The sequence below is a fragment of the Paenibacillus sp. B-A-8 genome, from assembly GCF_048572915.1.
In the GTDB taxonomy this organism is placed as follows: domain Bacteria; phylum Bacillota; class Bacilli; order Paenibacillales; family Paenibacillaceae; genus Paenibacillus_AQ.
Genome location: NZ_CP183882.1, coordinates 5,534,899 through 5,592,569, shown reverse-complemented (window position 1 = coordinate 5,592,569; position 57,671 = coordinate 5,534,899). Strand labels below are relative to the sequence as shown.

Below are 57,671 nucleotides of genomic sequence, written 5' to 3'. Positions count from 1 at the left end.
AAGGAAATGAGTGATAAGGCACTGTGTACCCTGTTTGAACAGCGTATCCGTAAGGAAATGGATGAAAAGCACGTATCTTCTGCTATTGCTATAGTTCATGAGATGTTTGCCACGATCAAGGAGAAGAGATCTTTAAGCAGGCATGCCACCTTGGAAATATGCGTGAATCTCCACTGCCAGATTCAGTCCCATATGAAGGAGGACAGCGGGGAGGAAGACTATACAGGAATGCAGGAAATCATGTCAGCCGAGCGTTTGGAGCATCTTCATCTGCTGCTAATCCAGGAGTTGGAGAGTCTACAGGAGAGTTATACGGATGCGGCGACATCTACGAACTACAAGATCAAAAGGGTCATTGATTATATTCACCACAATTACAATCAAGATTTGACACTGAATGAGCTAGCCGATTACGTTGGTCTGAACAACAGCTATCTGAGCCGTATTTTTAAGGAACAAACGGGTTCCATGCTGATTCCATATATCAACGGCTATCGTGTGAAAAAGTCTCTAGAGCTACTTAAAGAAGGAAAGCTGAAAACGTATGAGATCGCGGAGAGAGTAGGGTTTAACAGTATTGACAACTACTATATCAGCTTTAAGAAGATTTATGGGCTCCCACCGAACGAATACCGAAAGACTAACATGGTAAAGTAAAAAATCACAAAGATATGTAAAGATCCTCTGTTTGCTCTCGATTGCTGTGTAGCTAAGATGAAGATAACACCACTTACGGTGAATCTTCTTAAATAAAAGGGGTAGTGACAAATGAGAAAGAAGTCAGTCCTGTTATTGTGCTCGCTGATGTTGATGCTGTCTACGGCAGCGTGTGGCAACAAATCCAATACCGGTAACTCTGGTAATGGAGCTTCAGACAACGCCGGAGCGGCAAAGCCGGAGAAGCAAGAAACCGTCGAAGTCACGATGGCATACTGGGCTAATGCGTCCGAGCAAAAGAACTTCGAATTTATGGTAGACGGTATTGATAAGGAATATCCGAACATTAAAGTTAAGATGCAAATGTACCCAACCAGTGATGAATTTTGGAAAGCGGTTCCAACGGCGATTGCTGCCGGGGTAGGACCTGATATCATAGCTATGTCGGATGAAGGAAACTATGAGTATATCAAGAAAGGCGTACTCGCTCCACTCGATGATATGATCGATAAAGTGGGGTTTGATAAAGAACGTATTACTGGATCGCTGTACAAAGGCTGGACAGATGATAATAAACTTTACGGAATTCCTTATGATTCTTCTACTTCTATGCTGGCGATCAACAAAGAGATGTTTGAAAAATCAGGAATCACTAAATATCCAGAAACAATGGATGAGGTTGTTGAGTTGGCAAAAGCCATGACTAAAGATGGTATGAAAGGTATTATCGGCAGTATCGATCCATTCCACATCACTCAATATGTTCACGCTTTCGGTGGAGACTGGGGCTTCGGAAAAACGATCGATTCCAAAGAAAACGTAGCTGGTGTGCAGTTCTTCGTGGACCTTTTCCTCAAAAATAAAGTTGCTATTGCTCCAATTGAAGTAGGGGCTCCATGGGACGGCGAAGTATTCAGTCAAGAAAAAGGGGCTATGTCCACGGCTGGTCCATGGTATGTAGGTCATTTGAAAGAAGCTAACCCAGATATGGGATTGATTGCTCTGCCGATGCCAAAAGGTACGGTAGAAGCACAAAGCGCGTACTCTCACGGCTTGTCGATACTGGACGGCAGCAAGCATAAGGAAGAAGCTATGCAAGTGATCAAGTATGCGCTACGTGATGAAGCACAATTGAATGCAATTGAGGCAGTTGGATATTCACCGGCAGTATCTTCTCTGCTTCCTAAATATTTGGAGAAAAATCCTGAATTGAAAGCGGTATTCGACAATATGGAAAAAGTCGGCATGCCCTTTGCTTACCCTGAACAAACCAAAGCGTTTCATGCCGATCTGCTTAAAGGCGTAGAGGAAATCATCTTTAAGCAAGACGGCTTGACGGTTGAAAAGCTGCTGAATGATCTTCAAAGTAAATACGGTGAAAACTAGTTATCAAGCGGTTGGACTTTGCCATAACCAAAGTCCAACCATTTTTTTCACAATCATTTAAGGAGGTCTAAGGGGAAAATGAAAAAGTCGTTTAACAGTGTCATTTCAAAGTTTGTACTCATGTGCTTGTTCATCACATCTATCGGTCCTGTGTACTCTATGCAGGCCGCACCCGCAGCACCTGCTCCTAAGATTAATGAAGGCGTGGTCAATGGCGAGTTTCCACTGAATTTAACACATACGGGAGATATCGACTGGCTACATTTTAAAGCGGATAATTTGAATCAGCTTCAACGAATTCAGAAGGCAGGCCCCAATTCAGTTACCTTCAGTGTATATGGAGATACAGCAACTGAGGGTAAGTTGAACAGAGGCACCGATGCCGATTACATGTCCTATACCTGGAGTAATGGTATGCCAGGATTTGAATATGGATTAAATGACACTGGGACGGGTTTATTTTATCCAAAATCCAGTCGAGACAAAGGAAGCTATAACAATGTTGGCTGGGACATTGAAGTAGCAGCGCAGCCACAGGATTCCACCCTAGTATTTAGTCTTGGGTTGTGGCAAGCGGATGTAGATCTCAATATCTATACTGACGATGTACTCTCGGTAACCCGAAGCGTATACGGCGATTCTGTTTCCAAGAACTATAAATATCAAGTTAACGTGCCTGCGAATGTGAAGCTGAAAATTGAAGGGCGTTTGACAAAGGTTGTCGCGAAGAACGGAAATATATCATTCTCTGGACTCGCTTTAAGCAGTATGGCACTTGCGGATAAATTGGCGCTGCAAAATGAATACAACCGAGTTAGCAATATGACACAAGGTCTTTATACAAATGAGACGTGGCAAGTTCTGGTGAATACGCTGGTAGCTGCCAAGCTTATCCTTGATCGAACAGAGGCAACGCAGACGGAAGTTGACAGCGCTATCAATGCTTTGGTAGCAGCGCAGCTTGGTCTGGTGAAGAGAGAATCGAACATTGTAATTGATTTTACGGATAAAGCGTTCAAGGAGTATACTTTCGGTGCTAAAACCGATCAACAGGATAGATATCAAACCTTCATAGTGAAGGAAGCTGTTGATATGAAGTATGTTCAGGTGAATGTCAAAAGATATAAAGAGCCTGTGAGCGACTTGATCATCAAACTACATGCAGTAAACAGTGAAGGGCTGCCGACTGGAGAACCGCTGGTCCAAACGACAGTGGACAAAAACAGGATTGTGGACGGAGGTCTCACTACTGCGGAGTTGAGCTACAGTCTCCTTCAGGATACGCGGTATGCGCTCGTTCTGACTCAGCAAGATCGGGGTTCCGGAGAATACCGCTGGGTCATTATGTCTAAGAACTTTGAATCTCAAAAGGAGTACTTTGGCAAATCGACATCAGGTGTCTTTAAATCTGAAGCGAGTCTGGGCACGGGCATCATGAGAATTGTGAAAGAAGGTAACGTGGATCGAGCCCCACTGCAGGGCTTGATTGAAGAGCTTAAGCAATATAACAGACAACTTTACACGCTCCAAAGCTGGTCTTCCTTGGAGATAGCATTGAGCAGCGCTCATGAGCGCTTGAACGATGTAGATGTTAAACAGGCAGAGCTTGATACGGCATTAAATCAGCTGCAAACAGCCTTTAATAACCTAGCGCTAAGTACGAACCTGGATGTAATGGCTAAACAGATGAAGACGATCAGCCAAGCGGCCCTAATTGGCTACACCAGCCAGTCGGCAGATGCTTTGCATCAAGCAATCCAGGAAGCACAAGCTTTGAATATCGGTGCATCCGAGCAAGAACGGATCAAGGTGTATTCAAAAGTACTGAATGCAATGGATGGATTGCAACTGGAAATGAAATATCAGTACGAATTGAACCCTAAAATGACCGCTGGTTTTGGTTTTGAAGGTGACAAGAACGCCACGCTGGCTTTCCTTGACGGATCCTATCAGATCGGCGGAACCCGCCCTATGCAAAATGGGTTTGTGGCAACGAAACAAATCGTTACGTTCGGTGCGACAAATACATCAGGCATCAAATGGTATAATGCCGAAGGCTATCTGCCAGTCTTTATAAATGAGTTTGCTAAAGACAATATGGACTATAAAATTGAATCGTTTGGTAACAAACATACGGTAGAGAGCAAAGACTACGTGATTAACTATTCCAGAATGACGGTTACCAATCATTCGGATGAGACGCGCCTGCTGCCGGTTGTATCTGCCAATCTGGTTCCGATGAATCAGGCTGCAAACGAAGTTTATACGATCAAACCTGGTGAGACTGTTGTCAGAGAGTTTGCTATTGAAGGGGATAAGTATGAATATTTCGATGCGGGGAAAACGAGCTTTACATCCTTAACGAGAGAGCAAGTGTCGAAACTAGGTACGTTTGACAGCAACTACAGTGAGATGAAATCCTACTGGAATAACAGACTGTCCACAATAGTTGATATCGATCTGCCGAATAAAGAGCTGGTTAATGCTTTTAAAGCAGGCTACATTTACAATATGATTATTAAAGACGGCAATTATCTGCATGTGGGTGAGAATGGTTATGCCAGACTTTACTCTCACGATACCATCGGGATTGTTGTTCAATTGATCCAGAGCGGTGACTTTGCACACGCAAGAGAGTATCTGGAAAGCATACCTCTTACCGGCGGAATTAACATCGAGACCGGTCAAGTGGACCCAAACCTGTTCTGGGATGCCAACTGGAAGCTTCCGTGGACGTATGCTGTATATTTGAGCAAAACCGGCGATACATCCTTATTTGATGAAAAGATGAAAGCCGATGACGGATCAGAGGGTACCGTTTTCGATAAGCGGGTAAAATTCGGAGCAAGAAGCATTGAAAGCGACCGCGCTGGAGATGGTCGAATTATGAAAGAAACGAAAGCCATAGATTCATTGGGGTATTGGACGATTGACAATTACTCCGCTCTGACAGGATTGGCATCTTATGAATACATCGCGCGTGAGCTGTATAAGGTGAAAGGTCAAGCAAGTTATCTGGCAGAGGCAGAGTGGGCTAACGCTCAATACGAGGATCTGCTCGCGGCTTTCACAGCCAAATTGCAAAAAACAATTACCGACAAAGCACTAAACTATATTCCTGCATCTGTTGTGCAAAGTAATGACGAGAACCGGATGAAAGACTCCCGTGATGCCAACTGGGCTTCCATGTTCCTGTTCGGAAGATGGCTGTGGGATGGATATTTGTATGGTGCGAACCAGCCAGAGGACAATATCAACCTGACGATGCTAGATGATACTTATACCTATGGTATGGAGCGACGCGTCAAGGAAGGGACAACCGATTCTATTTATAACTTTGGCGGTTATCCGCATGGCTTCTACTCCAGTGCGTATAACGCCGGTTACGGCAGCGCCGCGCTTCGCGGTGAGAAATACAGAGACATGGGGATTAAAGCTTACGAGTTTATGATTGAAAACTCCATGAGTGGACCGTTTAGTTGGTGGGAAGGCGTAGCTTACCCTACCGCAGAATCTAGCCCTTGGACGGCAACCAATGATGAACTTGGTGTGCGTAGTACGCCTGGCGGTGGCGGATCGGCCCAGCATATGTGGGGGCAGGCCGTCAATTCAAAGGTATTGGTGGACTCGCTGATCACTGAGCGTATCTACGATCAGAACACAAAATACGAAATTATTGTGGGACGTGGTATTCCTAAAGATTGGGTTATGGATGCCGATAAGAACAACAATGTGGTAGCGGATGTTCAGAACTATCCTGCTTTCCAAGGTGGAAGAGTAGGATACAATGTGGTTAGAAAAGCAAACCAGCTTGTGGTTACATTTACGACCAGTCTGGAGCAAGCCAAGGCTGATACGAGCAATGCACAAATCAGCATTCAATTGCCTAGTATGGTTAACAACATTCTGGAGTCTTCTGAGGGTGTTGTTGATAACGCCAAAGGTATCGTGACCGTTCCGCTCAGTACAAAAAGATTAGCAATCACTTTGAGTGATCTACCTAAGCCTACCGATGTAGAGCTTGATAGAGAGGAGCTTACCATTGGATTTGCTACCGGCGACTCCAGTGACTCGGTAACCCAAAACGTGGTGTTGAGAGCGGAAGGAAAGCGCGGTAGCTCAATCACTTGGTCTTCAAGCGAGCCGAATATAATTTCGAATACGGGTAAGGTTAAGCGCCCGACTGTTTCTACTCCAGTGACGTTGAAAGCAATTTTGGAAAAAGACGGCGTTCAGGTTGAGAAGACGTTTGTCTTAACGGTTATCAAGGCAAATGAAGATTCGGGCAATAACGGAAACAATAGCAACAACGGTAACAATAGTAATAATAGCAACATCGGAAACACCAGCAATAATGGTAATAACGGAAACAACGGAAACAACGGAGGTTCGGTTAATCTACCGAAATTTCCGGACATTTCGAATCACTGGGCATTCGATTCTATTGTTACCGCAATAGAACGTGGAATTATCAATGGTTATGAAGACGGAACATTCCGTCCGAATGCTGTGGTGAAACGCAGTGAGCTGATGGTTATGCTTGGCCGTGCGTTGAAACTCTCGGATACGGACACTACAACTCTTCCGTTTGAAGATGCAACTAGCATTCCGTCATGGGCGAAACCTTACATCTCTAGTGCAGTCAAATCTGGAATTATTAAGGGATACGAGGATAATTCTTTCCGTCCTGATGGTAAGGTGACCAGGATCGAATTTGTAGCGATGGTTGCACGTGCACTCGATTTGAAGAGTGGTACGAAGACTAGCTTGCCTTTTGCTGATGCTGATCAAATTCCTGCCTGGGGAAAAGATTATGCAGCAGCGGCATATGAGGCAGGTCTGATCCAAGGTAAAGGAAATGACCGATTTGCTCCAAATGAACCGGTGACGAGAGCGGAAGTGGTGACCCTGCTTTTGAGAATGTCTAAATAAGATAGAATAATTTAGTTGAATAAAAAAGTTAGAGGCTTGCGGATAAGATGCAAGCCTCTTTTGATTTTACACAGCAACTGTTTTTTATGAGGATTTTGGGAATGATGAAGCAGTCTGCTATACTCTTGTGGTAGCGCTTGCTTCTGAAGTTTAAAATTAGGTTAAGTAAGATTAACGAAATAATAATATACTTGGAGGGCTAAACGATGAGTGAATTGAACGCACCGTTCTCGGGTGGACCCACTTTAAATGATGGAGTGACCATGCCGTGGTTGGGTCTTGGCGTGTATAAGACTAAGGATGGCGAAGAGGTTATTCATGCGGTCAAAACCGCAATAGAATTAGGATATCGCAGTATTGATACGGCTGCTGGTTATAATAACGAAGATGGCGTTGGACAAGCTATTCGTGAATGTGGAGTGGCCCGTGATGAACTGTTTATTACGACGAAAGTACGCAACCCTGATCAAGGCTATGAATCAACACTGAAAGCATTCGAGGTTAGCCGGCGTAAGCTGGGGCTGGACTATATAGATTTGTATCTTATACACTGGCCGGTGGCAGGGAAGTATCGGGAGACATGGAAAGCTCTGATTCATTTGCAAAAAGAGGGCCTCATCAAGTCCATCGGTGTGAGCAATTTTCAGATTCATCATCTGAAGGATATCATCGAGGATACGGGAATAGTGCCAGTGGTGAATCAGGTGGAATTCCATCCGCTGTTAACTCAGCGCGAGCTGCTGAAGTATGCCAATGAGCAAGGCATTCAGCTTGAAGCTTGGAGTCCGCTAATGCAAGGGAATCTGGATCTCCCCCTCCTCAACGAGCTGGCTGAAAAGTATGGTAAAACCCCCGCACAAATTGTGCTTCGTTGGGATTTACAGCAAGGCGTCATTACGATTCCAAAATCGGTGAATGCCGATCGAATCAAGGAGAATGCAGGATTCTTTGACTTCACGCTAAGCGATGAGGACGTCAAGGCCATCGAAGATCTGAACCAAGATCACCGGTTTGGTCCGGATCCTGATAATTTTAATTTTTAATAAATGCGAAAATAAACCAAACAGCAAGTCACCGGATAAGGAGACTTGCTGTTTGGTTTGTCGTTTACCTCTTATTTTTCTAAGTGCCTATTGGATGGAGACGTTATATTTTCGCAGCCAGAGATCTACTTGCGCCAGATACGCAAACAGCTGAGGACCGGACATGAGCTGACCGAACCAAGGGAGATTGGTAGAGGATTCTGGGGAAGCGGCGATCTCACGGATTTTGGCAGCATCAATTAAAGGGAGTATTGGCGAAGTAGAATCATCTAGAATGTTCAATACTTGTGTTCGTACTGCATTTAAATAGGCTGGATTGTGGGTTTTTGGGTATGGACTTTTTTTACGATATAGCACATCATCTGGAAGAATTCCCTCAAGCGCTTTACGTAAAATCCCTTTTTCACGACCGTTCAGGTTCTTGATTTCCCAAGGAATATTAAAGACATATTGAACGAGGCGATGATCACAATAAGGAACACGTACCTCTAGTCCGGCGCCCATACTCATTCGGTCCTTACGGTCGAGCAAAGTAGGCATGAATCGGGTGATGTTTAGATAGGACATTACGCGCATTTGTGCTTGTTTACCTGTCTCCCCATCCAATTTTGGGACTTCTGCCACTGCATCACTGTATCTGTCACCCAAATATTCCAGCGGTCGAATCCATTCATTAACTTCAGGGGATAATAGACTTGCGCGCATTTTAGGGGCAACTGACCAAGGGAAAGTACCTGAGGAGAGCATCTCCTCCCGATGGAACCAAGGATATCCGCCAAAAATCTCATCAGCGGCTTCACCGGAAATGGCTACAGTAGCATTCTTTTTAATCTCGCGGCAAAATAAATATAAAGAAGAGTCCACATCGGTCATCCCCGGTAAATCGCGTGTGTACAGGGCATTATCAAGTGCTTCTACAAGCTCCGGCGTATCAAATGAGATATAGTGATGGTTTGTATTTAATTCATCGACCATTCGCTTAATCCACGGTCCATCTGCTCCGGGCTGAAAAGTATGACTCTTAAAGTGCTTGTCGTTATCGACATAATCGACGGAATACGTATCCACTCGTCCCTGACCGTTTCGGTTGTAGTAATCGACTGCAAGTGCTGTTAGCGCACTGGAATCCAGCCCTCCCGACAAGAGGGAGCAAACAGGAACATCTGAAACCAGCTGACGTTCGAGCGTATCCTGCAGCAGTTCACGCACCTTAGCGGCTGTCTCTGTTTCATTGTCAGTGTGTTTTGCGCTTTCCAGCTTCCAATAAGCATAACTGCGCAGACCTTCGCGACTATAGATCATGGCATGCCCCGGACGAAGTTCCTGCATATCCTTATATACACCGTGTCCGGGAGTACGGGCTGGGCCGACAATAAAGATTTCTGCTAGTCCTTCGGGACCTACGACAGGCTGTACCTTGGGGTGCTGCAGGAGCGCCTTAGGCTCTGAGCCAAAAACTAAGACATCATCCACCTTACTATAGAACAGGGGCTTCACACCTAAGCGGTCACGTGCAAAAAAGACCTGATCTCGAAGACCGTCCCACACCGCAAAGGCAAAGATTCCATTGAGCTTCTCTGCACAATCCGGCCCCCATTCGATATAGGCATGCAGCAGAACCTCGGTGTCACATTGGGTACGGAATTGATGCCCACGCTGCTTAAGCTCTTGTTTGAGCTCGGGTGCGTTATATAATTCGCCGTTGTACACAATCGCATATACCTGTTCCTCATGGCGGGTGATCATAGGCTGCGCGCCGTTCTCTGGATCGATAACGCTAAGTCTGCGGTGACCGAATGCGCAGGGGCCTGAAATCCAAGTTCCAGCTGCATCGGGTCCGCGGTTTGCTAAAGTTTCAGTCATTTTGACCAGCAACTGCGAGTGCTGCGTGAGATCTCCGCGCCACTGGATAAATCCGGTTATTCCGCACATGATGGTTCATCCTCTCTTATTGTGCGATTGTTGTCCTTACTTTTTTGCCAAGTAATACAGATATATGCCGAAGGAAGGCATAAAATGTATGTCCTTATCCGAACACTAGGGGAGAGAGGAATTTGCCAGGAGGGAAGGATGACAGGTGTATTATATTAAAGATGCCAAGATTCGCAGAATGATGGAGTATGACGGTGCACCTTGTGCAGAAGTAGGGGTGCTGCCAGGTGCTGTTAGTGATCCTGCGCTTTTGGTGTATATCGTAGAAGATCAGCGCGAGGAAGGATACGAGATTGTCCGTATTCTCACTAATGATGCGGATACTTCTACCGATTGGTTTGATAACAATATGCATGACGCTTTTAAAGATGTGACTTCGAGCGCGTTTACAGGCAGTATGATTATGTCGCCAGAAGATGAACGTTCCAAATTTCAGAGAGAATTAATGACATACGGTGATTTAAAAAAGCAGCTGGAGCAGCATTTTCGGAATTTGGAGTAGAGTAGAAACGAGGGTATCCTTGAGCTATGAAAATAGCTTGGTACCCTCGTAATTATTAAAACAGGATGAAGATGACTTATTTTCCAAAATGTTTGATCTTGAAAAATCTGCTGAATACGGTATAATAAATATCGTTGCGTCAATACATATCATTATTTCTTATATGTCCCGGTAGCTCAGCTGGATAGAGCATGCGCCTTCTAAGCGCACGGTCAGGGGTTCGAATCCCTTCCGGGACGTCAAGTAACAGCCTTCCATCGGGAAGGCTGTTTTTGCGTGCAGGGAAAGAGAAGCCCGGGTGGTTCGTCGGAGCATAAGCATCGATAGAAATAGCTTCGCAGTCAGCCCGAAAGGGCTGCATCCCGCTCGGGGCAAGTAACAGCCTTCCATCGGGAAGGCTGTTTTTGCGTGCAGGGAAAGAGAAGCCCGGGTGGTTCGTCGGAGCATAAGCATCGATAGGATCAGCTTCGCAGTCAGCCCGAAAGGGCTGCATCCTGCTCGGGGCGAGTAACAGCCTTCCTTCGGGGAGGCTGTTTTTGCGTACGTGGGAAGAGAAGCCCGGGTGGTTCGTCGGAGCATAAGCATCGATAGGATCAGCTTCGCAGTCAGCCCGAAAGGGCTGCATCCCGCTCGGGGCAAGTAACAGCCTTTCTTCGGGAGGGCTGTTTTTGCGTGCAGAGCACCCTGCATCAAAGAAAAGGAAGCTCTAATAGATAATTAGGGAATATCTCCCTATAATCCAGAGATTTCTGCTCAATAAACTAACAATTAGGGAAATTCTCCCTGTAATTTAGCTAATTCGTTGGCGAATATAGAAATTCTCTCGATTATTAGGGAGGATTTCCTTCATTTTATTCATTTTTAGAAATTATCGGCTAAATACAGGGAGTTTTTCCCTAATTCCTCTCAAAAAGGCCAACCCAATAATCCTGGTTGGCCTAAATATACGAAAAAAAAATCTGCGTGAAGCCTATCTTACATATACCCACCTAAAGAAGCGGCCAGATTTCCTCCCAGACAGTGTCTAGTATAGCTTGCAAATTATCTTCCATACTGTTAATAGCGATTACTACTTGAGCATCCGGTGCAACAATACAGAATTGTCCGTAAGCGCCATCAGCACGATAAGCATCGTGTGTGCACAGCCAGAATTGACAGCCGTACCCTTGGCCCCAATCACCGTCGCCATTATTCTCGATCTGCTTTTGCGTGACAAAATCGATCCAAGCTGCAGGAATAAGCTGTTGCCCTTGCCATACTCCTTTTTGCAAAAGAAGCTGTCCAAATCGGCTTAATTCTTCCGTGTTAATCTGAAGACCGGCACAACCTAGGGTGATCCCTTGAGGGGTCATTTCCCAATCGACATTTTCAATGCCTAGTGGGGCAAAGAGACGGGGAACGAGGTAATCTTTTACGGTTTGTCCGACACTGGCCTGTACCATTGCAGAGATCATAATGGTATCCCCACTGCTGTAGGTAAACTGTTCCCCGGGACTTCTGTCCAATGGCAGAGATAGATAATGTTGTATCCAGTTTACGTCCTTCAATGCTAATCTCTCTTCAACCCAAAATGGAGGGGAATCATGACCTGTGCTCATTCGCAGTAAATCGAACAAGGTCAATTCACCAGGCTGCATTGAGGGAAGGGCTTGCTTATGAGTGAATGCGTAATCCGGAAACACATCTTTTAATGTTGTATCTAGTGTTAGCTTCCCTTCTTCGATGGCCAGTCCCACCGCCATGCATGTAAAAGATTTGCTGACCGAATGCTGCAAGCGCCGAATATCCTCCGCGAGATCCAGTTTGCCCACTAGAGTTCCATTTTGAAGCACGCGAACATTGAACACATTCAATCCACGTTCACGGATCTGAGCTTCGAAGCGAGTCATGTTTAACATAAAATGTAGCCCTCTCTCTCTAAGATTCCAAGCTGAGATTAGATAATTTAGTAGTCGATATGATTGAAAACAATGTGGAAACGTTTCCTCTATACAGATATTAAATAGCTAAATCGATGGTATTCCATTCTTATTTTAAAGTCAATTAAAGCGGGGAAACTAGTAATTAACACCAAATCCCTTGAAAAATTAAAATAAATTCGAAACGCGAGTTGGTTTTTGTCAAAAAAACATAGGTTGACTTCTAAAAAATATCTGTCCATAATGAACGTATTAAGCGATTTGAATACGAAAACAGTCAAAATGATGTCATGGGAAACGTTTCCCATCATTTCAGGGGTTTCCACTAAGCTGATTTTATCAGATGAAGGGGGAGCTCATTATAGGGGTGAAACAGGAGAAATTATGAATATCAAGGATATTGCAAGGCTATCAGGAGTTGGTATCGCCACCGTTTCCAGGGTAATTAATAACTCCGGTGTCGTAAGTGATGCAACCAGAGCTAAAGTAATGGCTGTTGTAAGAGAACATAATTATATTCCAAATGGAAATGCGAGCAATCTGAAAAAAACGCGTTCTAATACGATAGCGCTTATGGTTAAGGGAATTGCAAACCCGTTTTTTGCAGACATGATCAAAGAAGTAGAGCGTCAAGTGAATCTGCGCGGCTGCCCGCTTCTGATCCAGCATGTTGAAGATGGTGTGGATGAGATCAATGCTGCTCTTCAGCTCGTAAAGGAAAAGAATTTGTACGGGGTAATCTTTATGGGTGGTACATATGACCATTCTGAAGAAAAATTCAAACAATTGCCGATCCCATTTGTTTTGACTACCATCACGACTACGAAGGATGTTGATCCTGCCGTATTCTCCAGTGTGATCATTGATGATATGCAAGAGTCTTATAAAGCTGTGAGCTATCTGATCTCACTTGGACACCGGAACATTTGCTTTTTGGCCAGATTTCCTTTGGTTCAGCATACTACCGGTAACCGTCGTCTTATGGGTTATATCAAGGCGCTTGAGGATCATGGGATTGAGTATGATGCTTCCTTGGTAGAGGATTGTGAATACAGTCCAAGTTCTGGCTTTACGGCTACGAAAAGACTGCTCAATAAGAAAAAAGACATCACCGCTGTGTTTGCCGCATCAGATACTATTGCTATCGGAGCTGCCAAAGCTTTATTGTCTTTGGGTCTATCGATTCCAAATGATATTTCGATCATCGGATTTGACGGTATAGAGATGGCAGAATACTATCACCCATCGCTGGATACGATCAGCCAACCTGGGGTGGATATGGCGAAAGCCAGTGTTGAAATTCTGTTTGATCTGATCTCGGGACAATCGGAGAACAAACATGTGGTATTCGAGTCTGTTTTGGTTAAGCGAGGATCTTGTAAGAAGATTAATAAATAAGCATAAACGCCTTTGGCGTCCTTATAAGGACGGTAATCGTTTGAGCTAGAAATAGAAGGATAATTTATAGCGTAAGCATACACTTATTTATTTTTTTAAAAAAGGTTCCGTAAGGAGATGACATATGGCACTTCTAACCGTTGAGACCGGTTCTCCTACCTTAAGAATGACAACGTCCATCAGTATAATCTCCCCTGTCGATTCGGGCAACACCACCGGAGGAACGCTCTATCTGTTGCATGGTGCTGGTGATAATGCTAGCACTTGGTACCGGCTGACTACCATTGAGCAGTATGCTAACAAGTATGGCTGCACAGTCATAATGCCTCAGGTAGGCAGAAGTTATTATACAGATATGGAGTACGGACTAGATTACTTCCACTATGTTACGCATGAGCTTCCTGAGCTTTGTGGCCGAATGATGAGACTGGATGATGATCCGCAAAAGACATACGTTGCCGGTCTGTCGATGGGCGGATATGGGGCCCTAAAATGTGCGCTTACCTATCCCGAAAGATACAGCAAAGTAGTTTCTTTATCGGGTGTTACAGATATTCAGAAAAGATTGAAAGACCCGCAGATGTCTCCGGATATGGCGAGGGAGATGGCAGGCACTTTCGGAAAACGCTTACAAGTTAAGCCGGATCAAGACCTATATGCTTTAGCGGCTAAATTGGTCAACGATAACCGTAAGTTGCCTTCGATTCTGACTTGCTGTGGTTCGGAAGATCCATTTGTGGAGATGAACCGGGAATTTGCTTCTTATATGCAAGCGAGTCCGTATACCTTTCAATATGTTGAGACCCCGGGAACGCATGAATGGGGATTCTGGGAGGAACATCTGAAGACAACTTTTGATTTCTTGTACAACAAAGAATAATGAGCAATTACAGAAAGAGATATTATGGAGGATTTGAGATGAAAGACCAGCAACTGACGTCGCTGCTAAACCAGATGACGCTTGAGGAGAAAATAGCACAATTGCAGCAGCTTGCGGCAAATTTTTATGAAGGAGCGGAAGAAGGAGGCCAAATTACTGGTCCTATGGCATCCATGGGGATTACAGATCACATGATTGAGAACAGTGGTTCAGTACTTGGTCTTTCGGGCGCAGAGCAAGTCATAGCCGTCCAAGAAGCTCATTTACGTAAAAATAGATTGGGTATTCCATTGTTGATGATGGCGGATATCGTGCACGGCTTTAAGACGATTTTTCCGGTGCCCTTGGCGATTGGCTGCTCTTGGGATATGGAGCGAGCAGAGCTAAGCGCCGAGATTGCGGCTAAAGAAGCGGCAGTCTCCGGTGTACACGTCACTTTTGCACCTATGGCGGACCTTGTTCGAGACCCGCGCTGGGGACGAGTGATGGAGTCTACTGGTGAAGATCCTTATTTGAATGGTAGGTTTGCCTGTGCATTTGTACGCGGATTTCAGGGGAATGACTTGACGGATGATGTAAATCGTCTGGCGGCTTGCGTTAAGCACTTTGCGGCCTATGGTCTATCCGAAGGCGGACGGGATTATAATACGGTTGATTTATCAGAACGTCAGCTACGGGAATATTATCTGCCAGCTTATCGTGCAGCACTAGATGAGGGCGCAGAAATGGTTATGACTTCGTTCAACACAATTGACGGTATTCCAATAAGTGGGAATGTTAAGTTACTTCGTCAACTGCTGCGTGAGGAATGGGGCTTTGACGGTGTGTTGATCTCGGATTGGGGCGCGGTGAAGGAACTGATCCCGCATGGTGTCGCCGAGGACGAGGCTGAAGCAGCGCTTAAAGCTATCAAGGCTAGCGTGGATATCGAGATGATGACAGAGTGTTATGTTCACCAATTGCCATCTCTTGTAGCTGATGGGCAAGTGGATGAAAGTATCATTGATGAAGCCGTACTTCGTATTTTGAAATTGAAGCAAAGACTGGGCTTGTTTGAGAATCCGTTACGTGGGGCAGATATAGAGAAAGAGCGCGAGGTAATTTTCTGTGAGGCTCACCGGACAGCAGCGAGGGAATTAGCGGTTAAATCCTGCGTTCTACTAAAGAATGATCAGGTTCTGCCGCTTGCGACAGAGCAGCGGATTGCGCTAATCGGACCGTTTGCTAATAACGGAGATATTCTTGGACCATGGTCCTGGTTGGGTTCAACAGAAGAAGCTAGCCGTCTTGCTCCAGCTCTTGAAGCTCGTGCAGCTGCAGGTAAGGTTACCGTTGCAGAAGGCTCCGGGATTGAGAGCTTTACAGAAGAGCAATGGCTGGAGGCGAAAGCGGCAGCGCTGGAAGCCGATGTGATTGTGCTGGCACTTGGAGAACATTCAGATATGAGCGGAGAAGCTGGAAGTCGTTCAGATATCCGCTTGCCGGAAGCGCAGCGTGAGCTTTTGCAACGTATGAAGACGCTGGGTAAGCCTGTTGTGGTGGTGTTGTTTAACGGACGCCCACTAGATCTTAGCGGTGTGATCGAGAACGCGGATGCTATTCTGGAAGCCTGGTTCCCAGGAAGCGAGGGCGGCGCGGCGATTACCAGTCTACTGTATGGTGACGAGAATCCGTCAGGAAGATTAACGATGTCTTTCCCTGTATCTGTTGGGCAAATTCCGGTCTATTACAATCATTTCAACACTGGACGTCCTCTACATGTACCGGGTGCGGACAAACGTTATGTCTCACAATATCTGGACATTCCTAATGAGCCGTTCCTGCCATTTGGCTTTGGTCTTAGTTATACGACATTTAGCTACAGTGAACCGATCCTTTCTGGAGTAATAATGACGAAGGATCAGCCTATTAAGGTAACTGTTACGGTGACAAATACGGGCAATGTGCATGGAGAAGAGGTAGTGCAACTCTACATTCGAGACATTTCAGGAGAAGTCGTAAGACCGATGAAGGAACTGAAAGACTTCGTCAAGATCAGTCTCTCCCCGGGAGAAAGCAAGGAAGTGAGCTTTACGCTTACGGAAGAACAGCTTCGTTACTATCATAGCGATTTAAGCTTTAGCAGTGATCCTGGACAATTCAAATTGTTTGTGGGTCCAAATAGCCAAGAGGTTAAAGAACGAGATTTTCGCTTAGCATTAGATTATGTAGAATATAAACGGCACTAGCTGTCGAAATGGAGGAAATACAAGAATATGACTACTACTATGAATTCTAACATCCATTTAAACGCCGGGGACTTATCATTCATTTTTACAAACAGCGGGGACCTGTTCCAAGTTCTTCATGAACGGACAATGATCAATCAATTGCTGCCTAATATTGTGGATGGCTCCTTATCCAATCTATATTTACGCATTCATAGTAATGGAAGCATTCAAGCTGTTCCTTTGCTTGGCATTCATTCTTCAAGTACTGTACGTAAGGCTGGGAACCGCTTGGTTTGGGAAGGTACTGCGGAAAAAATTGAGTATCAGGTTATTTTTACTCCGACGGCTCAAGGCGCTTGGTTCTGGGATGTGAAGCTTTCAGGGCAAGACGCAGATGTGGATCTCGTTTACGGACAAGATGTTGGTAATGCCGATATCGGTGCTGTTCGCAGTAATGAAGCCTACCTGTCACAGTATATTGATCATGCCGTATTCGAGGATCAGTCAAAGGGATATGTAGTATGCTCCAGACAGAATCAACCGCAAGGTGGCAAATTTCCATATCTACAACAGGGTGCAATCACTAAAGCAGCAAGCTTCTCAACGGATGGTTTCCAATTCTTTGGATTGTCTTATAAAGAGACCAATCAACCGGAAAGCCTGAGTCATGAGCAATTAAGTAATGAAATCTATCAATATGAATTCGCTTATACCGCGCTGCAATCGGAGCGGGTGAAGCTGAGCGGGGAAGCCCGATTTGTATTTTATGGATTGTTCAAGCAAGATCATCCAGAAGCGATCACCTCGTTAGAATTCGCGAAGGATGTTACTGCGGCTTGGGAAACTGTAAAAGAGTTGCCTTTAGAAGTTGAAGCAACGCTCGAACGTTCTTTCCTAACGAAAGAGCTGGGCGCGCCTCTGGCTGCAAACTCTCTGACGGGCGAAGAGATCGATGCCTTGTTCCCGGTTCGTTTTCAAGAAGAGAAAGAGGGAGACCAGCTTCTGTCTTTCTTCACGGAAAATTATGAGCATGTTGTATTGAAAGAGAAGGAACTTAAGGTAGAGCGCCCTCATGGCCATATTCTAATGAGTGGCGATAATGCCCGACTTAACGATAAAGTCATCACTACGACTTCCTATATGTACGGAATATTTAACTCTCAAATCGTTATTGGTAATACTAATTTCAACAAACTCATGACCAATGCAAGAAATGCACTTAACATTCCGAAAGCTTCAGGACAACGTATCTATGTGCAGTGGAATGGTGAATACCGTCTGTTGACCATGCCTTCTCTATTCGAGGTTGGTTTCAACTATGCCCGTTGGTATTACAGAACTGATGGCGAATGCTTCATTATTACGAACTACACTACTGCAGATTCTCCGGAGATATTCCTGAATGTGCGTACCGAAAGCGGAAAAGCTTATCGCTATCTAGTCACTAACCAAATCACAATGAACGTTAACGAATACGAGCTTCCATATCAATTCAAGCAAGAAGAGGGAACCGTAACTTTCTCGGCTGACAGAAGCGCACTAAGTGCAGGAGAATATCCTGATCTGCAATATAAATTCCAGGTACAGGGAGCAGATTTTACTCTTCAAAATGAAGGTAGACTTGTCTCTCATGCTGAGCAGACCGATGCACCGCTAGCAGTTCTGGAACTGTCGGAGAGCAGTGAGTGGACATTGAACATTCAAGGTCTTCTGGATGGTAAGGAGATTCAATCGAGCAGTCGTACAGCTGAAGAAGAGATTTCCGCATACCGCGAGTTCTATAGCGGGGTTATGAATGGCTTCCGTTTGACGTTAGGTGATGGGTCGGAAGGCGAGCTGTTTAAGGTAAATGCTCTGGCTTGGTGGTATACCCATAATATGCTCGTCCATTATTCAGTCCCTCACGGATTGGAACAATATGGCGGTGCTGCTTGGGGAACCCGTGACGTGTGTCAAGGACCAGTAGAATACTTCATGGCTACGCAAAAATACGATCAAGTTCGTGAAATATTGCTTACCCTGTATGCTCATCAATATGAAGATGACGGTAACTGGCCGCAGTGGTTCATGTTTGATAAATATACGAAGATTCAGCAAGAGGAGAGCCATGGAGATATTATTGTATGGCCACTCAAAGTGCTTGGAGACTATTTGGCAGTAACGCAAGACTACAGCATTTTGCAAGCGACTGTGCCGTACACTCGTAAGCATAGCTTTGATTTTACAGAGGAAAAAGCGACGCTGCTGGATCATGCACGGAAGGAAGTTGCTTATATTAAGAATCACTTCCTGCATGACACGCATTTGTCTTCTTACGGTGATGGAGACTGGGATGATACACTCCAGCCGGCAAATCCACAGCTGAAGCAGTACATGGTGAGTAGCTGGACAGTGGCGCTTACGTATCAGACATTGAATCAGTTCTCTGAAGTGCTTCATAAAGTTGATCCAGCAGGTTCTGAAGAGCTGAAAGCGATGGTAGAGGGAATCCGTGAGGATTTCAACACTCATATGCTCCAATCTGAGGTAATTCCTGGATTCCTGTATATGGAGGACCCTGAGCAGGTGAAGCTTATGGTACATCCAAGCGATACAGAAACCGGAATTCAATACCGTCTGCTGCCAATGACGCGCAGTATGATCAGTGAGCTGCTTACACCGGAACAAGCTGAAGCGCACTATGAAGTGATCCAGGATAAATTGTTCTGCCCAGACGGCGTTCGTCTGATGAACCGTCCAGCACAATACGTTGGCGGCGTTAGCACTCATTTCAAACGTGCGGAGCAAGCTTCTAACTTTGGTCGGGAAATTGGACTTCAATATGTGCATGCACACATCCGTTATGTAGAAGCTATGGCTAAGCTAGGGAAAACCGATCAGGTCTGGAATGGCCTAGCGGCGATCAATCCGATCGGAATCCGTGACGTGGTGCCAAACGCTGAACTACGTCAGGCTAACTCTTATTTCAGCAGCTCGGACGGTAAATTTAACACCCGTTATGAGGCACAGGAGAATTTCGATAAGCTGCGTAATGGTGATGTAGCGGTCAAAGGTGGATGGAGAATCTATTCCAGCGGTCCTGGGATCTACATGAACCAGTTAATCTCCAATGCACTGGGGATCCGTACGGAAGGCGGGGATTTAATCATCGACCCAATTCTGCCGGAGTCACTGGACGGAATGCACTTTAGCTTTGAGTATGCAGGTACTAAGGTAGACTTTATTTATCACCTTACGGGCTCTGACAACAGTCGGATTACTGTTAACGGTAAGGAAGTGCAAGCGGAAGATACGCTTAATCGTTACCGTAGTGGCGGTATCCGGATCAAGCGCGAAGACTTTGATCGTCTCTGCGTGGAAGCTGGAAATGTGATAGACATTTATAAGTAAGATCATATTATTTGAAGGGCAATCTCCGCGATAAGCGTGGAGATTGCCCTTTTTTGTGCTACATACGGCTCGGTGTCGGTAACCCAAGCACTTCAAGTACATCCCCTAAAGTGTCCTTAAATCTCGAAGTGAGCCAGAGACGAAAGGCAATGGTTCCTGCCTCACCTTTTAAAATCGGACATAAAGAATAGAAGTTATTGAAGAGTGTGGCTAAGGTATGCGCGTAGGTACAGAGTATATTCGGCGTCAATTCTACACTGGCAGAATACAATGTCTCCTGCCAGAGGCTAAGCTGTCTCAGGAGAGCAAGTTCTGCTTTTTCCATTTCGATAGGGAATTGAAGTACTGAGGCGTCTGTGCTGAATGGGATTGTAGATTTGCTCAAAACACTGCTAGCACGAGCATAGGTGTACATCAGATAAACCCCGGTATTCCCGGATATTTCTGTAGCTTGTTTGAAATCAAACACGATTTCCGTTCCCAGATTGAACCGCAGCAGATAATAACGAATGGCAGCAGCTGCAATGATGTGGCTGGAAAGCCCCTCTTTATCGGAGCGCGAATGTTCTATGTTCTGTTCCATAAGCTTCACTAAATCGCTCACCTTTACGCCAATTCCTTGGCGTCCGGACATGGCATAAGAAGATTTTCCTTCTGAAATATTTATTCCCAGCTCAGCAGCTGAGGCCGGACTAAGAGAAACAACACCGTAACTTACATGATGGAGCTTTTCTGCCTGATCGTTATAACCTAGTGCGCTTAAAGCCTGCTTAACCATTTGTTGCGGATATTCCTGTCTATAATCAATCACGTTAATGACACGGTCTGCATGTCCATAAGGCTCTTGGGTTCCAGTTAATCCTGTGGTCCATAAGCCGGATGAGAATTCACTATAGGTGAAATCCTTGGTTAGTAGACCGAATTTCCAGAGATGATAAGCAATGTCTTTGGCTGTATACGTCAAAATACCATTCGAACGCACAAGCACCTTATCCATCTGATGATCCTCGGAATCCGTTTCATTGTTTACGTCTGTCCCTTGCTTTAGCACCCAGCATCCCGCAAGCTTACCTTCAGTCTCCTGTACAAAAACTGCCGTTTGCTTCAATCGCTCAGATGCGGCTGTCCAGAATCCCTCTTTTAAAATATTACTCTCCCATACCAGCAGGTCATAATGAATACCAAAACGCTTCATTTCCGCTACATGTTCTCTCACGATACGTTCAGCGACTAGGTTGCCCAGCCACGCCTCATTGCCGTCACCCTGTTCAAGAGCATGCAGCATATCCGTGCGCTTGTGTGTCATCTCTGGATTCCGTGCATATTCTTTGTTCACTTTGGCATAAAGATCCCAGCAATAATCACCGAAGCGTTGATGATCTCCTTCCAAAGGTACATTTAATAAACCTACAACTGTATCAGCCAGCTGGTTGCCCAGATCATCAACGTAGTTATGGACCTCAACATTATATCCGGTTCTTTTCATTATTCTGACTAGTGTATCGCCGATGCAAGCATTTCTCAGGTGACCTACATGAGCAGCTTTATTGGGATTGATGGAAGTGTGCTCGATGATGACCTTGCCCCCTGTGCTGTCAGGTAGATCAAAGGAATGTTTAGCCCACACCTGCCAATCGATATACAAATTAATGAAACCAGGAGCAGCTACTTCGACTTTTTGTAAAAGACCTGTGTAACTCTCTTGTAGTTTAATTTCTGTTTTTACTAATTCGGCTATGACGAGAGGAGATTTGCGCAGGGTTTTAGCTAGCTGCATAGCAATATTGCAGGAATAATCACCATGCTCCAGATTCGCTGGCTGTTCGATTAGAAGAGCAACATCCTTAGTGTAGGAAATTTCTAAGCTGTGGAACACTTTTTTTACACTTTGTTCAATGCTGTTTTTGATGATTTGCTTTAACATGTTATACCCTCCTTTGAAAATACAAAAAAGCCCTCGTCTCAAAAGAGACGAGGGCTTAAGCGCTCGCGGTACCACTCTCGTTGCTAAACAGACGTTTAGCCACCTTACAGGATAACGGTCTTTAGCCGGGGCTTCCTACTTGGGTTCAGAAGTCCATCTCACGGGTGCGCTTCATTAGGTGATCTGTGCCGGCTTACACTTACCCGGCTCGCTGAGGACTAGAACACGTTAACTACTCTCCCGCTCATCGATGCTTGAATAATTTTTATCAGTATAACGAATATTTCGAAAAAAGCAATAGGGTGTGTTACTCAGTGAAATCTAGAAGATGTTTGAGTATTAGATTGTTCGATTAGTAGATTGCGAATTCAAAGTATAGAAGGTAGTCATTACTCGAATGGCAATTCCTTTGCATAAATGTCCACACATTAATTTTAAATACAGAATATTACTATATAGAGCTATTAATTATGAACCATGTTACTAGTGTTATAGTTTGTAATCTTTCAAAATGCAGTGGGAGAGAGGAGTGAATAAAGATGGCTTTATATTCAACTGGACCTATAGATAATACTTCAATTCTGGGGGTCAGACAGACTCAAATCGTAACAGTAAAAGTAGTTAACCGTGATTCTCTTAATCCATATAATTTTGTCATTCAAGGCTTTTTATTAAATGGATCAAGAACGATGTACGTGAATGAAATGCTAAATCTCGCACCTAACCAAGTTCTTACTAGGAACTATTTTGCTGATTTAGATGCATTTGAATTTGTGTTTGCAACAGTAGACGAGGTTGAAGCAGAGCTAGGGATTTCGGTCTGGGGAAAACAGGCTTCGGGGCAATTAGTAGATCCTCATCGAATAGCAGCGTGGGAAAAATATTCAGCAATAATCTAAAGGAGTGTTGAGAAATTGAGCAATTTATCTACCGGGCCGATTGATAATACGATGGTGGGAGGTATACGACCTACTCAACATGTTACGATCAAAATCGATAACCAAAGCGATGTTGTTTCTTCTACGGTTCTCGTCCAAGGATATTATATAGATGGGACAAGAACTTTATATGTTAGTGAACTTTTTAACGTTATGCCTGAACAAGTAATATCATCAGATTATTATGCAGATTTTGATGGATTTGAATTTATATTTACGACTTTAAGCCTGGTAAATGATCCTATTCAAATTTCAGTATGGGGAAAAAATAGTATAGGTCAAATCGTGACTGCTCACCGACTTGTTCATTCTGAATTACTCGGTGCAACAGTTGGAGTAACTGGAGCGACAGGGGCGGACGGAGCGACTGGAGCAACGGGAGCAGACGGAGTGACTGGAGCAACAGGAGCAGACGGAGTGACTGGAGCAACAGGAGCAGACGGAGTGACTGGAGCAACAGGAGCAGACGGAGTGACTGGAGCAACAGGAGCAGACGGAGTGACTGGAGCAACAGGAGCAGACGGAGCGATTGGAGCAACGGGAGCAGACGGAGTGACTGGAGCAACAGGTGCGACTGGAGCTGATGGAGCAGACGGGGTGACTGGAGCAACGGGAGCAGACGGAGCAACTGGAGCAACGGGAGCAGACGGAGTGACAGGTGCAACAGGAGCAGATGGAGTGACTGGAGCAACGGGAGCAGACGGAGTGACTGGAGCAACGGGAACAGACGGAGCGACTGGAGCGACAGGTGCAGACGGAGTGACAGGAGCGACTGGAGCAGACGGAGTGACTGGAGCAACAGGAGCGACAGGTGTGACAGGTGCGGACGGAGTGACTGGAGCAACAGGAGCGGACGGAGCAACAGGTGCGACTGGAGCAGACGGAGTGACTGGAGCAACGGGAGCAAACGGAGTGACTGGAGCAACAGGAGCAGACGGAGTGACAGGTGCAACGGGAGCAGACGGAGTGACTGGAGCAACGGGAGCAGCCGGAGTGACTGGAGCAACGGGAGCAGACGGAGCGACTGGAGCAACGGGAGCAGACGGAGTGACTGGAGCAACAGGAGCAGACGGAGTGACTGGAGCGACGGGAGCAGACGGGGTGACTGGAGCAACAGGAGCAGACGGGGTGACTGGTGCAACAGGAGCAGACGGAGTGACTGGAGCAACAGGAGCAACGGGAGCTGACGGAGCAACAGGAGTAACTGGAGCAGACGGAGTGACAGGAGCGACTGGAGCAACGGGAGCAGACGGAGCAACTGGAGCAACGGGAGCAGACGGAGTGACTGGAGCAACTGGAGCTGATGGAGCGACTGGAGTAACGGGAGCAGACGGAGTGACTGGAGAAACGGGAGCAGACGGAGCGACTGGTGCAACAGGAGCAGACGGAGTGACTGGAGCAACGGGAGCAGACGGAGTGACTGGAGCAACAGGAGCAGACGGAGCAGACGGAGCAGACGGGGTGACTGGAGCAACAGGAGCAGACGGAGTGACTGGAGCAACGGGAGCAGACGGAGTGACAGGAGCAACAGGAGCAGACGGAGTGACAGGAGCAACGGGAGCAGACGGAGTGACAGGAGCAACAGGAGCAGACGGAGTGACTGGAGCAACAGGAGCAACAGGAGCAACAGGAGCGACAGGTGTGACAGGTGTGACAGGTGCGACTGGAGCAGATGGGGTGACTGGTGCAACAGGAGCGACAGGTGTGACAGGTGCGGACGGAGTGACTGGAGCAACTGGAGCAGCGGGAGCAAACGGAGTGACTGGTGCAACAGGAGCGACAGGTGTGACAGGTGCGGACGGAGTGACAGGAGCGACTGGAGCAGACGGAGTGACAGGTGCAACGGGAGCAGACGGAGTGACAGGTGCGACTGGAGCAGATGGGGTGACTGGAGCAACAGGAGCAGACGGAGCGACTGGAGTGACTGGTGCAACAGGAGCAACAGGAGCAGTTGGAGTAACTGGAGCGACTGGAGCAACCGGAGTAGATGGAGCAACCGGAGTAGATGGAGCAACAGGAGCGACTGGAGTTACCGGAGCAACAGGAGCAGCTGGAGTAACTGGAGCGACAGGAGCAGACGGAGTGACAGGTGCAACAGGAGCAACTGGAGTTACCGGAGCAACAGGAGTAACTGGAGCGACTGGAGCAGCCGGAGTAACCGGAGCAGACGGGGTGACTGGAGCAACTGGAATAACAGGAGCAACAGGAGCAACGGGAGCAAACGGAGTGACTGGAGCAACGGGAGCAAACGGAGTGACTGGAGCAACAGGAGTAACTGGAGCGACTGGAGCAAACGGAGTGACTGGAGCAACGGGAGCAACTGGAATAACAGGAGCAACAGGAGCTACGGGAGCAAACGGAGTGACTGGTGCAACAGGAGCAGACGGAGTGACTGGAGCAACTGGAGCAACTGGAGCAACGGGAGCAGACGGAGCAACTGGAGCAACGGGAGCAGCCGGAGTGACTGGAGCAACAGGAGCAGACGGGGTGACTGGAGCAACGGGAGCAAACGGAGTGACTGGAGCAACGGGAGCAGCCGGAGTGACTGGAGTAACAGGAGCAACTGGAGCAACGGGAGCAGCCGGAGTGACTGGAGTAACAGGAGCAACTGGAGCAACGGGAGCAGACGGAGTGACTGGTGCAACAGGAGCAACTGGAATAACAGGAGCAACAGGAGCAACGGGAGCAAACGGAGTGACTGGTGCAACAGGAGCAACAGGAGCAGATGGAGTAACTGGAGCGACTGGAGCAACCGGAGCAGATGGAGTAACTGGAGCGACTGGAGCAGCCGGAGTAACTGGAGCAACCGGAGTAACTGGAGCGACTGGAGCGACTGGAGCAACAGGAACAACAGGAGCAACAGGAGCAACAGGAGCAACAGGTGCAACAGGAGTAACTGGAGTAACAGGTATTACCGGAGCAACAGGAGTCACGGGTCCGAATATTCAACAAGAGGGATTTTCGGCATTTAAATCTTCATTGTCGGTCTCCACTTCCTCACAAATAACAGGTTGGACTGTAACAACACCATTTTATGATAGCCCGACTTTCGACGAAGTTGGGGGCAATTATACCATTCCGACAACCGGCAGATATTCAATTGAAGCTACTATCAACTATTCCACAACTGCCTCAATCTCAATTAGTCTCGGCAGTGCGATCAATCCAGCTTTCGTAGTTCAGAGAACTTCTCCAACAACAACAAATCTGGTTAGTGGATTATTTCCAGTGTTGGATGTGAATGTTGCGCTTATTCTAACTTTGAGAGCTATTTTGGGAAGCGGGACTGTAACGTTGGCTGGTGAATTTGCACTGACAGCAGGTGATGTTATTGGTTTGTTCTATGTGTCAAATGGCTTGACGGTTCCTTTGGATTTGGGCGGCGCTAACACAGCGGGTATCGTTTGGTCTGTTCATGAATTGACTTAATTTATTCACGTAGTTTGATGGTAAAAAGAGGGGGTACTCTGGAGCGTAAGTAAGGTTCCTGAGCTATCCTCTGTTTTGTTAAAGGGACATGTTATGGGGAGAACAGAATAATGCTCCTAAGATCTACAGCTAATTAAATGATGATAGATTTTCAGAGTTTTTATAAGTATTTAATATGTATAGTAGTAGCTTTTGATGGATGTCCACACCTTAAATCAAGATAAGAATATTACTATTAAGAGCCGGAAATTTCCAACTGAAAAATATAATAGGCTCATTGCTAGCGAATTTAGAGTAGATCGGAGGAATGTTTATAGTAACGCAACTATTTAGAGTTTTTGTAGGACAATCTTTTTGTAGGCAATCTATTTAAAAATAAAAGGAGTTGATAACTTGAGTTATTTATCTACTGGACCTATAGAAAACAATCTGGTAGGCGGAGGAAGACCCACCCAGCTGGTTACTATTAAGCTTGTCAATCAGAGTGATGTTTCTGCGGCTATGATACAAATTCAAGGCTACTATATGAACGGTACAAGAACACTATATGTTAGTGAACTTCATACTGTGGGTCCTAATCAAGTGCTAACGAAAGATTATTATGCAGATTTTGATTCATTCGAATTTTTATTCATAACATCAGCTCAGATAGACGATCCAATTCAAGTCTCAGTTTGGGGAAAAAGCAGCACAGGCCAATTAGTGACTGCCCATCGGCTTGTATACTCTGAATTGTATAGTGAATATATAGGTTATACAGGAGCTACCGGAGAAACCGGTGCCACAGGAGATAGGGGGGCGACGGGAAGTACAGGTGCAACGGGAGCGACCGGAAATGCAGGCGCAACAGGAGCAACCGGAAGTGCAGGCGCAACAGGAGCAACCGGAAGCGCAGGCGCAACAGGAGCAACCGGAAGCGCAGGCGCAACAGGAGCAACCGGAAGCGCAGGCGCAACAGGAGCAACCGGAAGCGCAGGCGCAACAGGAGCAACCGGAAGCGCAGGCGCAACAGGAGCAACCGGAAGTGCAGGAGCAACAGGAGCAACAGGAGTCGCAGGTGTAACAGGAGCGACCGGAAGCGCAGGTGTAACAGGAGCGACAGGAAGTGCAGGCACAACAGGAGCAACCGGAAATGCAGGAGCAACAGGAGCAACCGGAAATGCAGGCACAACAGGAGCAACCGGAAGTGCAGGCGCAACAGGAGCAACCGGAAGTGCAGGCGTAACAGGAGCAACCGGAGTCGCAGGCGTAACAGGAGCGACCGGAGTCGCAGGCGTAACAGGAGCGACAGGAAATGCAGGCGCAACAGGAGCGACCGGAAGTGCAGGCGTAACAGGAGCGACCGGAGTCGCAGGTGTAACAGGAGCAACCGGAGTCGCAGGCGTAACAGGAGCGACCGGAATTGCAGGCGTAACAGGAGCAACAGGAGCAACAGGAGCTACGGGTTCAGGAGCCATTATTCCATATGCTTCTGGTCTGCCAGCTGTTATGACCACAGTATTGGGAGGTCTTTTGAATACTTCAAGTGCGATTGGTTTTGGTAGCACTGCAACAAATATCGCTATTACAGGTGGCACTATAGATCTTACAGGAGCAGCTGGAACCTTGCTGAACTTTGCGTTCTCAGTTCCTCGAACTGGAACGCTTACTTCTATAGCAGCCTATTTCAGTACGACAGCTTCCGTTAGTTTAGTTGGTTCTACAGTAACAATCACGGCTCAATTATACAGATCTACTACACCTAACAATACCTTCACAGCAGTACCTGGGGCTTTAGTTACATTAAGTCCTGCTCTTACAGGTTTAATTTCTCTTGGATCTATTAGCAGTGGGAATACCACAGGTTTGAGCATTCCTGTAACTGTGGGAGAGCGCTTGTTGTTGGTCTTTACTTCAACGGTAACGGCTGGCCTTGATGTTGCAGCAACCGTTGCAGGCTACGCTAGTGCAGGAGTTACAATCGCATAATCTGATGATGATTATGACGTATTTACTACAGAAAAAGGGATATCCCAAAAGCCATTTGGCTGAAGGATATCCCTTTTTTTCTCCAAACATCATTACACCTAGATCATCAGAATTTCTCGGATGTCTTGTTCTGTCAGAGTAGATAACCCTTCCTGACCTGGCTGAATTACCTCATCGATCAAGTTCCTTTTCTTCTGTTGTAGCTCATACATCTTGTCCTCCACAGTGCCTTGGGTGACGAGCCGAATGACTTGCACTACTTTTTTCTGCCCGATTCGGTGTGCACGATCCGCTGCTTGCTGTTCGACGGCAGGGTTCCACCACAGATCGTATAAGATTACAGTGTCAGCCCCTGTTAAATTGAGTCCGGTTCCGCCAGCCTTTAAAGAGATCAGGAAAATATCCCGCCCTCCTTCATTAAACTTATTACATAAATCTACCCGCTGTGACACAGGCGTTTGACCGTCTAGATAAAAATATGGAATGCCTTGATATCCAAGCTCCCGTCCAATTAGGCCAAGCATTTCTGTGAACTGGGAGAATACTAGCATTCGTTTACCTGAGCTGCGGCATTCCTCGATGATTTCAAGAAGCTGCTCGAACTTGGCGGAGCCTCCTTCATACCCATCTACAAAAAGAGCCGGGTGGCAGCATAGCTGGCGCAGACGGGTGAGTCCCGCAAGGATTTTAATCCGATTATTATTGCCAAAGCTATCTTGTGTAAGATGCTTAAGCGCCTCTTTTTTCAAACGGGCGAGATAAGCGACATATAACTTCTTCTGCTCAGGCAGTAGCTCACAGGCTTGAAGGGACTCGATTTTCTCAGGAAGCTCCTTTAACACATCACTCTTTAAGCGCCGCAGCAAAAAGGGACGTGCCCGTTTAGCAATAACATCTCGCGGTAAATCGTGGAAAGCCTTCTTGCCTGGAAACAGCCCAGGGAATACAGTGCCGAAGATGGACCAAAGATCTTCCAGCGCATTCTCCACAGGAGTCCCAGTAAGTGCAAAACGATGCCGGGCCTGAAGAGCCATCACAGCTTGAGCGGTTTGTGTTGTATGGTTCTTTATAGTTTGTGCTTCATCGAGAATTAGGGTATGAAAAGATTTCTTAGCATACAACTGTACATCTCTGCGAAGCAGCGGGTAAGAGGTGATGATTACATCAGCCTTTGCTGCATTTTTTAAAATTCGACCGCGTTCCGTTAAACTTCCATCTGCAATAACAGCCTTGATTTCAGGCGTAAATTTTTTGAGTTCATTAAGCCAGTTGTAGGTAAGAGACGCCGGAGCGACAATAAGAGCCGGCAGACCACTCTGACGAATATTTGGAAGCTCAGAGAGCAGAAAAGCGATACTCTGCAACGTTTTTCCAAGACCCATATCATCCGCCAAAATACCGCCAAAACGGTAATGGGCCAATGTTTTCAGCCACTGAAATCCATACTTCTGATAATCCCGAAGCACAGGAACTAGACTTTCTGGTATAGGAAAATCAAGGTTCTCAGGGTTGTGCATATTCGCCAGTAGCCGCCTAAAAGATCTGCCAAGCTTAACGGAGTCACTTTTCTCGTCTGCGGAGGTCAAATGTAAACCACGTACAATCGGCAGAGAAAATGCGGCACCTTTGATCTCACCTTCCCGAATACCCATTTCGTTCATAAAGGTGATGATTTCTTGAAGCTCCTCACTTTCCAGCGGCAGCAACGCCCCTTCGGGCAAGCGGTAGTATTTACGTTTATCCTGAAGTGATTTCAAGACCATCACAATCTCAGATTCGGGAATACCACCCATGTCGAATTTAAAATCAAGCCAGTCGGTTTTCTCATTCCAACTAATGCTCACCTTTGGTGGCGTGGTCCCCGTGAACAATCTATCTTTGACAGCGGTGGTCGCATAGACCGTTAGCAGTGGCTCAAGCAACGGAATCGTATGGTACAAAAAATCGTACTCACCTTCCTCATCCGTCATAATATACCCGCCTTCGGTTTTGGCGAAGGATTCATGCCCCATTAGCTCCAGAATTCGGGCCTCTCCTTCGCCGTCGCGAATAAGAATCAAGTTCGTACCGCGAATATGGGCATTTTCGTCTAAAGGATTGATAATGATGTCACCATACTGAAACTCTAACCCTGCGAGTAGTCTATCTCTCACACGGTCCAGATAAAGCCTCGCTGTAAGCTTGTGTTGTACAATTCGATCAGCAATGGAGTCGGCGATATGCACGTTGCCCAGTTTTTTCAGTCCAGGAATAACCTTGTCCATAAAAGGCTCCATTTGCTCAGGTGCGATATCGATGCCATCTCGCCGGGAAGATTCCAGCATTTTCTTCATCTCAGATAGGCGCATGCATTCCTGAGGGGATAGCTTCAACAGCTTCCCTTCAGACAGCACGAGTCCATAGTCTTCCAGAACTGAGATCTGCTCAAGTCCTTGAATATCCAGATGGTATCCTTCGCCTTCGGCTTGCTCGAATGCAAAGCTAAGAGGCGGTGCTTCATTAGACATATGAATGCCTTCGTGTAGTATCTCTCCTTGTTGCAGATATACCGATGAAACCTCTGAAAGCGCAGGCTGGAGCGTCTCCCAGAAAAAAGGAGGGACAGCCAGCAGGCGATCTCCTCCCAGGTTACCACCATATGGAGAGTAGTTAGTGACGTTGTCACGATACATTTTTTCATTTAAGACAATTTCAATCAGCTTCTGAAGAACGATGTTATCTTCCTTCCGAAAGCTGTGAATGGCAGGATCATAGATGAAATGCTTAGAGAACTCGAAGGTTTCTCCACGATGAATGCGTTCCAGAAAACCTCTTATTTTATGAACGACATATAGACGTTTCAAGCCGACTTTTATTTCTATCCCCAGCATGGTAGCGGTGTAGCTGTAAGTGAATGGCTTGCAGATGAACTCTACATTTAATGGGATTCTATTGTCCACAAAAGCTCCAGTACCACTCGGACGCGGTTTATGGTTGCTGAACATGCCTAACAGGCTGCTCACCAGATGCTGATCTCTGGAATTTCCTCCTATGTCTCGCGTAGAATCCGTAACAATACGTGGGGTTAAGACCCCAGTATCTTCTATAGAAGAAAGACGGGAAGCCCCGGAAGGCTCCTCTTGTTCTCCGGTAGACTCAAGGGCATCAATGCTGATCAATACGGCAGCGATATGTTTGCAGAAAGGCCCCCCGTGTGAGTAAGCGGGACAAGTACACTCTGCCGATACATCACCATCGATATCAATGACAACCATGACTTCGTAGCCAATGCCCCCTTGAACGAGCGCTTCATAACGAGATCTGGGCAGATCTGGGATGGATTCATTTCGTTCTTCAATATCAAGGATATCGACGCTTCCAGACTGGTGATAAGCCAATCCTTTTTCAAAAATAGACTTGCCGCACAGCAGCTTAATTACCCGTTCTGTTACACTAAAGCCCATAACATAATTCCTTCCTCGTAACTTGTTCTTCGAAAAGTCCGATTATTATATAGTTCTTATGATAACAGAACGGGCGTGCGCATCAAATAGGAGCCGCGGCTCTACCAATCCCATGCATAATAAAATGGATCGTCAGGTTAATCTCTTCGTCGTCGTTCCAGTCCTTCTCTGGCTGTAGAAGCAGGCGATTAATCACATACCCTACAACGGATGAAATAGTGAAGCGTAGAATAGCGGGTGCAGGTAATTCAATGACTTCGCCTTTTGCCTTGAAATGTTCAACAATTTCGATGAAACGTTCCAGCACTTTACTCAGAATATTCTCCGTGAATTGCTCTTTGAGCTTTGGCTGGAAAGGGATCTCCTGAATTAGGATCTTTAGAATTTTATAATTCTTGCGGGCAAACTCCAACCGATTACTGATGAATGATCGCAGGAATTCTTCAAAACTGTCAAAGGGTACGTCAAGTACCCCATTGAAATTTCGTAGCACAAAAGGGGCGAGCATACGACTCATGGTGGGAGCTACGATGGACAGGAGTAAATCTTTTTTGGTTTTGTAATATCGGAAAATCGTTCCCTCTGCTACGCCTGCCTTTTGAGCAATCACACTAGTCGCTGTAGCAGCGTATCCTTTTTCGGAAAACACCTCAATCGCCGCATGCAAAATGGAAATCTGCTTCGGTGTCAGTTTATCGTCTTCACTTCTGGCCAGCAGCTCTTCAATCCACTGCTCTTCTATATTTTGATCCGCAGAATCGTGTTCCTTCATTACATTTATCCTCCAAACTTGGTTCATTCCGTTTAACCGATGAAAGATCTTAGTGAGGCTACATTTTCCGGTGTTTGCGCAGCGCCAATACATTCAGAATCATGAACAATAGTGAGAATCCGATCAGCACATAGACATCCAAAGCGATGGAGTTCCATCCTTTGCCACGGATCATGATGTTCATAAGCGCTTCTGATCCATAATAAATCGGGGTCGCGTAGCCGATGCGCTGTAGCCACAGTGGTAGAGTGTCGAGTGGGAACAGTCCGCTGAGGAAAACTTGTGGCACGATAATGAGTGGAATGAATTGAATCATCTGTAGCTCGTTAGCTGCAAAAGCAGATAGTAACGTGCCCAGTGTCAAAGCTGTCATCGACAGGAGTAAGGTGATCAGCATTACGTAACCAAAGCTTCCCGTCATCATAATGCCAAGAATCTGAATGGAGAACCATGAGATCAACAGCGCTTGGAATACGGTGAAAATGCCGAAACCACATACATACCCGAGTACAATCTCCCATCTTTTTAAAGGAGTGGAAAGCAAACGTTCAAGAGTGCCTGTAGTCCGCTCTCGCAGGAAAGAAACACCGGCAATCAGGAATACGAAAAAGAAAACAAATACACCAATCATAATCGGACCGAAGCGATCGATCGCCTTCATATTCTCAGAACCGTATAGGTAGCTGATCTGGGGCTGTAATTGCAATGGTTTCTCTGTACTAGGGAGAAGCTTCTGAGATAGCTGTTGAAGCGTCATAATTACCGCCTTGTTGGCCGTTGGATTGCTGCCTTCTAACAACACTTGGGGCATGCCTAGTGATTCTCCGGCCTTTCCGTCCAAAGTGATCAAAGCGTCAATCTTTCCTTCTACTAGAGCGTCTTTTCCTAACTCTGCGCTGGCGTAATCTTGGATTGTGACCTGTTGTTCTTTTAACGCAGCTGAGATACTTAATGGCACTTCGGATATTCCGATTGTTGGCTCATAGGCATCACCGTTAAATACCAAGCTCATTAAGCTTAGAACGAGGAGCGGTGCGATAAACATTAAGGCCATCGTTCTTTTATCATGAATAAATTGTCGCAAAATCCGTAAGGTGATCGCTCGGATTCTCATGAACGGACACCTCCATAATATAGAAAGGCTTCTTCAATAGAAGTTGAGCCAGTGGCTTGAAGCAGTCCAGCAGGTGTGTCGGCGGCAAGCAGCTTGCCATCACGGATCATTCCGAGGCGATCACATTTCTCTGCTTCGTCCATGACATGCGTAGTTAATACAATCGTGGTACCTTTCTCGTTCAGTGCTTTTAGTTCTTTCCAGATGGATAGTCGGAGTACAGGATCGATACCTACTGTTGGTTCATCTAGTAGAAGTAGCGGAGGCTCATGGAGCAGCGCAATCGCCAGGGATAAGCGGCGCTTCATTCCGCCAGAGTATTGATCTACTCTTTTGCGCAGATGCTCTTGCAGATCCACCAGTTCCATAACAGCTTTGATACGTTTGCCGCGCTCCGCACCTTTAAGTCCATATAGCGCAGCGAAGAACTCCAGATTTTCTTTTGCGCTGAGTTCCGTATATAGGGCATCGGATTGAGCCATGTATCCAATTTGCTGCAGGATGGATAGCTTAGGCATGGTGACACCAAGCACCTTTACCTCGCCTGAGGTCACCACATCGATACCTGTTAACAGCTTCACTAGCGTTGTTTTTCCGGAGCCAGATGGGCCTAGTATACCGAAGGTTTCTGCACGTTCGACTTGAAGCGAAATATCCTCGAGAACCTGTTTGTCTCCAAAGGCTTTTCTGACACGGCTCACTGAAATGACTGGAAATTCCGGACCCATATTCATCTCCTCGATTCTGAATAGTCTGGGATACTGAATGGTGTTACAGAGTGCTCTCCAACACGATAATGAGTGAGCGCTCGCTCATTATTGTGCTCCGGAATCCAGTAAATGTAAAGTATTCAATTTTTGGCTGAAAGCTGCTTAAAATCAGGTATAAATCGCAAAGTAGCGGCATTTTTACACAAGATGTGAATACTTGTTCACGAACCGGCTTGATATGATGTTAACTAGGAATGAGGCAGATGGAATATTCAACAACCTAATGATGGATATACCATTGCTTCCGAAATCGATTAGGCGTTGTGCCGAAATGAGTTTTGAACAATTTGCAGAAATGAGAGCAATTCGTGATTCCGACTTCCTCGGCGATGTGCGCGACTGTGTATTCGCTTGAAGTCAGAAGATGAACCGCTTCTTGCATTCTTTTTACCGTTAAATAATTGGAAATACTGCTGCCTGTACATTCTTTGAATAAGTGGGATAAATGATGGGGTGAAAGATGCAGATCCTTGCTCATTTGATCCAGCCGCAAAGGTTCCTTGTAATGCAACTGCAGCCATTCCATGATACTTTCTGCCTGATGTGGTTTGCGGAGCAGTTGTTCCCTGGAGACCGTCTGATGCTGTGTATCCCATAACGGCTTTAAAGTATGTAGGAACGTGATGAGAAACAACGAAACCTCCTCAAGGAAATCATTTTTGTGCAAAGTTGGAAGCGCTTCATCCAGATCTTTCAGAAGAGCTGTCAGGGATTGAAGGTCCTGCTGTTCATACCATCGAGGTGAGGCCAAATCGCCACTATGAATATGATTAAAAAACTTTTGCAGGATAGGCCACTTCTCAAAATAAGCTTTAAATAGGCTAGGCTCATAATGAACGATCGAACGCACGAAAGGAATCGCCTCATTAATTTCAATTTGAATATGATGCAGTTGGTAAGGCTGGAAAATACAGATCATCCCTGGTTTTATTTCATAACTATTCTGATCAATAATCAGCGTACCTTTACCTTCATGAACAATAAGAATTTCAACACCTTGATGGGCATGGAATGTTCCTTGATAGTCATCTGTATTTGTACTAGTTCTTTTATATACAAAATAGAGATGGAACGGTTGTAAGTCCTGCTGCGCATGGTACGTCACATTCGTGTTCCTCCTATATAGTAGGGATGCGGTTAATCTATCGTTTACAAAAGTATAAGAGAACCATTGCATAGCTAGCAACATTTGGGCATAAAAGTCTTACACTAATGGAGGACACCGAATTATGGCAAAGAAAAAAACAGAATTACATAACGCAGGGTATAAAGCTTGGCTCGAATATCCTAATATCCAATCGAGCGCCATAAGAGAGCGCTATGCTTCATGGTGTTATAACATCTTGACCTCCAATCAGGAACACCCAGTGATCAAAAGTGCTGTGCAAGAACTAACACGCGGCATACAAGGAATGCTTAATATCGATGCTATCATTACTCAGTCTCAGGATATAGCTGAGCAAGCTTGTATTACAATCGGTACGTTTGACAGTCATCATCCACTTCTTACGCATACCTTCAGCGAAGCTGAGAGGACAGAGGTTGGGCTTGAAGGATATGTCATTCGAACAAATGTGGAGAAGAATTGCATTGGAATCGGTGCCGCAACACCTGTTGGATTACTGTACGGCGTATTTGCATTCTTACGCTTACTTGGAACGGGTCAATCTATTGAAGCGTTGGACGTGTTGGATCATCCGGTAAATACACTCCGCATGATGAATCAATGGGATAATATCGATGGAAGCATCGAACGTGGTTACGCAGGGAAGTCGATATTCTACGCGGGCAACGAAATCACTAAGGACTTTGATCGTTTGCAAGATTATGCGAGAATGCTCGCTTCGATAGGGATCAATGCGATTGCTATAAACAATGTCAATGTACATCGGTTTGAGACGATGTTTATTACGGACCGCTATCTTCCAGACATCGCGAGGGTTGCAGATATCTTCCGTAACTACGGTGTGAAGCTGTTCCTAAGTATTAACTATGCTAGTCCGATCGAACTCGGGGGATTGAACACAGCGGACCCATTAGATCCAGAGGTTCGCCAATGGTGGAAGGCTAAGGCTATAGAAATCTATAAAGAGATTCCAGACTTCGGTGGTTTCCTCGTAAAAGCAGATTCAGAGAATCGTCCAGGACCGTTTACTTATGATCGTGATCATGCGGAGGGTTCAAATATGCTAGCTGAAGCTTTATTGCCTTTCGAGGGAATCGTCATCTGGCGCTGCTTTGTCTACAATTGCAAGCAGGATTGGCGGGATCGTTCTACCGATCGCGCACGTGCGGCATATGATCATTTTAAACCGCTGGATGGCCGATTCATGGAGAATGTTATTTTACAGGTGAAGAATGGTCCAATGGATTTCCAAGTGCGAGAAGGCGTATCTCCGTTGTTCGGTGCTATGAAGCACACGAATATGATGATTGAATTTCAGATTACGCAGGAATATACAGGCCAACAGCGTCATGTCTGCTACCTCGTCCCTCAATGGAAGGAAGTTCTTGATTTTAATACGTACGCAACAGATTCGGAGTCATCGGTAAAGCGGGTTGTTGATGGATCCATGTATGGTAATAGATATAGCGGCTTCGCGGCTGTTTCGAACATTGGCAATGACCATAACTGGACAGGGCATTTGTTAGCACAGGCCAATCTGTATGGTTACGGTCGACTCGCTTGGAATCCAGAATTAAGTGCAGAGCAAATTGCGAAGGAATGGATTATGCTCACATTCGGTGCAGAGGATGAGCAGTTAATCGATACTATTCGTGAGATATTGCTAACCTCTTGGCATATCTATGAATCTTATACTTCGCCGCTTGGGGTAGGTTGGATGGTCAATCCGGATCATCATTACGGTCCAAATGTGGATGGATATGAGTATTCGAAATGGGGAACGTATCATTTTGCAGACCTACAAGGCATTGGCGTAGACCGGACTATGAAGACAGGTACAGGATATGTCGGTCAGTATCAAGGCGCGAATGTAGATCTGTATGAATCTGTAACTACATGTCCGGATGAGCTATTGCTGTTCTTCCATCATGTCCCGTATACGCATACGCTTCATTCTGGTAAAACCGTCATAGAGCATATTTATGATTCGCATTTTGAAGGTGTGGAACAGGCAGATCAACTGAAAGAGATGTGGCAATCTCTTGAGGGGAAAATAGACGATAGCAGACACGGGCAGGTGGCAGACCGTCTGCATGAACAGGCACTGCATGCTCGCGAGTGGAGAGATATCATCAATACGTATTTTTATCGAAAAAGCGGTATCCCAGACCGGCTTCAACGCAAAGTATACTAAATATTAACATTAGGAGGAGTGTGTCCAGTAGGGCCGCTCCTTCTAATGTTCCCTCTCTTTGTTTCATACTCCTAGGAGAAGAAAGGAAGATACATATTGAATCATAAAAGATTGTTTAATGAAGGCTGGGAATTTGCTAAGAGCACCTTAGAAGTGACGGATGGAGAATTCTTGGATTTTCATACCGTAGATCTCCCTCATGATTGGTTGATTTATAATACTTTAGACTTGTATGAGGATAGCATTGGCTGGTATCGAAAGTGTTTTATAAATACGAAGAACGATGAGCAGCTACCGTCCCAAAAGCCATGATTTTGGCTGCATGGGGCGGTCTTTTAGTTTTAAGTTGGCTCTGTTCATACACGTTATTACGCTTTAATATAATCTGCAAAATTCTCCAGTAGGTATAAGGAGTTCATATCCTCACGTAAATGATGTTGGACTAGCTCATCCACTTTGTCTGGTTCATGGTTTGTCATACAATCCAGGATCATGTGATGCTCACTCAAAATTTTCTCCAGCTTTTCTTGCTTTAGGTTATGCAAGCGTCGATATCTTTCATAATGCACATGGGAGAACTTAATTTGATCCCATAAAAATTCATGTCCTGCTAATGTGAATAACGTCTTATGATAGGCGTCATCCAAAGTAAAAAAGTGCTCAGTGGCATGTTCTTGATGTATGGCATTTCTTTGCTCTTCTAGATTCTTTTTAAGTTCTATAATTCCTTTAAGAGTAAGGCTACCGCATAGACCCTTGATAATATCTTTTTCCAAAACACTTCTTAAATAAATCATTTGCTCGACAGATTCCAAATCAATGTATGAAACCAGATTCCCTTTCTTCGGATACACATCAATATAGGACTCTAGTGACAGCTGCTTTAGTACATCGCGCAAAGGTGTTCTGGAGATCTGAAACCGTTCGGATAACACGGTCTCACTTAGAATGGATCCAGGCTTTAGTGTTAGGTTAAGAATTTCGTGTTTTAATAGGTTCAAAATATTATTTTTGGTGGACATGAGGTTACGTCTCCATTGCCGTTGAATTTGTAATGCGGATATGTGAAACGGGATCCTGATATAAGATAGTGATTTCATTATATAATTTTTTAATCTTGTATACAAGATCGGGAATTATTGATTTTATGTCATTGACAAAAGGTATTATTTAAATCTAATATTTGAGTATATTATCTTGTATACAAGATCTCGACATATGAAATTATAGGAGGTTTTATCTAGATGAAAATGACATGGAGATGGTATGGAGAAGGCAATGACAACATTACGCTTGATCATATCCGGCAAATTCCGGGGGTAATGGGTATTGTCTGGTCACTACATCATAAGGTAGCGGGCGAAGTGTGGGAAATGGATGACATTCAAAAGGTTGCGGATCAAATTACGAGCAAAGGGTTTAGCACTGCCGTAGTAGAGAGTGTGAACGTCCATGATGATATCAAGATTGGACTCCCGACGCGTGATAAATATATCGATATTTACATAGACACCATACGGAAGCTAGCCAAGGTCGGTACTAAAGTGATCTGTTACAATTTCATGCCTATCTTTGACTGGACTCGGACGGAGCTGTACAAGGAATTGCCAGATGGCTCGAATGCTCTTTTTTATGAAAATGCGGCCATTAATGAGAACCCGCGCGACATGGTGAATCGTATTCTCAAGGGGGCCGGCGAATTTACGATGCCTGGCTGGGAGCCGGAGCGTCTTGCGAAGCTCGATGAGCTATTCGCCGCTTATGCAGATGTAACGGAAGAGAAGCTGTTCGAGAACTTGGTCTATTTTCTGAAGCGCATTATTCCTGTCTGTGAAGAAGTCGATATCAAAATGGCTATTCATCCCGATGATCCTGCTTGGCCGATCTTTGGCTTGCCCCGCATTGTCCGCAGCCGTGATACGATCCGTCGTTTACTTGACGCAGTAGATAGTCCGTATAATGGATTAACCTTCTGCACTGGGTCGCTCGGTACGAATCCGAAGAACGATCTGCCGGCTATGATTCGGGAATTCTGTAATCGCATTCATTTTGCTCATATTCGAAATGTTAAGGTTTTTGAGAACGGAGATTTTATTGAGGTGTCTCATCGTGGACGGGATGGCAGTGTGGATGTGGCAGAGGTTGTTAAAGCGTATCATGAGAATGGATATACGGGGTATGTGCGTCCAGATCATGGTCGTCATTTGTGGGGTGAAGAGAAGACTTGCCGCCCGGGGTACGGGCTGTACGATAGAGCAATGGGGATCATGTATTTACTTGGTGTATGGGACAGTCTCGACAATACGATGGGGGTGAAGTGAATGCTGCTTCTGACAAGAGAGAGTATTCAATCATGTGCAGAGGCATGGAAGGACGCTGACGTGGAGCTTCCTCAGTTTGATTATAAGCAGGTGGCGGAGAATACGCGCGTTAGGCCGGAATGGGTTCATTTTGGAGCGGGAAATATTTTTCGGGGATTTGTTGCGAATGCTCACCAGAAGCTGTTGGAGCTTGGAAAAGCAGATACAGGTATTATTGCCGCTACCTCCTCTGACTACGAGCTGATTGACAAGATTTATAAACCACATGATCATTTAACACTTCTCGTACTAATGAATGCGAGTGGCGAGTTTACAAAAAAGGTCATTAGCAGCATTACCGAAGCTATTATGGCAAACAAGAATCGAGCGGAGGATTACTGCCGTTTGGTTGAAATTTTTGAAAACCCGAGCCTGCAGATGGCCAGCTTCACCATTACAGAGAAAGGTTATACCTTGACCGGTCCTGATGGAATGTACCTTGATATCGTGAAGAAGGATATGGAGCAAGGGCCAGAGCAGCCATCCCACAGCATGAGTGTGATCGCTTCTCTAGCGTACCGTCGATATCTTAAGGGGCAGTATCCGATGACTTTTGTCAGTATGGATAACTGTTCGCACAATGGGGATATGTTGAAAAATAGCGTGATTACAATCGCCAAGGCATGGGCTGCGAAAGGGATTGTGGAGGAAGGTTTTGTTGCGTACCTCGAAGACGAGAGTCACATAACATTCCCCTTGTCGATGATCGATAAAATCACACCACGTCCATCCGAGGTAATACGTAATGCTTTACAGGAGCAGGGGATTGGCGGCATGGATATACTTATTACCTCGAGGAACGCTCATACCGCGCCTTTTGTTAACGCAGAAGTTAGTGAATATCTGGTCATTGAGGATAAGTTTACGAATGGGCGACCTTTATTAGAAGAAGCCGGCATTATATTCACAGATCGTGAGACCGTGAACAGGGTAGAAACGATGAAAGTTACCACCTGTCTAAACCCCTTGCATACTGCATTAGCGGTCACTGGCTGTCTACTAGGCTACACACAGATTTCGGATGAGATGCAGGATCAGACCCTACGTACATTAGTCGAGCGGATTGGGTATAAGGAAGGATTGCCTGTAGTTGTAGATCCTATCATTCTACGTCCACAGCAGTTTTTGGATGAAGTGCTGCAAGAGCGATTGGCGAATCCATTTATTCCAGACACCCCGCAGCGAATTACGACAGATACGTCGCAGAAGATAGGCATTCGTTATGGGGAAACGATCAAATCCTATGTACAACGCGAAGATCTTCATCCAGCTGAATTGACGGCGATTCCACTAGCAATTGCTGCTTGGTGCCGCTATTTGATCGGAGTGGATGATGAAGGGAATTCATTTGAGCTAAGTCCCGATCCGTTAATGGAGTCACTTCAAGCGCATCTGCAGGGAGTGACTTTGGGAGATTCGACCTCTAATGTGCATAGAATTCTAGAAAATGAGAAGATCTTTGGTGTACCGTTATATGAAATCGGTCTGGGTAGCAAGATTGAAAGTTACTTCTACGAGATGCTGAAAGGCCCAGGAGCTGTACGGAGAACGTTGGAAAAGCATTTAAATGAAGAGTTAGGGTAGATCACATTTACAAAAAGCCTCATGGAGTAAAAGCTACTGCACCCCGCAGAGCTATCCCCCATGAGGCTTTTTCGTGTCTAGTCCATTTGGTTTATCTGAATTTAGCAGTCTAGTACGCTAATATACCTACTTTTTCAAAAAAATAATTATAGTTAATATTTCCATAACATTCCTCTGCAACAGAGTTGACAATTGTAGACGAAAATGACATTAGCAGTTACCTATACGAAAAGGGTGAATCTAATTGAAAAACAGTAAATGGATTAGCGCAACGTTGGCTTCAGCACTTCTTGCAACTGTAGGCGTTGGGAGTGTATCTGCAGCTAGCATCGGCAGTAATGTAAAATCTGTGGCTACCAATCAAACCGCTGCAAAAACAGCAGTTAAAGAAGGTACAGCCACTTGGAATGTAAATGGTACGCCGATTGTGTTTAACACCATTAATAGCAGTGGTTACAAGTTGTACTCGCTGAATCAGGTAGCTGGTGAAATTGGAGCTAAGTTAGTACTTGGAGCTGGCGGGTTTGAACTTAATGACAGCAAAGGATTACATAATGTCCAACTCAAAACAGGCTCAAAGAGCTATCAAGTAGATGGTAATTCCGAGACATTCACAGTTGCTCCAGTATTTTATAACGGTAAAACCTATGTAGAGCTTTCAAAGTTAGTTTATGCATTAGGTGGAGAACTGGATGCTGACGCTAGCACGATTCTAAGCTTTGCTCGTCCTGAAGGATTGTTTGATACTTTGCACTGGACAGCAGCTGGAAGTCTGATTGCGAACAAAAGTGATGCTGAATCTGCTCAACTTATCAAGTTCAGCACAGAGCCAGGTAACTATGAAGTATTTTCGTCGAATGACAGTGCGGTGGATTTTGCAGTATCGCCGGATGGGCAGTGGGGAGCTTTCAATGATGAGACTGGTTTGTTGAATCTGATTAACCTGTCTAGCGGAGCTACTAAGACACTTGGTACTGACAATAGTGTAAAAACAGATCTGGTTTGGTCGAACGATGGTAAAAGTATTTACTTTATCCAAGGTGACAAGCAGGAGAAAATTGCAAAAATCTCTGTAGACACTGGTGAAGTTAAATCCGTATTGGCAGACAAAGTAGAAAATAAATCCGAACTGCGCATTTCCGCTGACCAAAAGAGCGCCGTTTATATCGTTAACTTGACGGGTGTTGCTAAAAACGATGCGGACAGCACAGAAGATTCCCTTACTGTAGACTTCAGCTCTGCTGGAGAGCAGCTTTACAAGCTTGATCTTGCTACAAAAGATGCTAAGCCTGCTGCACTTACGACTACACCGGATAACAAGCTATACCCTGAAATTTCAGCCGATGGTAGCGTCGTATATCTGAGCGCAGATTCTGATGGCAATGCGGCTAACACACTGAAGGTTATCAAAGCAGACGGAACAAGCAGTAACCTTGCACTTGATGTCGAAGTAACTTGGTCCACTGGCGTTAACAATGGCTTGGTTGTAGCGGGTACAGCGGCAAACGGAAGCACAGTAGTCTACTCCATCGATAGTAAAGGTGCAAAAACTGAGCTGTACCGCTCCACTGAAGATGTATCTGAAGTTGCTGTTTCGAATGATGGAAGCAAGCTTGCTATCGTAAGTGATGGCGGTGTATGGGTGGTTCAAGGCGGTAAAGCATTGCAACTGTCGAAATAATAAATATCCCTAATCATATTTTAACGGCGTAGAGCCGAGAGGAGAAATAATACAAATGAAGATTTTCAAAAAGCTAACAGTAACGGCTCTAACGGCTGTAATTGCGGTAACCGCATCTTTCGCAGGGGTTGCAGCAGCAGCCGATTCACTTAAAGGTAAAATCACAGTTAACGGTTCAACCGCACTTCTTCCATTGACGCTTCAAGCGGCAAAAGAATTCCAAAAGCTGCACCCTAAAGTGAAAATCGCAGCCTCAGGTAAAGGTTCAGTAACTGGACCTCAAGCTGTTAAAAAAGGCATCGCTGATATCGGCGCTTGCGACTGGGATGCTAGCATCGACGTACCAGGCTTCAAAGCTTTTGACGGTCAAGTAGCAAACAAAGTAGCAGTTATTCCTTTTGCTACAATCGTTAACAAAAATGTTGGTGTAGATAACCTTACAACTGAACAGCTTAAAGGTATTTTCGCAGGTAAAATCACGAACTGGAAAGAAGTAGGCGGTGCAGATGCTGACATCGTGGTTATCACTCGCTCTTTCGGTTCCGGTACACGCGTAAACTATCAAGCTAAAGCTTTGGATGGCGGAGATATCGTTAAAAAAGCTAAGAACTACAAAGAAACAGGTTCATCCGGTGACATGAAGACTGCCGTAGGAACAACTCCTAACTCTATCGGTTATATCGACCTTGTATATGTAAGTGGCGACGTAAAAGCTGTTAAACACAACGGTATAGCTGCTACTACAGACAACGTAATCAATGGATCTTATAAGATCTGGGCTTATGGTTACTACATGACTAAAGGCCAACCTACTGGCGCTACAAAAGAATTCATCGAATACGTACAAAGCAAGAAGTTCCAACAAGGTTCCCTGAAAAAGCTTAAATTTATTCCGATCGCAGCAATGAAGGGCTAATAACATCTAAAGATCATATTGAACGGTAACAGCGGCCAGCTCCGATCTTGATACGGGGGTGGCCGCTTACAGGAGGGAAAGTATGGGGGCACCAGTCCAAGGCTTGGCAACTAGGGGAAAAGAGAGCGTAACGCAGGTTAGCGCTAATCCCAAACGTCATGGTAGGCATTTGTTTAGCAACAAATTGTTTAAGTTTTATTTTTTATTCAGCATTCTTGCGCTTTGCTTCGTGCTTGGACTTGTAATTCTATTTATCGGCAAAACGGCTATGCTTCTGTTCGGCCATCTCTCGCCTGCGGACTTTTTCTTTTCCTTTAACTGGACGCCGGAAGAGGATTCTTTTGGAGCGGCTGCCTTCATTGTAAATACACTTTCACTAACTGCATTAACGCTGCTGATCGCAGTTCCTATTTCGGTAGGGATGGCAGTACTTTGTGCAGAGATTGCTCCAAAATGGATGAAGACTTTCATCCGTCCAGTGCTAGATTTGTTAGTAGGTATTCCTTCAATTGTTTACGGATATATAGGCTTAACGGTATTACTTCCTTTCTTGCGCAGAATTAGCGGGGAGAGCTTAGGTGATGGCTTGTTAGCAGCTGCACTTGTGCTCGCATTAATGGTGCTGCCAACGATTTGCCGAATCAGTGATGATGCCATTGTCTCTGTGCCGCGCAAATATCGGGATGCAGCATATGCTCTTGGATCTACCCGTTTACAGGTCATCATGCGTGTAATACTGCCTGCCGCTAGCCGGGGAATTATCTCTGCGGTTATTCTGGGTATGACTCGTGCTGTGGGTGAGACGATGGCTGTAGTTATGGTTATCGGGAATACACCGCAATTGGCGAAGACGTTATTCACGCCAGCATCGGTGCTGACTAGTAACATCGTTATGCAAATCTCCAATGTAGAGTTTGACTCTACATGGAACTATGCGCTACATATGATGGCATTTCTCCTGCTAGTAATATCATTTGTATTAATTCTGATCATCCGCGTGCTGGGTAGAAAAAGGAGGGATGCAGCGTGAACGGATTCGCAAGTACAAAGCATACAGCGCGGGCTCAAAGAAACAATAAAATTGCAACCATAGGGTTTTATACGCTTGGGGCTTTAGTCATGCTGCTGATCTTCTGGCTGCTCTTCACGATTCTTAGTAAAGGTTTACCGGCACTTCGGCCCGATTTCTTGATTAAACAGCCTGAAGAGATTGACGCAGGTGGTGGGATTGGCCCGGTGCTGTTTAACTCCTTTTACATTTTGTTCATCTCGCTGTTTATTTCCGTTCCAATTGGTTTGGGTGCGGGAATCTATATGGCTGAATATGCACCAGACAATAAATTTACAGGCGCACTACGTATTTGCGTAGAATCTCTGTCATCAGTACCATCGATTGTGTTCGGTATGCTCGGACTTGCGATTTTTGCGGAATATTTCGATATCGGTCTGACGATTCTTGGCGGAGGCGTCAGCTTGGCGCTGCTGAATTTACCTATGCTTGCGCGAGTGACAGAGGAAGCGGTACGTGCTGTCCCCGGGGAGATCCGCGAGGCTGGTTATGCGCTTGGGATGACTAAATTCCACGTGATCCGCACGGTAGTCCTGCCCGTTGCAATGTCTGCCATTGTTACTGGGATTTGTCTCGTTGCTGGACGCGCCTTCGGGGAGTCTGCGGTTATTATCCTTACCGCTGGTCTCAGTACCTCGGGAGAAATGTGGGATTTCAATCTGTTCTCGCCGGGTGAAACACTGGCCGTACACCTTTGGTATGTACAATCCGAAGCGATCGTAGAAGATGCGCGTCAAATTGCTGATAAGTCGGCAGCCGTACTTGTATTTGTAGTTTTGTTTATCAATTTTGTATTCCGATTTCCGTTGTGGCTTAGCAATCGCCGCAAAGGACACTAATTCGTTCAAAAGGTACGTAAAAACTGTCACCCGGCAATGGATATCGGTGGGTGACAGTTTTTTTGTCTTCTTATGATGAATTATTTAATGTAGCATTCCCTACGGATACGGCCAAAGGAATAACCTCGCGAAACACTCGCGGCAAGGCTGAGACAATATCGCACATTTCACTTTCATGTCTAAATTGATAATATTCGCACAAACACATCCTGCACTATTGCTTCCGCGTGCTCCTGCTTCCCAGCATACGAATAGTAAAAAAACTTTTTCGTAATGTGCCTCGATTTCCTCAAAGGATAAAGTATGATGTGGTGAGTAATGAGTAATGAGTAATGAGTAATGAGTAATGAGTAATGGTGTTAGAGGTGGCTTTAGTTGCACTTTATGCAGCTATTTATCATGGTGTAGGGTTTATTTAGGATTAATTGTACTTTGTGCAACTAAAAATGGAGAAAATGACAATCTAGGAGTTAATCAGAGAATATAAGTGTACGGAATACAGTTAAACCGAGTTGTTGAGGTGAAAGGGAACCTTTTAGTTGCACAAAATGCAATTAGAGTGTTCGAGTTAGGCAGAATCTAAGCGGAACGTTGTCTAATGATCTGACTGCTACGTGGGTGTATAACGTAGTAGGGGGCTTATCGAAGCTTGAACTCCACAGAAGCCTGAGCTCCATAGAAGCCTGAGCTCCATTGAAAAGTGAGCTACATCGAGGCCTGAGCCTCATGGAACCCTAAGCCCTAGGCTCTGCTTAGGCTCTGCTCCTAGCTCTGTCCCTAGGGCTACGCCTTCTCCCAGGTTCGCATCCCCTGAACGCAAAAACAGCCTCCCCGAAGGAAGGCTGTTACTCTGACGTCCCGGAAGGGATTCGAACCCCTGACCGTGCGCTTAGAAGGCGCATGCTCTATCCAGCTGAGCTACCGGGACATGATTGCTGGCTGAAAAGCAAGCAGGAGTTATCATATCATGTACGCCGATGTTTTTCAAGCTGTTTTTTAAAAAGAGTACGGGGTATGCTATAATCTACAATTATTAAGTTTCGGAAGAAGCTTAAGGTCTTAATAACATTTATGACGTTTTAGAATTCAATTCACATAATTAGCTATAAGGAGGTGCCCTCATTAAAGATTCAGATTCCCCCGCCACAAAAGAAAATATCGTCCTGTTTCCCAAGACACTGGACTATTATCAAATCCAGCTTACGGTGATGCTGGAGAGTGAACGATACGGGGAAGCGATGGAGCTGCTGCGTTTTTTGTTGCAGTGTCAAGGACAGGAAGAACGAAATTACGAGGAATGGCGGTCTCTGCTGGAATGGCTCGAAACTGCTTTCCCCTACGCCTCTCAGAATGGAGATGCGGAAGGAGCCGTTCACCCCGAAGACGAAGATTTAAGGGAAGAAGATATGGCCCGTCTCTTGGCCAAATCAAAAATGACCGAGGATGCGGGGTACCCTCAAAAGCTGCTGCAGCGGGTAATGAATGAGCCGCTGTCAGAGGCGACAATCCTAGCACTAGAGCAGCTTTCTTATCTGGAAGGCGGCGGAGTCGATGAGGCGCTGACGGCTTGGCTGCAGGGGGATAATGTTCACCCACTGCTGCAATTTCGGACCCTGCAGACCCTTCGGCGGCGTGGGATGCAGGGTACGGTCAATCTGATTCGAGGTCACGAAACAGCAATTGTAGAGATTGAAAGTGTGCCGCTGCAGACCGAGGATTTTCCACCGCAGGTGAGTCAGGTGCTGGAGCGGGTAGCCGAACAGGCGGAGGTACACGAGCCTACGCTGTATTATTTTGCACAGGAGCTCTGGGGTCAGTTCGTCATGTCGATTTATGGATCGGAAGAGTATCGGAAATTACTGGATGGAGAAGATGCGCTGCTGGATATTTGGGCAGGGGCGTTACACCAGTTTGTATCCGAGAGCTTAAACGGTACACGGCAAGAAGAGGAGACTCGTGGAATGTACGGCATTACAGACGGCATGCGCTTTCAATTTGAGGGAGCTTATCGTGCGATCAAGGGTTTTGTAAAGACTTCTCTACTTGATAAATAAAGTAATGTTGTATATAATATAATGGTTATTCTGTGCGTGGATTGTATCATTTTTTGAAGTAAACTTGTGAACCTATATTTTGGAGGGAAAAGTATAATATGAAAGCAACATGGGAAAAAATAGAGAAGAACCTTGGAGTTCTTGAAGTAGAAGTTGACGCAGAACGCGTTGCAGCAGCACTCGATAAAGCTTTTAACAAAGTCGTTAAGAAAGCTAACGTACCAGGCTTCCGTAAAGGTAAAGTGCCACGCCCGATCTTTGAATCCCGTTTTGGTGTAGAAAGCTTGTACCAAGATGCAATCGACATTCTTCTTCCTGAAGCTTACGGTGAAGCAGTTGAACAAACTGACATCTTCCCTGTAGACCGTCCTGAAGTTGATATTGAGCAATTTGCTAAAGGTCAATCCTTTATCTTCAAAGCGAAGATCACGGTTAAACCTGAAGTGAAGCTTGGCGATTACAAAGGTCTGGAAGTTCCAGTACAAAAAGCTGAAGTGACTGAAGAAGAGTTGAGCGCTGAGCTTGCTCGTCTGCAAGAGCGTCATGCTGAACTCGTTGTAATTGAAGAAGAAGCAGCAGCTAACGGCGACATCGCTGTGATCGATTTTGACGGATACGTTGATGACGTAGCGTTCGAAGGCGGAAAAGCTGAGCGTCATTCTCTTGAGCTTGGTAGCAACTCCTTCATTCCTGGATTTGAAGAGCAAGTAGTGGGAATGTCCACTGGAGATTTCAAAGATATCGAAGTTACTTTCCCAGAAGAATATCATGCAGAGAACCTTGCGGGTAAGAAAGCAGTATTCAAAGTGAAACTGCACGAAATCAAACGCAAACAACTTCCTGCACTCGATGATGAGTTCGCTAAAGATGTAAGTGAATTCGAAACTTTGGAAGAGTACAAAGCGGATCTGAAAGCTCAGCTCGAATCCCGTAAACAGGATGAACTGAAAGGTCTTCGTGAGAACGCAGTTGTTGATAAAGCAGCAGCAAACGCTGAAGTTGAGATCCCAGAAGCAATGATCAACAGTGAAGTTGAGAACATGGTTCGTGATTTCGACACTCGTCTTCGTCAACAAGGTATGAACATGGATATGTTCCTTAGCTTCTCCGGTCAAACACGTGAAGACTTGCAGAACCAAATGAAAGGCGATGCTGAAAAACGCGTTCGCAACAACCTGGTACTGGAAGTTATCGCTAAAGAAGAGAACATTGAAGTTTCTGAAGAAGAAGTTAACGAAGAGTTGGCTACTATGGCTGAAGCTTACAAACGTACTCCTGAAGAAATTCGCAGCATCTTGGCAGCTAACGGTTCCCTGGGCAGCTTGAGCGAAGAACTTTCTTTGCGCAAAACCATTGATTTCCTTGTTAGCAACAGTGTAGAAGTTGAAGCAGTAGAAGAAGCACCAGCTGCTGAAGACACTAAAGCTGAGTAAGATCTTTTTGACACTACCTAGAACGGCCAAGTAAGTCGGCCTCCATACAGATATGATAAGGCACGTAAGTTTCGTTACGTGCCTTATTTTTATCCTCGGCCACAGATATATGTGAGTACATAGGTATTCGTATGAGCGTATGGTAATAAAAAAATGGCGTGACAATCATTATTGACAAGCAGTGGACAGGTCTGCTGTAGTGAAAAAATGACATCGAGCCGTGAACGTGTTAAAATATTTTTGAAACGATAAGACTAATCTGTAAAGAGAAAAGAGGTTGGTGGCATGAGTCTGGTACCAATGGTTGTGGAATCAACAAGTCGTGGGGAACGTTCATACGATATCTATTCCAGATTGCTCAAGGATCGCATTATTTTCTTAAGCAGTGCGATTGACGATGATGTCGCCAATCTGGTTATTGCTCAACTGCTGTTCCTTGCAGCAGATGATCCCGAGAAGGACATTCACTTGTACCTCAACTCACCCGGTGGTTCAGTAACAGCCGGCATGGGTATATACGATACGATGCAATATATCAAACCGGATGTTTCAACCATTTGTGTAGGAATGGCGGCAAGCATGGGATCGCTCCTTCTAACAGCTGGGGCTCCGGGCAAAAGATATGCGCTGACTAACAGCGAAGTTATGATTCATCAACCGCTCGGTGGTGTTCAAGGTCAAGCGTCCGACATTTGGATTCATACCGATTGGATCCTCAAGACGAAACAGAAGTTGAATCAAATTTATGTAGATCGCACAGGTCAGCCCCTTGAAAAAATCGAACGGGACACAGACCGCGATAACTTCATGAGCGCGGAAGAAGCCAAGGAATATGGGCTTATTGACCAGGTTCTTTCTTCACCGATGAAATCTTAAAGGGGTGGTTAGATGTTTAAATTTAATGATGAAAAAGGGCAATTGAAATGTTCTTTTTGCGGCAAATCACAAGAGCAGGTTCGTAAGCTTGTAGCAGGACCGGGCGTTTATATATGTGACGAATGTATCGAGCTTTGCACGGAAATCGTGGAAGAAGAGCTCGGTCATGAGGAAGAGCTTGATCTGAAGGATATTCCAAAACCAAAGGAAATCCGCGACATTTTGGATCAATATGTAATCGGTCAAGAACAAGCGAAGAAATCGCTGTCTGTTGCGGTTTACAATCACTATAAACGTGTGAACAGCCAAAGCAAGATCGAAGATGTTGAATTGACAAAGAGTAATATTCTCTTGCTTGGTCCAACAGGTTCGGGTAAAACCTTGCTTGCTCAGACGATGGCGAAGATTATCAACGTTCCTTTTGCTATTGCAGACGCTACTTCCCTAACGGAAGCTGGGTATGTCGGCGAGGATGTTGAGAACATTCTGCTTAAGCTGATTCAAGCAGCAGATTATGATGTGGAGAAAGCCGAACGCGGCATTATCTATATTGATGAGATTGATAAAGTGGCACGTAAATCCGAGAACCCGTCCATTACTCGTGACGTATCCGGTGAAGGTGTTCAGCAAGCGCTTCTGAAGATTCTGGAAGGAACAGTTGCTTCTGTACCTCCACAAGGTGGACGTAAGCATCCACATCAAGAGTTTATTCAAATCGACACGACGAACATTTTGTTCATCGTTGGCGGTGCCTTTGACGGTCTGGAGCAAATGATTAAACGCCGTATCGGTAAAAAAGTCATTGGCTTCAACGCAGCGGTTGAAGGACAAAAGGATCTCAAGCCTGGCGAATATTTGTCGATGGTATTGCCTGAAGACTTGCTCAAATTCGGATTAATTCCTGAATTTGTAGGCCGTCTACCGGTTATCTCGACTTTGGAGCCGCTTGATGAGAATACGCTGGTGCGTATCCTTTCCGAGCCTAAGAATGCACTCACGAAACAATACATCAAGCTGCTGGAAATGGATAACGTAGCGCTGAAGTTCGAACCGTTGGCACTCGAAGCAATTGCCAAGGAAGCGATCAAACGCAATACGGGAGCCCGTGGACTGCGCGCGATTATTGAGAGCATCATGCTTGATGTGATGTATGAAGTTCCTTCACGCGATGATATCAAGGATTGTGTGATCACGGAGCAGGTCGTTCAAGAGAAGGCTTTGCCTGAATTGAACCTTAAGAAAGATAAGAAGAAAGAGGAAAGCGCGTAAGTCGCTTACCTTAACAATACATGTCACTGTCTCCACCTTTCTTCCGCTTATCCCGCTTCACTAGCGGTTGCGAAGGGGTGGAGCTTTGGCGTTATGGGGGAGAAAAATCATGTTCTTGAGACACCAAACCCGTCCTGTCAATGTTGGCGGGCTCATTATTGGGGGAAACAACGAGGTTGCGATTCAAAGCATGTGTACAACCAAAACAGCTGATGTGGAGGCTACTGTAGCCGAAATTTTACGGCTTGAGGAAGCAGGCTGCCAACTGGTACGCGTTACTGTCAACAATGAAGAGGCAGCCGCCGCGATTAAGGAGATCAAGAAGCAGATTCATATCCCACTCGTAGCGGATATTCATTTTAACTATAAGCTCGCGCTGATGGCTATTGAGAACGGCATCGATAAAGTACGGATTAATCCGGGCAATATCGGTCGTCGGGAGAAGGTAGAAGCGGTAGTTAAAGCTTGTAAAGAAAAAGGAATTCCGATTCGGATTGGTGTAAACGCCGGTTCTTTGGAGAATCATCTCTTGGAGAAATACGGATACCCGACTCCAGAAGCTATGGTAGAAAGTGCGTTATACCATATTGGCATTCTGGAAGAGCTGGACTTCCACGACATTATCGTTTCGCTAAAAGCATCCGATGTGCCTATGGCCATCGAAGCTTACCGTCAGGCTGCGGAAGTCATTCCTTATCCGCTGCACCTCGGGATTACTGAATCCGGCACCTTGTTTGCCGGTACAGTAAAAAGCTCCGCGGGTATTGGTGCACTGCTCTCTATGGGCATCGGCAGCACCCTGCGTATCTCGCTTAGCGCTGACCCAGTGGAAGAAGTGAAGGTAGCGCGTGAGCTGCTGAAGACCTTTGGTCTGATCTCTAACGCGGCAACGCTGATCTCTTGTCCAACTTGCGGCCGACTGGATATCGATCTTTTCTCCATCGCTAATGAGGTGGAAGAATACATTTCGAAGCTTAAGGTGCCTATTAAAGTTTCCGTGCTTGGCTGCGCCGTTAATGGTCCTGGTGAGGCACGTGAAGCAGATATCGGTATTGCTGGTGCCCGTGGGGAAGGTTTGTTGTTCCGTTACGGACAAATGATTCGTAAAGTCCCTGAAGCGGAACTAGTGAACGAGCTGAAGAAGGAAATTGATGCGATTGTTGTGGCGTATGAGGCAACTGGTGAAATTCCAGGCCGTGCACACGCTAATCTTGCACCTCCTGTGCAATCGAAGTAATCTGGTCTTTTACGAATTTATGATTCGTTAATAATAGGTGGCGAAGAACGCCCTGTTACACCCCGGTTTATCCGGTGGTGGGAACGGGGCGTTCTTTTTTTGCGTGAAATTAATTATATAGGGGGAACATCGAATGAATTATGAACAAGCCCATGAAGCATTTATTGCGCAACATCTAACAAGCAGGACAGGTGAAAGACGGGGAAGGTTGGAGAGAGGACATCGTCATGCCGAAGAAATGTTTTTGCAGAATGTATGGTGGCCACTTCGTGGGGACTTCAAGGATCTGCATCCGGAGTATGAGGTGCTGGATTGGCGCGGACGATCATACTTTGCTGACTTTGCGTATTTGCCAGGACCAGTGAAGCTGTTGTTCGAGATCAAGGGTTATGCAGCACATGTACGAGACATGGACCGACAAAAGTATAGCAATGAGCTGAATCGTGAAACTTTCCTGTACGGGATGGGGTACCAAGTAATTTCATTTGCCTATGATGATGTGAACGAGCGGCCTGATTTATGCATCACATTGCTGACTATGGCGCTAAGTCGACATCAGGTTGTTAGTGTACCGGGCGGTAGACTTCTACTCGCTGAGAAGGAAATTATCCGTTTAGTTGTCCGTAAAGCTGGGACAGTGCGTCCAAAAGATGTGTCAGATTACTTTGGGTTAGATCCCAAGACTGTACGAACGATGTTAGTTAATTTATGCGAAAAAGGCTGGCTGGCTCCAGTAAGAAGGGGAGTTGGTGTCAAAAATGTTGAGTATAAACTGGCACGTGATGTTCTTTATTATTGGGATTGAACAGAATGTAGCAAAGTGTGAAGTAGTGACAAGTAATTAGGGAAATTCTCCCTGATCTATGCTTGATATTGCTCGAAATAGGCTAGATTGCGGAAAAACTCCCTAATTAATGGGCGATTTCCACGTTTTGAGCCTTCTGAGCAAATAATCAGGGAGGATTTCCCCAATTATCGGCAATCGGCATACTGTTCTGAAGGTTACTTTGCGTGCTTAGCGAGTGTGATGAACGGAGTAAAGTTTGGATACCGAGGGCTGTAGAGTAATCAAGGTACTTACCCATCAAAAGGTTACTTTGCGTGCTTAGTGAGTGTGATGAATGGAGCAAAGTTTGGATACCGAGGGCTGTAGAGTAATCAAGGTACTTACCCATCAAAAGGTTACTTTGCGTGCTTAGTGAGTGTGATGAATGGAGCAAAGTTTGGATACCGAGGGCTGTAGAGTAGTGAAGGTAATTACCCATCTGAAGGTTACTTTGCGTGCTTAGTGAGTGTGATGAATGGAGCAAAGTTTGGATACCGAGGGCTGTAGAGTAATCAAGGTACTTACCCATCAAAAGGTTACTTTGCGTGCTTAGTGAGTGTGATGAATGGAGCAAAGTTTGGATACCGAGGGCTGTAGAGTAATCAAGGTACTTACTCATCTAATGGTTACTTTGCGTGCTTAGCGAGTGTGGAGAATGGAGCAAAGTTTGGTTACCGAGGGCTGTAGAGTAGTGAAGGTAATTACCCATCTGAAGGTTACTTTGCGTACTTAGTGAGTGTGATGAATGGAGCGAATTTTGGATACCGAGGGCTGTAGAGTAATCAAGGTAATTACCCATCAAAAGGTTACTTTGCGTGCTTAGCGAGTGTGGAGAATGGAGCAAAGTTTGGTTACCGAGGGCTGTAGAGTAATCAAGGTACTTACCCATCAAAAGGTTACTTTGCGTGCTTAGTGAGTGTGATGAATGGAGCAAAGTTTGGATACCGATGGACGCCAACTAATTAGGGAAATTCTCCCTGATCTATGCTTGATATTGCTCGAAATGGGCTAGATTGCGGAAAAACTCCCTAATTAATGGGCGATTTCCACATTTTGAGCCCTTCTGAGCGAATAATCAGGGAGAAATTCCACAATTGTCAGCGTAGAGGGCATATATAACGAATAATCAGGGAGGATTTCCGCAATTGTCGGTAAGCCAGCAATGGCATCCCCATTCCAAGCCAAAGGATACTCTGCGTACTAAGCGAATTCGGCGCATGGAGATACTCAATTCAACAAATCCTCAATTGTGCGTTTACTAATTACCGAAACGGCTATACTACCTAATAGTAGCCAAAGGTGGAAAGGTAGACTGAACGAAACAGGAGGATGACCTATGGAATTAAGTATAGTTGTGATGATCGTGCAGCTCTTTTTCGCGCTGGTTATCGGCGTATACTTTTGGAATCTGCTGCGGGGTCAAAAGACAAATAAGACAGCGGTAGAACGAGAGTCGCGCAAGGAATTGGATAAACTTCGAAAAATGCGAATGATTTCACTGACCAAACCATTGTCGGAGAAAACTAGGCCGGCTTCTATTGGAGATATTGTCGGACAAAAAGACGGGCTGCGCGCCCTGAAGGCCGCACTATGTAGCGCTAACCCGCAGCATGTGATTATCTATGGTCCGCCAGGAGTTGGCAAGACTGCCGCAGCGCGTGTAGTCATGGAAGAGGCGAAAAAAAATGTTCTTTCCCCTTTTAAAAGTGACGCCAAATTCACAGAGATCGATGCCACAACCGCTCGTTTTGATGAGCGTGGTATTGCCGACCCGTTAATCGGATCGGTGCATGATCCTATTTATCAGGGCGCCGGAGCTATGGGCGTGGCGGGTGTGCCACAACCGAAGCCGGGAGCGGTGACGAAGGCGCATGGCGGGATTCTCTTTCTGGATGAGATCGGTGAGCTTCACCCCATTCAGATGAATAAGCTCTTAAAGGTGCTGGAGGACCGGAAGGTGCTATTAGAGAGCGCATATTATAATTCGGAGGATAATAATACTCCGGCTTATATTCATGATATTTTTCAAAATGGCTTACCGGCTGATTTCCGGTTAGTTGGCGCTACTACGCGTTCCCCGGATGAGATCTCTCCCGCGCTGCGCTCACGCTGCATGGAGATTTATTTCCGTCCGCTATTGCCGGATGAGATTGCAGTCATCGCGCGTGACGCGATACAGAAGATCGGACTGAAGCCAAGCCCGGATGCTGTCACTGTAGTGCAGCAATATGCAACAAATGGCCGGGAGGCGGTTAATATGATTCAGCTCGCAGCTGGATTAGCGCTAACTGAGCAAAGAGATACGCTAAACGCTGCTGATGTAGAATGGGTAGCAGGCAGTAGCCAGCTTCCACTTCGTACAGAACGCAAGATTCCTTCGGCGCCTCAGATTGGATTAGTTAATGGGCTCGCAGTGTATGGACCAGGAATGGGCACCTTGCTCGAAATCGAGGTATCCGCAGCGCCTGCGCAGAATGGTCAAGGTAGACTGAACGTAACCGGAGTAGTAGATGAGGAAGAGATCGGTGGAGGTTCTCGCACGATTCGGAGAAAGAGTATGGCCAAAGGCTCGGTTGAGAATGTATTGACCGTACTGCGCACCATGAATCTGGAGCCGGACCGTTATGATCTGCATGTCAACTTCCCTGGGGGTACACCGATTGATGGACCTTCAGCAGGAATTGCGATGGCCGTGGCTATCGTCTCCGCTATTCGTGGTCTGCCCGTGGATAATACCGTAGCGATCACTGGTGAGATAGGCATTCATGGCCGCGTGAAGCCTGTTGGTGGTGTAATTGCGAAGGTGGAGGCTGCTTTTCAAGCGGGAGCTACTACGGTGCTTATTCCAAAAGAAAACTGGCAGTCCTTATTCGCTGATCTCGCCCCTCTACGAGTCATACCTATGGAAACGGTGGAAGAAGTGTTCCGTCATCTGTTTGGTGCCGATACAGCAGATGTAAGGCTTCCTGCAGTAGCCGGCGAGCTATTCTCTGCAGCACCTTCACTGCTGAAGGCTGATGCCGCTGGGGAATCTGCAAAGGGCTAAGCTTAAATTATAACTTCAAATGTGAGCTAGGTTGTATTGAGTTGTGGACGAGTAAATCGAGACTTACCGCTGTAAAATAAAGGGAGCTGCAGGTGTGTCTGCTGCTTCCTTTTTTAAAATATAGATTCACACTTTCCATAATCCTTACATTTCTTTGAGAAACGTTGCTGTTTTTTAAGGATAATAAGGTTGTTTATTCTTAAATTGCAAGTACTTTGTTGGTGTTTTGGGGCTGCTTTTGTTAGAATGAATTCATATGAGATTAATTGAGAGCCATGGGAGGTGCGAAAGCGATGATGACAAATAAAACAAAAGGTCGTCGTTTTCCTTTATTACCGCTAAGAGGTCTTCTTGTGTACCCAAGCATGGTTCTTCACTTGGATGTGGGCCGTGAGAAGTCAGTTCGGGCACTAGAAAAAGCTATGGTTGAAGATAATTTGATTCTTCTTTGTTCACAGTCGGAAGTGAATATTGAAGAGCCTGGTCAGGACGATATTTTTCGGGTCGGTACTGTTGCGAATGTGCGACAAATGCTGAAGCTGCCAAACGGTACG

The 57,671-nt window shown here is 45.7% G+C and carries 37 protein-coding genes, 2 tRNA genes and 1 other annotated feature (2 of these 40 only partly in view); of the genes, 29 read left to right on the top strand and 10 right to left on the bottom strand.

What is annotated here, in order from left to right:
• From ACN6MV_RS25185 to ACN6MV_RS25170, 4 genes are all read left to right on the top strand, one after another.
• A protein-coding gene (locus ACN6MV_RS25185; RefSeq protein WP_419885104.1) for a response regulator crosses the window boundary here: on the top strand, positions 1 to 657 show its 3' end. It extends 948 nt beyond the left edge of the window; only the last 657 of its 1,605 coding nucleotides appear in the window; its start codon lies off the left edge, out of view; the stop codon is at positions 655 to 657.
• Between the two features lie 111 nt (positions 658 to 768).
• Positions 769 to 2,043, top strand: coding sequence for an extracellular solute-binding protein (locus ACN6MV_RS25180; RefSeq protein WP_042130694.1), 1,275 nt, complete (start codon positions 769 to 771; stop codon positions 2,041 to 2,043).
• A gap of 78 nt (positions 2,044 to 2,121) precedes the next feature.
• The gene (locus ACN6MV_RS25175) at positions 2,122 to 6,975 is read left to right on the top strand and encodes an S-layer homology domain-containing protein (protein ID WP_419885103.1); all 4,854 of its coding nucleotides are present in this window, start codon (positions 2,122 to 2,124) and stop codon (positions 6,973 to 6,975) included.
• A gap of 206 nt (positions 6,976 to 7,181) precedes the next feature.
• Positions 7,182 to 8,018 carry an aldo/keto reductase gene (locus tag ACN6MV_RS25170; protein ID WP_076120772.1) on the top strand — a complete coding sequence of 279 codons (837 nt, stop codon included), beginning with the start codon at positions 7,182 to 7,184 and terminating at the stop codon, positions 8,016 to 8,018.
• Between the two features lie 87 nt (positions 8,019 to 8,105).
• Here the strand turns inward: ACN6MV_RS25170 and asnB are convergent, their stop codons facing one another.
• Complete coding sequence (gene asnB / locus ACN6MV_RS25165; RefSeq protein ID WP_076120771.1) at positions 8,106 to 9,950, bottom strand: asparagine synthase (glutamine-hydrolyzing); 1,845 nt, start codon at positions 9,948 to 9,950, stop codon at positions 8,106 to 8,108.
• A 145-nt stretch (positions 9,951 to 10,095) separates the two neighbouring features.
• Between asnB and ACN6MV_RS25160 the strand changes: the two genes are divergently transcribed.
• Entirely contained in the window at positions 10,096 to 10,452 is a 357-nt protein-coding gene (locus tag ACN6MV_RS25160; RefSeq protein ID WP_042130688.1) for a hypothetical protein, read from the top strand.
• Between the two features lie 165 nt (positions 10,453 to 10,617).
• A tRNA-Arg gene (locus tag ACN6MV_RS25155) sits at positions 10,618 to 10,691 on the top strand.
• 750 nt (positions 10,692 to 11,441) lie between these two features.
• On the opposite strand, the gene ACN6MV_RS25150 is transcribed toward ACN6MV_RS25155, so the two are convergent.
• Positions 11,442 to 12,350, bottom strand: coding sequence for a serine hydrolase domain-containing protein (locus ACN6MV_RS25150; RefSeq protein WP_042130687.1), 909 nt, complete (start codon positions 12,348 to 12,350; stop codon positions 11,442 to 11,444).
• 405 nt (positions 12,351 to 12,755) lie between these two features.
• On the opposite strand from ACN6MV_RS25150, the gene ACN6MV_RS25145 reads away from it, so the two are divergent.
• From ACN6MV_RS25145 to ACN6MV_RS25130, 4 genes are all read left to right on the top strand, one after another.
• On the top strand, positions 12,756 to 13,769 hold the full coding sequence (locus tag ACN6MV_RS25145; RefSeq protein ID WP_076120813.1) for a LacI family DNA-binding transcriptional regulator: 1,014 nt from the start codon (positions 12,756 to 12,758) through the stop codon (positions 13,767 to 13,769).
• 124 nt (positions 13,770 to 13,893) lie between these two features.
• Entirely contained in the window at positions 13,894 to 14,649 is a 756-nt protein-coding gene (locus ACN6MV_RS25140) for an alpha/beta hydrolase (protein WP_419885102.1), read from the top strand.
• Between the two features lie 38 nt (positions 14,650 to 14,687).
• On the top strand, positions 14,688 to 16,877 hold the full coding sequence (gene bglX / locus ACN6MV_RS25135; protein WP_042130683.1) for a beta-glucosidase BglX: 2,190 nt from the start codon (positions 14,688 to 14,690) through the stop codon (positions 16,875 to 16,877).
• Positions 16,878 to 16,904: 27 nt separating this feature from the next.
• Positions 16,905 to 20,249 carry a GH36-type glycosyl hydrolase domain-containing protein gene (locus ACN6MV_RS25130; protein WP_419885101.1) on the top strand — a complete coding sequence of 1,115 codons (3,345 nt, stop codon included), beginning with the start codon at positions 16,905 to 16,907 and terminating at the stop codon, positions 20,247 to 20,249.
• A gap of 58 nt (positions 20,250 to 20,307) precedes the next feature.
• Here ACN6MV_RS25130 and ACN6MV_RS25125 read toward each other — a convergent pair whose 3' ends face one another.
• A complete protein-coding gene (locus ACN6MV_RS25125; protein ID WP_419885100.1) occupies positions 20,308 to 22,173 on the bottom strand; it encodes an arginine--tRNA ligase in 1,866 nt (621 codons plus the stop codon).
• A 40-nt stretch (positions 22,174 to 22,213) separates the two neighbouring features.
• Positions 22,214 to 22,430: a binding site (T-box leader), on the bottom strand.
• 282 nt (positions 22,431 to 22,712) lie between these two features.
• On the opposite strand from ACN6MV_RS25125, the gene ACN6MV_RS25120 reads away from it, so the two are divergent.
• The 3 genes from ACN6MV_RS25120 (at position 22,713) to ACN6MV_RS25110 (ending at position 28,508) form a co-directional block, all read left to right on the top strand.
• Positions 22,713 to 23,072 carry a hypothetical protein gene (locus ACN6MV_RS25120; RefSeq protein ID WP_419885099.1) on the top strand — a complete coding sequence of 120 codons (360 nt, stop codon included), beginning with the start codon at positions 22,713 to 22,715 and terminating at the stop codon, positions 23,070 to 23,072.
• Positions 23,073 to 23,087: 15 nt separating this feature from the next.
• Positions 23,088 to 26,540 carry a beta strand repeat-containing protein gene (locus ACN6MV_RS25115; RefSeq protein WP_419885098.1) on the top strand — a complete coding sequence of 1,151 codons (3,453 nt, stop codon included), beginning with the start codon at positions 23,088 to 23,090 and terminating at the stop codon, positions 26,538 to 26,540.
• Between the two features lie 501 nt (positions 26,541 to 27,041).
• A complete protein-coding gene (locus ACN6MV_RS25110) occupies positions 27,042 to 28,508 on the top strand; it encodes an exosporium glycoprotein BclB-related protein (protein ID WP_419886813.1) in 1,467 nt (488 codons plus the stop codon).
• Positions 28,509 to 28,606: 98 nt separating this feature from the next.
• Here ACN6MV_RS25110 and ACN6MV_RS25105 read toward each other — a convergent pair whose 3' ends face one another.
• From ACN6MV_RS25105 to ACN6MV_RS25085, 5 genes are all read right to left on the bottom strand, one after another.
• Positions 28,607 to 31,951 (bottom strand): SNF2 helicase associated domain-containing protein, encoded by a 3,345-nt coding sequence (locus ACN6MV_RS25105; RefSeq protein WP_419885097.1) that lies wholly within the window; start codon positions 31,949 to 31,951, stop codon positions 28,607 to 28,609.
• Between the two features lie 82 nt (positions 31,952 to 32,033).
• Positions 32,034 to 32,723, bottom strand: coding sequence for a TetR/AcrR family transcriptional regulator (locus ACN6MV_RS25100; protein WP_419885096.1), 690 nt, complete (start codon positions 32,721 to 32,723; stop codon positions 32,034 to 32,036).
• 58 nt (positions 32,724 to 32,781) lie between these two features.
• The gene (locus ACN6MV_RS25095) at positions 32,782 to 33,837 is read right to left on the bottom strand and encodes an ABC transporter permease (protein ID WP_419885095.1); all 1,056 of its coding nucleotides are present in this window, start codon (positions 33,835 to 33,837) and stop codon (positions 32,782 to 32,784) included.
• Complete coding sequence (locus tag ACN6MV_RS25090; protein WP_419885094.1) at positions 33,834 to 34,565, bottom strand: ABC transporter ATP-binding protein; 732 nt, start codon at positions 34,563 to 34,565, stop codon at positions 33,834 to 33,836. Before ACN6MV_RS25090 ends, ACN6MV_RS25095 begins: the two co-directional genes overlap by 4 nt.
• Positions 34,566 to 34,827: 262 nt before the next feature.
• Complete coding sequence (locus ACN6MV_RS25085; protein WP_339287849.1) at positions 34,828 to 35,712, bottom strand: AraC family transcriptional regulator; 885 nt, start codon at positions 35,710 to 35,712, stop codon at positions 34,828 to 34,830.
• A gap of 124 nt (positions 35,713 to 35,836) precedes the next feature.
• On the opposite strand from ACN6MV_RS25085, the gene ACN6MV_RS25080 reads away from it, so the two are divergent.
• Positions 35,837 to 37,927 (top strand): alpha-glucuronidase family glycosyl hydrolase, encoded by a 2,091-nt coding sequence (locus ACN6MV_RS25080; RefSeq protein ID WP_419885093.1) that lies wholly within the window; start codon positions 35,837 to 35,839, stop codon positions 37,925 to 37,927.
• A 96-nt stretch (positions 37,928 to 38,023) separates the two neighbouring features.
• Positions 38,024 to 38,239 carry a hypothetical protein gene (locus tag ACN6MV_RS25075; protein WP_419885092.1) on the top strand — a complete coding sequence of 72 codons (216 nt, stop codon included), beginning with the start codon at positions 38,024 to 38,026 and terminating at the stop codon, positions 38,237 to 38,239.
• A gap of 56 nt (positions 38,240 to 38,295) precedes the next feature.
• On the opposite strand, the gene ACN6MV_RS25070 is transcribed toward ACN6MV_RS25075, so the two are convergent.
• Entirely contained in the window at positions 38,296 to 38,949 is a 654-nt protein-coding gene (locus ACN6MV_RS25070; RefSeq protein ID WP_419885091.1) for a GntR family transcriptional regulator, read from the bottom strand.
• 222 nt (positions 38,950 to 39,171) lie between these two features.
• Between ACN6MV_RS25070 and uxuA the strand changes: the two genes are divergently transcribed.
• From uxuA to pstA, 6 genes are all read left to right on the top strand, one after another.
• Entirely contained in the window at positions 39,172 to 40,248 is a 1,077-nt protein-coding gene (gene uxuA / locus ACN6MV_RS25065; RefSeq protein ID WP_149645962.1) for a mannonate dehydratase, read from the top strand.
• Entirely contained in the window at positions 40,249 to 41,871 is a 1,623-nt protein-coding gene (locus ACN6MV_RS25060; protein WP_419885090.1) for a mannitol dehydrogenase family protein, read from the top strand.
• Between the two features lie 244 nt (positions 41,872 to 42,115).
• Positions 42,116 to 43,552, top strand: a complete 1,437-nt coding sequence (locus tag ACN6MV_RS25055) for a stalk domain-containing protein (RefSeq protein ID WP_341052076.1) — start codon at positions 42,116 to 42,118, stop codon at positions 43,550 to 43,552.
• Between the two features lie 55 nt (positions 43,553 to 43,607).
• Positions 43,608 to 44,468, top strand: coding sequence for a phosphate ABC transporter substrate-binding protein (locus tag ACN6MV_RS25050; protein ID WP_042191274.1), 861 nt, complete (start codon positions 43,608 to 43,610; stop codon positions 44,466 to 44,468).
• Between the two features lie 82 nt (positions 44,469 to 44,550).
• Positions 44,551 to 45,498: a phosphate ABC transporter permease subunit PstC gene (gene pstC, locus ACN6MV_RS25045; protein ID WP_149645965.1), complete on the top strand. Its 948-nt coding sequence runs from the start codon at positions 44,551 to 44,553 to the stop codon at positions 45,496 to 45,498.
• A complete protein-coding gene (gene pstA / locus ACN6MV_RS25040; protein WP_340972561.1) occupies positions 45,495 to 46,376 on the top strand; it encodes a phosphate ABC transporter permease PstA in 882 nt (293 codons plus the stop codon). Before pstC ends, pstA begins: the two co-directional genes overlap by 4 nt.
• Before the next feature lie 854 nt (positions 46,377 to 47,230).
• Here the strand turns inward: pstA and ACN6MV_RS25035 are convergent.
• Positions 47,231 to 47,304: transfer RNA gene (locus ACN6MV_RS25035), tRNA-Arg, on the bottom strand.
• A 310-nt stretch (positions 47,305 to 47,614) separates the two neighbouring features.
• On the opposite strand from ACN6MV_RS25035, the gene ACN6MV_RS25030 reads away from it, so the two are divergent.
• From ACN6MV_RS25030 to lon, 8 genes are all read left to right on the top strand, one after another.
• A complete protein-coding gene (locus tag ACN6MV_RS25030) occupies positions 47,615 to 48,430 on the top strand; it encodes a hypothetical protein (RefSeq protein WP_419885089.1) in 816 nt (271 codons plus the stop codon).
• A gap of 98 nt (positions 48,431 to 48,528) precedes the next feature.
• The gene (gene tig / locus ACN6MV_RS25025; RefSeq protein ID WP_341114711.1) at positions 48,529 to 49,863 is read left to right on the top strand and encodes a trigger factor; all 1,335 of its coding nucleotides are present in this window, start codon (positions 48,529 to 48,531) and stop codon (positions 49,861 to 49,863) included.
• A gap of 285 nt (positions 49,864 to 50,148) precedes the next feature.
• Positions 50,149 to 50,739 (top strand): ATP-dependent Clp endopeptidase proteolytic subunit ClpP, encoded by a 591-nt coding sequence (gene clpP, locus ACN6MV_RS25020; RefSeq protein ID WP_036685049.1) that lies wholly within the window; start codon positions 50,149 to 50,151, stop codon positions 50,737 to 50,739.
• A gap of 12 nt (positions 50,740 to 50,751) precedes the next feature.
• Positions 50,752 to 52,008 carry an ATP-dependent protease ATP-binding subunit ClpX gene (gene clpX, locus ACN6MV_RS25015; protein WP_042130648.1) on the top strand — a complete coding sequence of 419 codons (1,257 nt, stop codon included), beginning with the start codon at positions 50,752 to 50,754 and terminating at the stop codon, positions 52,006 to 52,008.
• Positions 52,009 to 52,117: 109 nt separating this feature from the next.
• Entirely contained in the window at positions 52,118 to 53,245 is a 1,128-nt protein-coding gene (gene ispG / locus ACN6MV_RS25010) for a flavodoxin-dependent (E)-4-hydroxy-3-methylbut-2-enyl-diphosphate synthase (protein ID WP_036685055.1), read from the top strand.
• A 133-nt stretch (positions 53,246 to 53,378) separates the two neighbouring features.
• Positions 53,379 to 54,050 (top strand): type IV toxin-antitoxin system AbiEi family antitoxin domain-containing protein, encoded by a 672-nt coding sequence (locus ACN6MV_RS25005; protein ID WP_419885088.1) that lies wholly within the window; start codon positions 53,379 to 53,381, stop codon positions 54,048 to 54,050.
• Between the two features lie 1,357 nt (positions 54,051 to 55,407).
• A complete protein-coding gene (lonB, locus tag ACN6MV_RS25000) occupies positions 55,408 to 57,117 on the top strand; it encodes an ATP-dependent protease LonB (RefSeq protein WP_375103864.1) in 1,710 nt (569 codons plus the stop codon).
• 293 nt (positions 57,118 to 57,410) lie between these two features.
• Positions 57,411 to 57,671: the 5' end (the start) of an endopeptidase La gene (gene lon, locus ACN6MV_RS24995; RefSeq protein ID WP_419885087.1), read on the top strand. The gene runs 2,103 nt beyond the window's last position; only the first 261 of its 2,364 coding nucleotides appear in the window; the start codon lies at positions 57,411 to 57,413; the stop codon falls past the right edge of the window.

Excerpts from the sequence above, each read along its gene's own strand:
- ACN6MV_RS25110 (WP_419886813.1), top strand. The coding sequence starts at position 27,042 with ATGATACAAATTCAAGGCTACTATATGAACGGTACAAGAACACTATAT.
- asnB (WP_076120771.1), bottom strand. The coding sequence starts at position 9,950 with ATGTGCGGAATAACCGGATTTATCCAGTGGCGCGGAGATCTCACGCAG.
- ACN6MV_RS25175 (WP_419885103.1), top strand. The coding sequence starts at position 2,122 with ATGAAAAAGTCGTTTAACAGTGTCATTTCAAAGTTTGTACTCATGTGC.
- tig (WP_341114711.1), top strand. The coding sequence starts at position 48,529 with ATGAAAGCAACATGGGAAAAAATAGAGAAGAACCTTGGAGTTCTTGAA.
- ACN6MV_RS25125 (WP_419885100.1), bottom strand. The coding sequence starts at position 22,173 with ATGTTAAAGCAAATCATCAAAAACAGCATTGAACAAAGTGTAAAAAAA.
- ACN6MV_RS25180 (WP_042130694.1), top strand. The coding sequence starts at position 769 with ATGAGAAAGAAGTCAGTCCTGTTATTGTGCTCGCTGATGTTGATGCTG.
- clpP (WP_036685049.1), top strand. The coding sequence starts at position 50,149 with ATGAGTCTGGTACCAATGGTTGTGGAATCAACAAGTCGTGGGGAACGT.
- bglX (WP_042130683.1), top strand. The coding sequence starts at position 14,688 with ATGAAAGACCAGCAACTGACGTCGCTGCTAAACCAGATGACGCTTGAG.
- ACN6MV_RS25030 (WP_419885089.1), top strand. The coding sequence starts at position 47,615 with ATGGAGCTGCTGCGTTTTTTGTTGCAGTGTCAAGGACAGGAAGAACGA.
- ACN6MV_RS25080 (WP_419885093.1), top strand. The coding sequence starts at position 35,837 with ATGGCAAAGAAAAAAACAGAATTACATAACGCAGGGTATAAAGCTTGG.
- ACN6MV_RS25095 (WP_419885095.1), bottom strand. The coding sequence starts at position 33,837 with ATGAGAATCCGAGCGATCACCTTACGGATTTTGCGACAATTTATTCAT.
- uxuA (WP_149645962.1), top strand. The coding sequence starts at position 39,172 with ATGAAAATGACATGGAGATGGTATGGAGAAGGCAATGACAACATTACG.
- ACN6MV_RS25140 (WP_419885102.1), top strand. The coding sequence starts at position 13,894 with ATGGCACTTCTAACCGTTGAGACCGGTTCTCCTACCTTAAGAATGACA.
- clpX (WP_042130648.1), top strand. The coding sequence starts at position 50,752 with ATGTTTAAATTTAATGATGAAAAAGGGCAATTGAAATGTTCTTTTTGC.
- ACN6MV_RS25050 (WP_042191274.1), top strand. The coding sequence starts at position 43,608 with ATGAAGATTTTCAAAAAGCTAACAGTAACGGCTCTAACGGCTGTAATT.
- ACN6MV_RS25005 (WP_419885088.1), top strand. The coding sequence starts at position 53,379 with ATGAATTATGAACAAGCCCATGAAGCATTTATTGCGCAACATCTAACA.
- lonB (WP_375103864.1), top strand. The coding sequence starts at position 55,408 with ATGGAATTAAGTATAGTTGTGATGATCGTGCAGCTCTTTTTCGCGCTG.
- ACN6MV_RS25090 (WP_419885094.1), bottom strand. The coding sequence starts at position 34,565 with ATGGGTCCGGAATTTCCAGTCATTTCAGTGAGCCGTGTCAGAAAAGCC.
- ACN6MV_RS25070 (WP_419885091.1), bottom strand. The coding sequence starts at position 38,949 with ATGTCCACCAAAAATAATATTTTGAACCTATTAAAACACGAAATTCTT.
- ACN6MV_RS25100 (WP_419885096.1), bottom strand. The coding sequence starts at position 32,723 with ATGAAGGAACACGATTCTGCGGATCAAAATATAGAAGAGCAGTGGATT.
- ACN6MV_RS25120 (WP_419885099.1), top strand. The coding sequence starts at position 22,713 with ATGGCTTTATATTCAACTGGACCTATAGATAATACTTCAATTCTGGGG.
- ACN6MV_RS25170 (WP_076120772.1), top strand. The coding sequence starts at position 7,182 with ATGAGTGAATTGAACGCACCGTTCTCGGGTGGACCCACTTTAAATGAT.
- pstC (WP_149645965.1), top strand. The coding sequence starts at position 44,551 with ATGGGGGCACCAGTCCAAGGCTTGGCAACTAGGGGAAAAGAGAGCGTA.
- ispG (WP_036685055.1), top strand. The coding sequence starts at position 52,118 with ATGTTCTTGAGACACCAAACCCGTCCTGTCAATGTTGGCGGGCTCATT.
- ACN6MV_RS25060 (WP_419885090.1), top strand. The coding sequence starts at position 40,249 with ATGCTGCTTCTGACAAGAGAGAGTATTCAATCATGTGCAGAGGCATGG.
- ACN6MV_RS25105 (WP_419885097.1), bottom strand. The coding sequence starts at position 31,951 with ATGGGCTTTAGTGTAACAGAACGGGTAATTAAGCTGCTGTGCGGCAAG.
- ACN6MV_RS25130 (WP_419885101.1), top strand. The coding sequence starts at position 16,905 with ATGACTACTACTATGAATTCTAACATCCATTTAAACGCCGGGGACTTA.
- ACN6MV_RS25145 (WP_076120813.1), top strand. The coding sequence starts at position 12,756 with ATGAATATCAAGGATATTGCAAGGCTATCAGGAGTTGGTATCGCCACC.
- ACN6MV_RS25150 (WP_042130687.1), bottom strand. The coding sequence starts at position 12,350 with ATGTTAAACATGACTCGCTTCGAAGCTCAGATCCGTGAACGTGGATTG.